Source organism: Thalassotalea ponticola, assembly GCF_041379045.1.
GTDB classification, from domain to species: domain Bacteria; phylum Pseudomonadota; class Gammaproteobacteria; order Enterobacterales; family Alteromonadaceae; genus Thalassotalea_A; species Thalassotalea_A ponticola.
Genome location: NZ_CP166871.1, coordinates 1,671,434 through 1,729,104 on the forward strand (window position 1 = coordinate 1,671,434; position 57,671 = coordinate 1,729,104).

47 protein-coding genes and 1 tRNA gene (2 of these 48 running past the window's edge) are annotated in these 57,671 nt (G+C 42.0%); 16 read left to right on the top strand and 32 right to left on the bottom strand.

Translation table 11 applies throughout. The annotated features are described in order from the left end of the window. Positions 1-1,029: the 3' portion of a site-specific integrase gene (locus ACAY30_RS07125; RefSeq protein ID WP_290250346.1), read on the top strand. 522 nt of this gene lie to the left of the window's left edge; only the last 1,029 of its 1,551 coding nucleotides appear in the window; its start codon lies beyond the left edge, outside the window; its stop codon occupies positions 1,027-1,029. A gap of 35 nt (positions 1,030-1,064) precedes the next feature. Here the strand turns inward: ACAY30_RS07125 and ACAY30_RS07130 are convergent, their stop codons facing one another. Further along, on the bottom strand, positions 1,065-1,892 hold the full coding sequence (locus ACAY30_RS07130) for an AAA family ATPase (RefSeq protein ID WP_290250347.1): 828 nt from the start codon (positions 1,890-1,892) through the stop codon (positions 1,065-1,067). A 587-nt stretch (positions 1,893-2,479) separates the two neighbouring features. Here ACAY30_RS07130 and ACAY30_RS07135 point away from each other — a divergent pair. Then, the gene (locus ACAY30_RS07135) at positions 2,480-3,262 is read left to right on the top strand and encodes a helix-turn-helix domain-containing protein (protein WP_290250348.1); all 783 of its coding nucleotides are present in this window, start codon (positions 2,480-2,482) and stop codon (positions 3,260-3,262) included. 287 nt (positions 3,263-3,549) lie between these two features. On the opposite strand, the gene ACAY30_RS07140 is transcribed toward ACAY30_RS07135, so the two are convergent. Together ACAY30_RS07140 and ACAY30_RS07145 are read right to left on the bottom strand one after the other, a co-directional pair. Next, positions 3,550-3,936 (bottom strand): hypothetical protein, encoded by a 387-nt coding sequence (locus ACAY30_RS07140; RefSeq protein WP_290250349.1) that lies wholly within the window; start codon positions 3,934-3,936, stop codon positions 3,550-3,552. Positions 3,937-4,242: 306 nt separating this feature from the next. After that, positions 4,243-4,521, bottom strand: coding sequence for a hypothetical protein (locus ACAY30_RS07145; protein ID WP_290250350.1), 279 nt, complete (start codon positions 4,519-4,521; stop codon positions 4,243-4,245). 195 nt (positions 4,522-4,716) lie between these two features. Here ACAY30_RS07145 and hsdR point away from each other — a divergent pair, with 195 nt between their 5' ends. Genes hsdR through ACAY30_RS07165 form a run of 4 tightly spaced genes read left to right on the top strand, consistent with a single transcriptional unit; the run spans position 4,717 to position 14,161 of the window. Further along, positions 4,717-7,149, top strand: coding sequence for an EcoAI/FtnUII family type I restriction enzme subunit R (gene hsdR, locus ACAY30_RS07150; protein ID WP_290250351.1), 2,433 nt, complete (start codon positions 4,717-4,719; stop codon positions 7,147-7,149). A gap of 51 nt (positions 7,150-7,200) precedes the next feature. After that, entirely contained in the window at positions 7,201-8,676 is a 1,476-nt protein-coding gene (locus ACAY30_RS07155; RefSeq protein ID WP_290250352.1) for an N-6 DNA methylase, read from the top strand. After that, positions 8,676-10,442 carry a restriction endonuclease subunit S gene (locus tag ACAY30_RS07160; protein ID WP_290250353.1) on the top strand — a complete coding sequence of 589 codons (1,767 nt, stop codon included), beginning with the start codon at positions 8,676-8,678 and terminating at the stop codon, positions 10,440-10,442. The genes ACAY30_RS07155 and ACAY30_RS07160 overlap by 1 nt, the downstream gene beginning before the upstream one ends. Positions 10,443-10,465: 23 nt before the next feature. Then, positions 10,466-14,161 carry a reverse transcriptase domain-containing protein gene (locus ACAY30_RS07165; RefSeq protein ID WP_290250354.1) on the top strand — a complete coding sequence of 1,232 codons (3,696 nt, stop codon included), beginning with the start codon at positions 10,466-10,468 and terminating at the stop codon, positions 14,159-14,161. Positions 14,162-14,400: 239 nt separating this feature from the next. Here the strand turns inward: ACAY30_RS07165 and ACAY30_RS07170 are convergent, their stop codons facing one another. Together ACAY30_RS07170 and ACAY30_RS07175 are read right to left on the bottom strand one after the other, a co-directional pair. Further along, entirely contained in the window at positions 14,401-15,387 is a 987-nt protein-coding gene (locus tag ACAY30_RS07170; RefSeq protein ID WP_290250355.1) for a potassium channel family protein, read from the bottom strand. Positions 15,388-15,714: 327 nt separating this feature from the next. Beyond that, positions 15,715-17,151, bottom strand: a complete 1,437-nt coding sequence (locus tag ACAY30_RS07175) for a site-specific integrase (RefSeq protein ID WP_290250356.1) — start codon at positions 17,149-17,151, stop codon at positions 15,715-15,717. 205 nt (positions 17,152-17,356) lie between these two features. On the opposite strand from ACAY30_RS07175, the gene ACAY30_RS07180 reads away from it, so the two are divergent. Next, the gene (locus ACAY30_RS07180) at positions 17,357-17,698 is read left to right on the top strand and encodes a hypothetical protein (protein ID WP_290250357.1); all 342 of its coding nucleotides are present in this window, start codon (positions 17,357-17,359) and stop codon (positions 17,696-17,698) included. 356 nt (positions 17,699-18,054) lie between these two features. Here ACAY30_RS07180 and ACAY30_RS07185 read toward each other — a convergent pair. From ACAY30_RS07185 to ACAY30_RS07195, 3 genes are all read right to left on the bottom strand, one after another. Further along, positions 18,055-18,131: transfer RNA gene (locus ACAY30_RS07185), tRNA-Pro, on the bottom strand. 111 nt (positions 18,132-18,242) lie between these two features. Continuing rightward, positions 18,243-19,940 carry a DUF3413 domain-containing protein gene (locus ACAY30_RS07190; RefSeq protein WP_290250358.1) on the bottom strand — a complete coding sequence of 566 codons (1,698 nt, stop codon included), beginning with the start codon at positions 19,938-19,940 and terminating at the stop codon, positions 18,243-18,245. Positions 19,941-19,966: 26 nt separating this feature from the next. Continuing rightward, positions 19,967-20,182 (bottom strand): DUF1414 domain-containing protein, encoded by a 216-nt coding sequence (locus ACAY30_RS07195; protein ID WP_290250359.1) that lies wholly within the window; start codon positions 20,180-20,182, stop codon positions 19,967-19,969. A gap of 146 nt (positions 20,183-20,328) precedes the next feature. On the opposite strand from ACAY30_RS07195, the gene yejK reads away from it, so the two are divergent. Genes yejK through ACAY30_RS07215 form a run of 4 tightly spaced genes read left to right on the top strand, consistent with a single transcriptional unit; the run spans position 20,329 to position 24,260 of the window. Continuing rightward, positions 20,329-21,420, top strand: coding sequence for a nucleoid-associated protein YejK (gene yejK, locus ACAY30_RS07200; RefSeq protein ID WP_290250360.1), 1,092 nt, complete (start codon positions 20,329-20,331; stop codon positions 21,418-21,420). Positions 21,421-21,463: 43 nt separating this feature from the next. Beyond that, positions 21,464-22,492, top strand: a complete 1,029-nt coding sequence (gene pyrC / locus ACAY30_RS07205) for a dihydroorotase (protein WP_290250361.1) — start codon at positions 21,464-21,466, stop codon at positions 22,490-22,492. 18 nt (positions 22,493-22,510) lie between these two features. Beyond that, positions 22,511-23,389 carry a 6-carboxytetrahydropterin synthase gene (locus tag ACAY30_RS07210; RefSeq protein WP_290250409.1) on the top strand — a complete coding sequence of 293 codons (879 nt, stop codon included), beginning with the start codon at positions 22,511-22,513 and terminating at the stop codon, positions 23,387-23,389. Next, positions 23,382-24,260 carry a M23 family metallopeptidase gene (locus ACAY30_RS07215; RefSeq protein ID WP_290250362.1) on the top strand — a complete coding sequence of 293 codons (879 nt, stop codon included), beginning with the start codon at positions 23,382-23,384 and terminating at the stop codon, positions 24,258-24,260. The genes ACAY30_RS07210 and ACAY30_RS07215 overlap by 8 nt, the downstream gene beginning before the upstream one ends. A gap of 152 nt (positions 24,261-24,412) precedes the next feature. On the opposite strand, the gene ACAY30_RS07220 is transcribed toward ACAY30_RS07215, so the two are convergent. The 6 genes from ACAY30_RS07220 to ACAY30_RS07245 form a co-directional block, all read right to left on the bottom strand. Next, complete coding sequence (locus ACAY30_RS07220) at positions 24,413-25,690, bottom strand: site-specific integrase (protein ID WP_290250363.1); 1,278 nt, start codon at positions 25,688-25,690, stop codon at positions 24,413-24,415. A 367-nt stretch (positions 25,691-26,057) separates the two neighbouring features. Then, positions 26,058-27,881 (bottom strand): putative 2OG-Fe(II) oxygenase, encoded by a 1,824-nt coding sequence (locus ACAY30_RS07225; RefSeq protein ID WP_290250364.1) that lies wholly within the window; start codon positions 27,879-27,881, stop codon positions 26,058-26,060. Positions 27,882-27,935: 54 nt separating this feature from the next. Beyond that, entirely contained in the window at positions 27,936-30,932 is a 2,997-nt protein-coding gene (locus tag ACAY30_RS07230; protein WP_290250365.1) for a PqiB family protein, read from the bottom strand. Positions 30,933-30,940: 8 nt separating this feature from the next. Further along, entirely contained in the window at positions 30,941-31,585 is a 645-nt protein-coding gene (locus ACAY30_RS07235) for a paraquat-inducible protein A (protein ID WP_290250366.1), read from the bottom strand. Then, positions 31,575-32,180 (bottom strand): paraquat-inducible protein A, encoded by a 606-nt coding sequence (locus tag ACAY30_RS07240; protein ID WP_290250367.1) that lies wholly within the window; start codon positions 32,178-32,180, stop codon positions 31,575-31,577. Before ACAY30_RS07240 ends, ACAY30_RS07235 begins: the two co-directional genes overlap by 11 nt. A gap of 146 nt (positions 32,181-32,326) precedes the next feature. Then, positions 32,327-33,013, bottom strand: a complete 687-nt coding sequence (locus tag ACAY30_RS07245) for a DoxX family protein (protein WP_290250368.1) — start codon at positions 33,011-33,013, stop codon at positions 32,327-32,329. A gap of 360 nt (positions 33,014-33,373) precedes the next feature. Between ACAY30_RS07245 and sppA the strand changes: the two genes are divergently transcribed. After that, on the top strand, positions 33,374-35,251 hold the full coding sequence (sppA, locus tag ACAY30_RS07250) for a signal peptide peptidase SppA (RefSeq protein ID WP_290250369.1): 1,878 nt from the start codon (positions 33,374-33,376) through the stop codon (positions 35,249-35,251). A gap of 597 nt (positions 35,252-35,848) precedes the next feature. Here sppA and ACAY30_RS07255 read toward each other — a convergent pair. The 12 genes from ACAY30_RS07255 to gndA form a co-directional block, all read right to left on the bottom strand. Beyond that, on the bottom strand, positions 35,849-36,301 hold the full coding sequence (locus tag ACAY30_RS07255; RefSeq protein WP_290250370.1) for a GNAT family N-acetyltransferase: 453 nt from the start codon (positions 36,299-36,301) through the stop codon (positions 35,849-35,851). Between the two features lie 115 nt (positions 36,302-36,416). Further along, positions 36,417-36,884, bottom strand: a complete 468-nt coding sequence (locus ACAY30_RS07260; RefSeq protein WP_290250371.1) for an N-acetyltransferase — start codon at positions 36,882-36,884, stop codon at positions 36,417-36,419. A gap of 80 nt (positions 36,885-36,964) precedes the next feature. Continuing rightward, positions 36,965-37,549: a class I SAM-dependent methyltransferase gene (locus ACAY30_RS07265; protein WP_290250372.1), complete on the bottom strand. Its 585-nt coding sequence runs from the start codon at positions 37,547-37,549 to the stop codon at positions 36,965-36,967. A gap of 70 nt (positions 37,550-37,619) precedes the next feature. Next, a complete protein-coding gene (locus ACAY30_RS07270) occupies positions 37,620-38,051 on the bottom strand; it encodes a hypothetical protein (RefSeq protein WP_290250373.1) in 432 nt (143 codons plus the stop codon). A gap of 394 nt (positions 38,052-38,445) precedes the next feature. Continuing rightward, complete coding sequence (locus ACAY30_RS07275; protein WP_290250374.1) at positions 38,446-38,751, bottom strand: YeaC family protein; 306 nt, start codon at positions 38,749-38,751, stop codon at positions 38,446-38,448. A 13-nt stretch (positions 38,752-38,764) separates the two neighbouring features. Then, a complete protein-coding gene (locus tag ACAY30_RS07280; protein ID WP_290250375.1) occupies positions 38,765-39,088 on the bottom strand; it encodes a hypothetical protein in 324 nt (107 codons plus the stop codon). A gap of 98 nt (positions 39,089-39,186) precedes the next feature. After that, a complete protein-coding gene (locus tag ACAY30_RS07285; RefSeq protein ID WP_290250376.1) occupies positions 39,187-40,674 on the bottom strand; it encodes a sodium:alanine symporter family protein in 1,488 nt (495 codons plus the stop codon). A gap of 86 nt (positions 40,675-40,760) precedes the next feature. After that, positions 40,761-41,888: a M14-type cytosolic carboxypeptidase gene (locus ACAY30_RS07290; protein ID WP_290250377.1), complete on the bottom strand. Its 1,128-nt coding sequence runs from the start codon at positions 41,886-41,888 to the stop codon at positions 40,761-40,763. 139 nt (positions 41,889-42,027) lie between these two features. Beyond that, positions 42,028-42,546 carry a TlpA disulfide reductase family protein gene (locus ACAY30_RS07295; RefSeq protein ID WP_290250378.1) on the bottom strand — a complete coding sequence of 173 codons (519 nt, stop codon included), beginning with the start codon at positions 42,544-42,546 and terminating at the stop codon, positions 42,028-42,030. A 164-nt stretch (positions 42,547-42,710) separates the two neighbouring features. After that, the gene (locus tag ACAY30_RS07300; protein WP_290250379.1) at positions 42,711-44,156 is read right to left on the bottom strand and encodes a glyceraldehyde-3-phosphate dehydrogenase; all 1,446 of its coding nucleotides are present in this window, start codon (positions 44,154-44,156) and stop codon (positions 42,711-42,713) included. A 307-nt stretch (positions 44,157-44,463) separates the two neighbouring features. After that, on the bottom strand, positions 44,464-44,859 hold the full coding sequence (gene msrB / locus ACAY30_RS07305) for a peptide-methionine (R)-S-oxide reductase MsrB (RefSeq protein ID WP_290250381.1): 396 nt from the start codon (positions 44,857-44,859) through the stop codon (positions 44,464-44,466). Positions 44,860-44,876: 17 nt separating this feature from the next. Then, a complete protein-coding gene (gene gndA / locus ACAY30_RS07310; RefSeq protein WP_290250382.1) occupies positions 44,877-46,403 on the bottom strand; it encodes an NADP-dependent phosphogluconate dehydrogenase in 1,527 nt (508 codons plus the stop codon). A 300-nt stretch (positions 46,404-46,703) separates the two neighbouring features. On the opposite strand from gndA, the gene gap reads away from it, so the two are divergent. Continuing rightward, complete coding sequence (gene gap, locus ACAY30_RS07315) at positions 46,704-47,714, top strand: type I glyceraldehyde-3-phosphate dehydrogenase (protein WP_290250383.1); 1,011 nt, start codon at positions 46,704-46,706, stop codon at positions 47,712-47,714. Between the two features lie 345 nt (positions 47,715-48,059). Here the strand turns inward: gap and ACAY30_RS07320 are convergent, their stop codons facing one another. The 6 genes from ACAY30_RS07320 to zwf all read right to left on the bottom strand — a co-directional run bounded on the left by ACAY30_RS07320 (position 48,060) and on the right by zwf (position 54,216). Then, a complete protein-coding gene (locus ACAY30_RS07320) occupies positions 48,060-48,395 on the bottom strand; it encodes a zinc ribbon domain-containing protein YjdM (RefSeq protein WP_290250384.1) in 336 nt (111 codons plus the stop codon). A gap of 210 nt (positions 48,396-48,605) precedes the next feature. After that, positions 48,606-49,250, bottom strand: coding sequence for a bifunctional 4-hydroxy-2-oxoglutarate aldolase/2-dehydro-3-deoxy-phosphogluconate aldolase (locus ACAY30_RS07325; RefSeq protein ID WP_371190257.1), 645 nt, complete (start codon positions 49,248-49,250; stop codon positions 48,606-48,608). A 2-nt stretch (positions 49,251-49,252) separates the two neighbouring features. Continuing rightward, complete coding sequence (locus tag ACAY30_RS07330; protein ID WP_371189817.1) at positions 49,253-50,224, bottom strand: glucokinase; 972 nt, start codon at positions 50,222-50,224, stop codon at positions 49,253-49,255. A gap of 7 nt (positions 50,225-50,231) precedes the next feature. Next, entirely contained in the window at positions 50,232-52,055 is a 1,824-nt protein-coding gene (edd, locus tag ACAY30_RS07335) for a phosphogluconate dehydratase (protein WP_290250387.1), read from the bottom strand. A gap of 2 nt (positions 52,056-52,057) precedes the next feature. After that, a complete protein-coding gene (gene pgl / locus ACAY30_RS07340; protein ID WP_290250388.1) occupies positions 52,058-52,750 on the bottom strand; it encodes a 6-phosphogluconolactonase in 693 nt (230 codons plus the stop codon). Beyond that, positions 52,750-54,216 carry a glucose-6-phosphate dehydrogenase gene (zwf, locus tag ACAY30_RS07345; protein WP_290250389.1) on the bottom strand — a complete coding sequence of 489 codons (1,467 nt, stop codon included), beginning with the start codon at positions 54,214-54,216 and terminating at the stop codon, positions 52,750-52,752. The genes pgl and zwf overlap by 1 nt, the downstream gene beginning before the upstream one ends. 387 nt (positions 54,217-54,603) lie before the next feature. Between zwf and ACAY30_RS07350 the strand changes: the two genes are divergently transcribed. The 3 genes from ACAY30_RS07350 to ACAY30_RS07360 form a co-directional block, all read left to right on the top strand. Then, on the top strand, positions 54,604-55,455 hold the full coding sequence (locus tag ACAY30_RS07350; RefSeq protein WP_290250390.1) for a MurR/RpiR family transcriptional regulator: 852 nt from the start codon (positions 54,604-54,606) through the stop codon (positions 55,453-55,455). A 17-nt stretch (positions 55,456-55,472) separates the two neighbouring features. After that, complete coding sequence (pyk, locus tag ACAY30_RS07355; protein ID WP_290250391.1) at positions 55,473-56,912, top strand: pyruvate kinase; 1,440 nt, start codon at positions 55,473-55,475, stop codon at positions 56,910-56,912. A 388-nt stretch (positions 56,913-57,300) separates the two neighbouring features. Further along, on the top strand, positions 57,301-57,671 hold the start of the coding sequence (locus tag ACAY30_RS07360; protein ID WP_290250392.1) for a 6-phosphofructokinase. Its footprint extends 658 nt past the window's final position; the window shows 371 of its 1,029 coding nt (coding positions 1-371); it begins with the start codon at positions 57,301-57,303; its stop codon lies beyond the right edge, outside the window.

Here is a 57,671-nt window from a genome sequence, read left to right on the forward strand (position 1 = left end):
CGTTTTCTTGAAAAGAAGGTAGAGGAAAACCCTAAAACGGCTGACAAAAAGGTCAAGGTAGTAACGCGTTACTTTTCTAACTTACTGAAACTTAATATTAAAGAGGTAAACGCTGAAAAAATTAGAGCTTGGCTAAAATCTAAAGAACGAAAACTAACACAAAAACAAATAAATGCCGGAGAAAGCCGTTGGGTGTTAAAACCGTCAACACTCAAAGAGGCTATATGCACCATCCGCTCATGCGTTCAGCTTGCCAAAGAAGATGGTCTTATCAGTGATCATGATTTATATACACTGCCTAAATTTAAAATGGATAACGACATAATCCGGTATCTGTCAAAAGATGAAGAGCTTAGGTTGTATAAAGTCTTGAACCAAAGAAATCAACAAAAGTTAGAGCAACGGATAAGCACAATAGAGCACAGAAAAATGCGAGGCTTACCGACACCGCCAAATCTTGACGTATGTGCATTTGCCGATCATGTCACCCCCTTTATTATTCTGTTCAAAGAAACTGGTATACGCCCAGGTACGATAATGAACTCTAAGTGGACGGATATAGATATGGAAGCAAGGTTTTTCAGGATTCGAAAGTCCATAGATAAAAGGGCACTCGCCAATTTTGTACCACTAAACGATTTAGCGTTTTCAGTGATAACAGAATGGCGAAAACACCATATACACAAAGAGTGCAGGTTAAAGGTTGAAAACAGGAAAGATGCTTGGTTATTCCCATCTCCGCAAGATCCCAAACACCAACTAACATCGGTTAAGACAGCTTGGACAACGTTGATCAAACAGGCCAAAATTGAAAATTTTAGGTTTTACGATCTACGCCATGACTTCGCGTCAAAAGTCATGATGCAAACGGGTAATATCTACTTGGTCAGCAACTTACTCAACCATCGCCAAGTTGAGACAACCAAACGCTACGCACACTTAATGGATGAATCCAAAATTAAAGCGGTTAAGTTACTCGATTTATATCGAGATAACTCAACGCTTCCGGATTTTCTGAAGAGCCGATAACGATAACGGCTCTTCAATACAAAGTTATTACCTATTTAGTAAACCGTAAATGGAATGCCGCGTTCATCCGGTTTAAAGCTGTAACTCTTAGGGGCTTTATCGTTTTCACTTAGCGAGCGCCCCTTAAGTACCGAAAACTTGCGAATGGCTTTATTTTTATCAAAAGATAGAGCAATGGTCACATCGTTAATGATATCGAAATCCACTGAACCTAATACTGTCTGGTTTTTGGTAAGGTGATTTACGTAAATCACAGTTGTGCCGAGCGCTTTCAATTTTAAAAACATGGTAATTAATCCAGCGACGTCGTCGGCGTTGGAGATGTTGCTGCCAAAGCTATTTGTTTTAAGGCTATCGATAACCACCACGTCATGCTTCGCCATCAACTGAAATAATTCATCGTCTTCATTGATGGTACAAATATTTGCCATCAGGCCGCCGCTAAATTCCCGATTTATGATACTGAAATTGTTATCCAATAATTGTTGTTGGGCGTTTGGTGCAAGTGACGTTATTTGTGAAAACCGTTGATTTATGTCATCTATTGGCAGTTCGCCGTCAAGTAGCAGTAACTTTTTAGGTGAGGGGACTGCTTCTTTAAAAAATTCCGTCCCTGTGGCTAGTGCAAAAATCAGCTTGTACAACCAATAGGTTTTACCTACTCCGTGTTGCCCAGCAATTTCAATTAAATCGCCAGTAGTGAAGTATTTACCCCAAAGCGGTTTTCTCGCAATCCCACGTATCGCTTTAAATTCACCAAAGGATTTAGCGACGAGTGAGCCATAGCCATCAATCTCATTGGCATTACGAGTCGCCTGAACAGTGGCTTGTATTTCATTTTCAAATAGATCGAGTTGCTTCATAACATTCCTTGTTTTTGTTAAGTGTAAAAACACATAGATGCAACCCACGCGAATTTTTTTAAAACACGCACGCTTTTCGACCGCACTGTCCTTTAACTGCCCCCCTAAAGGGGGAAGTTAAAGGCATACTGCAAGTAATAAAAACAAGCATTGCAACGCAATTGCGTAAAAAGCAATTTCGAAGAAATTAAACAAAAGCGGAAGCCTGAAAATATTGAAAATTATTTTAGGCGAGAGCATTTTGGCACAAAATATAAAAAAGCGCCCGAAGACACCCTGCAAGTGTGGCGGAGCAAATGGGTTTTCGTTTTCACTCGCCTCTTGGCGTTAGAAAACACATTTGCTCCGCAACCGTAGGGCAGACGGAGGGCGCTGAATAAGCCATGTTTTTGGTGAAGCCAAAAGCGCTGTGGAAAGCGACGAGTCGCTTGCAGCAAGCAATGGTTTATTCAATACCATGAAATGGTAAAGGCGATTTTAAAATCGCTTGTCTTTTGTTGATTGCCTGAAAGAAATCAATTGTTTGTCTTGTAATTCAAGACAATCCCCCTGTGACTCTCCTATGTATTATTAAAAGGAGCAAGTTTATGATTTATCATCAAGAGCGGGGGATACCGCAAAAATATCAAAAGTCGAATTCGACACAAGCACGCCACAATGCAAAGCAATATTCTTTATTGGATTGGATTTATCGTTTTGGTTTTACGTCGGTCTCAGTGATTGAGTTACTTTGGGACGTTGACCGTTCTGTTGTTAACCGAATGGTTAAACGACTAGTTAAAGATGATGTCATTAATGAAGTTGCCACCTATGCAACACGAGATAAACGTATATTTTTATTAAAGCCAAAAGCAGTACGAATGTTGGAAGAACTCCATAATGAACAGCTAAAATACAATATCAAGCCAAGTACCATCAATCCAAAATCAGTCACTCATGATCTTATAACTCAAGCTATCGTCGCTATAGGAATTCAGCAAGAGAAATACGCATTTTTCATTACTGAAAGAGAGCAAGAAAAAGATTCTAAAGGTAAAAAAAGAAGAGTGGATGCAATTTGTTATCAAGTGTCGGACGATGACAATAATTCTGGCGAGGTTATCGCCATTGAAGTCGAATGCTCAAGTAAGACGATAATCCATCGCCTAGATTTATTGAGACGCTATAAACGAGCCATTGAATCTGGCGAAAACTTCAACAAAGTGCTTGTATTTTCTCATAGAAGGAGATTTGTTAAAGATGCCGAGAGGGTAAACACTAAACTGATTGATAAGCCAGAGAATGAATTGGATCGTGAGTTTTTTTCACAGTCAATCAAATACATTTATAGCAAAGAACTCATTTCGATTCTCTATAATAAATTTTGGTAAAATTTTACCAACATGACTTAGTAAATGAAATAAGCCGCTAACAAGCGGCTTATTTCGATGTTCTCTAATTTTAATCTATGTCCAGCTTATAACTGGGGGAACGAATAACAGCGTACCGCCGAGACCGCTCTAGAGGCTAGGGTTCTGCGTACCTAGTTTTTAGTAGTGCCTAATTAAGGCCCCCGCTTGCAGCAGCGAGAAAGTAATATCCAGTTATTTATATATAGATGCCGGACTGGGAAATTAATGCAGTTTCATTAAAAAGGAGCCAATAACGGCTCCTGAGATTAGTTTGTTTTACAATAATTATCGTATGCTAATTGCCAATATGACTTGCTGATGTCGTTGAAAAACGCATCTTGGTTGAGTAAAAACACTTCTTTAAAGTCTTTAGTTGAAACATTATCGATGCAGTATTGCTGTATTTCTTCAGCAAACACGTGCATAACGATGTCTAAACGCTCGAACACTAGATATTGGCATTGTAAGCCATCCGGCATTTTCTCTTGAAATGCTTTACTTAGACCAATGCCATTTATACCGAACGCGCCAATATGCAAATAAATGCCTTGCTTCGTGTCCGGCTGCCACAGCATAGCCACTCGCGCGGCATCATCCCACGGGGATTTGCTTCTGCGAGAGTAATTTTTGTAAAATTCGATCGTGTCGCTCATATTAATTCCTTTAGTTATTGACCTTTCCAATAACTAGCCTCGTTATGAGCGAAATTTACTAAACCGCGTAAAAGAGCAAAAGGCGATTGACGTCAATCTAATTGATACCTCCCTTAATTGATTTTTATTCGTGGGAGGGCGCTTTGTATCTCAATTCTGTGTTAATGAAACTAAGGGTTAAATGATCATATTCTTAGCTAATACCGTGTCGCACCAACTTGAAATACTTTACGCACCATCAGAATACGCAATTTGGTAAAAATAAAAAAAATGAGATTATGCTAACTTTTTAAGTTTCTATTTGGTTTACCAATCGTCAAAGCCTGAGCAACTTGAGTCGAAAGAATCAAAACTGCTCGTGTTATCGAATGATGAATAGGAATTGTCGATTAAACAGGTTGAGTGCAGGCTATCATCCATTGAAGTAACACCATAAGGATTACCGTTGATATCAACAGAGCCAACCATTGGCGTGCCATCAATATTAACACTAGGATCTGATGAACTAGTGATATCAGCATGGGTAGTTGCACTAACATCAATAGAGCTAGATATACCACCAAATAAAAAATTGAACAATCCCAAAAATAACCTTCCTTCTTACAATAAGTTAACGTTTGCTTTCCTTTACTAAGTATAAGATTTCTGATACTTTCTGAAAGCATTTTCGTTTTGTACAAAACTATAAATGCTTAGCTCTAAACCTTTAGCTAGGGCATTAAAATCTCTTCGAATTTTTAGGTAATTAATTAGTTTGTTTGACAGGAAGTGGAGTAAGCTATGCCTTCTATAAACAAAAAAGACTTGAGTGAAACTGATATCATCACAAAGTTTATTTTGCCATCGGTAAAAAAATCTGGCTGGGATGATATGACACAAATCCGTCAGGAAGTTAAGCTTCGTGACGGTAAAGTCGTAGTTAGAGGCATGGTTGCCGCACGTAAAAAAGTTAAAAGTGCAGATATCGTTCTTTACCATAAACCTTCAATTCCTTTAGCTGTTATAGAGGCTAAAGCCAATAAGCATGAAATTGGTAAAGGAATGCAGCAAGGGTTAGATTACGCCAATTTACTCGACGTTCCTTTTGTGTTTGCAAGCAATGGCGACGGTTTTATCTTTCATGACAAAACCAACACCCTTCAATTAGAGACAGAACTAGCGTTAGAAGATTTCCCAACACCTGAACAGTTGTGGAATAAGCTCTGCTTATACAAAGGATACCAACCAGCTCAACTTCCAGTTATCACTCAAGATTATTATGATGATGGTTCAGGTAAGTCCCCACGCTATTATCAATTACAAGCCATTAATAAAACGGTAGAAGCCGTATCGTCAGGCAACGATCGCATACTACTGGTTATGGCAACAGGTACAGGAAAAACATATACAGCGTTTCAAATTATTTGGCGTTTATGGAAATCAAAAGCCAAAAAACGTATTTTGTTTTTAGCTGATAGAAACGTACTGGTTGATCAAACTCGCATAAATGACTTTCAGCCATTTGGTCAAGCCATGACTAAAATTACGGGGCGAAAAGTAGATCCTGCTTATGAGGTGCATCTTGCACTTTATCAAGCTTTAACAGGGCCTGAAGAACATCAAAAAGCATTCAAACAGGTAGATCCTGATTTCTTTGATTTAATTATCATTGATGAGTGTCATCGTGGCAGTGCTTCAGAAGATAGTGCCTGGCGTGAAATACTAGAATACTTCTCTTCTGCAACACAGATAGGTTTAACAGCAACCCCTAAAGAAACCAATGAAGTATCTAATATCGACTACTTTGGAGAGCCTGTTTATCAATACTCATTAAAAGAAGGTATTGAAGATGGTTTCCTAGCTCCTTATAAAGTTGTTCGTGTTGATATTGATGTTGATTTACAAGGATGGCGTCCAACCAAGGGCATGGTTGATAAACAAGGTCATGAAGTAGAAGATCGGATTTATAACCAAAAAGATTTCGATCGCACACTCGTTATTGACGAGCGTACCCAACTTGTCGCCGAAACAATCACCAACTATTTAAAACGCACAGATCCAATGGCTAAAACCATTGTGTTTTGCAACGACATTGATCACGCTGAACGTATGCGACGCGCGTTGGTAAATTGCAACCCTGAACAAGTTGCTAAGAACGACAAATACGTAATGAAAATAACAGGCGATGATGAGATTGGTAAAGCTCAATTAGACAACTTTATTAATCCTAAGAAAGCTTATCCAGTTATTGCCACAACCTCCGAACTCATGACAACAGGCGTTGATGCCAAAACCTGTAAATTGGTTGTACTTGATCAAAACATTCAATCCATGACCAAGTTTAAACAAATCATCGGTCGTGGAACTCGTATAGACGATAAGTTCGGCAAGTTATGGTTTACAATTTTAGATTTTAAAAAAGCCACAGAATTGTTCGCTGATGAACGCTTCGATGGTATACCAGAGAAAATCATCACAACTAAGCCTGTGGACATTAACAATCCAGACTCAGATTTTGATGATACGATGGAAGATCCCGCTAATAATAACGAAACCAATGAACCGGACTCAGGTTATAACACCGGAGGGGAGAAAGAGTCTAACCCACCAGGGCAAGGCGGAAATAATGATTGGGGTGAAGATGATGATAAGATCAACAAATATCATGTAAATGGTGTAAAGGTCAAAAAGCTCGGCGAGCGTGTTCAGTATTATGATGAAGACGGCAAACTCGTTACTGAGTCATTTAAAGACTATACCCGTAAAACGCTAACTAAATCATTTAGCTCCCTTGATGAGTTCGTTCGTCGTTGGGATGAAGCAGAACGCAAACAAGCAATTATCGACGAACTAGCCGATGAAGGCATTATCTGGGAAGTATTAGAACAAGAAGTGGGTAAAGACCTAGATCCATTTGATATGATCTGCCATGTGGTTTTTGATCAACCACCACTTACTCGTAAAGAACGCGCTAATAATGTCAAAAAGCGCAACTATTTCACTAAATATGGTGATATGGCGCAATCTGTATTAAACGAGTTACTCAATAAATACAGTGATGAAGGCGTTGCAGCCATTGAAAGCAAAGATGCCCTTAAAACAGGCAAAATTGTTGAACTTGGTCGTCCATTAGAAATCGCCAAAAAAGGATTCGGTGGTAAAAAGCAATATGAATCCGCAATTATCGAATTAGAAAAAGCTATTTATGAAATTCAGCCTAACAAGACAGCCTAGTTAAGGCTCAGTTAGGCTGCATTATCCAATTTATATAAAGAAGTATTTAACATGTCTATTAGTACAGTTATTAAGTCCATCCAAGATATCATGCGCAAAGATGCTGGTGTCGATGGCGATGCACAGCGTTTAGGTCAATTATCATGGTTACTTTTCCTAAAAATATTTGACGCTCAAGAAGAAGAGCTTGAATTCGAAATGGATGACTATCGTGCGCCAATTCCTGAGCAATACTTGTGGCGAGAATGGGCCGCAGATGCAGAAGGTATCACGGGGGATGAGCTTCTTAATTTTATTAATGACGACTTATTTCCAACACTGAAAAACTTTACCGCACCAATTGACAAGAATCCGCGTGGATTTGTTGTAAAAGAAGCCTTCTCTGATGCGTTTAACTACATGAAAAACGGTACGTTACTTCGCCAGGTGATCAATAAACTTAATGAAGTAGACTTTACCGACTCAAAAGAGCGTCATTTGTTTGGTGATATTTACGAGCAAATTCTACGAGACTTACAAAGTGCGGGTAATGCTGGCGAGTTCTATACTCCTCGCGCGGTAACACGCTTTATGGTAAACCGCATAGATCCAAAGTTAGGCGAGCAAGTTTTCGATCCGGCTTGTGGTACAGGTGGTTTTCTAGCTTGCTCTGTTGATCACGTAAAAAATAATTACGTGAAAACAGTAGCTGATCACAAAACACTGCAAAGCCAAATTCATGGTGTCGAAAAGAAACAGCTACCGCACTTATTAGCCACAACCAATATGATGCTGCATGGTATTGAAGTTCCAGTGCAAGTTAAGCATGGCAACACTTTAAACAAACCATTATCAAGCTGGGACAGCGATTTTGATGTTATCGTCACCAACCCACCGTTTGGTGGTACGGAAGAAGATGGCATCGAGCAAAACTTTCCATCAGAAATGCGTACGCGTGAAACGGCCGACTTATTCTTACAGCTTATTGTTGAAGTATTAAAAGATGGTGGCCGTGCAGCTGTAGTATTACCAGACGGCACCTTATTTGGCGAAGGTGTTAAAACCAAAATTAAAAAGCTGTTAACCGAAGAGTGTAACCTTCACACCATTTTAAGATTGCCTAACGGCGTATTTAACCCGTATACAGGTATTAAAACCAACATCCTATTTTTCACCAAAGGCCAGAAAACAAAAGATATCTGGTTTTATGAGCACCCATATCCTGCGGGCGTGAAAAACTACTCTAAAACCAAGCCAATGAAGTTCGAAGAGTTTAAAGCTGAAATTGAGTGGTGGGGCGATGAAGCAGATAATTTTGCTAGCCGTGTTGAAAATGAACACGCTTGGAAAGTATCGATAGATGAGGTTATTGAACGTAACTTCAACCTAGACATTAAAAATCCACACGTAGGAGAGCAAGTAAATCACGACCCAGATGAACTACTTGCACAATATCAATCTCAGCAAAAAGATATTCAGCAATTACGCAACCAATTAAAGGGCATTCTAGCAGATGCTCTTTCATCAAATGATGAGGGTAAAGCGTAATGTCTGTCGAAAATTTTATTACAGATAATTTGGATATTTGGACATCGGCAGTTAAGACCAAATCGGCATCAAGCAGAGGCAGCTCAAACAAACTTGAGCTTTATGGGATTAAAAAACTCAGAGAGTTGATTCTTGGGTTAGCTGTATCAGGAAAATTGGTAGACAGAGATTTTAGCCACGAACCAGTGGAACAACTGATTGAACAGATTTCTTCAGAAAAAGAGCTATTAGTAAAAAATAAAAAGATAAAAAAGCAAAAAGTATTTCCTGCTGTCGAAGAGAAAATAGTTCAAAGCTTTCCTGAGCATTGGAAGTGCACGGTTTTGGGAGATATTGGATATTGGGCTATTGGCTCAGGTATTCCGACAGCAATTCAGGGAGTGAAAGGAGAAGAAGTTCTTGTTTGTAAAGTTAGTGATATGAACTTGGATGGAAATGATAAATTTATTAAAAGTACGACTAACACCGTTTCGAAAAACACTGTCGAATCTAAAAAGTTAAAAGTGCACGGCAAATCTACAGTTATTTTTCCTAAGATTGGTGGTGCTATTGCTACCAATAAAAGGAGAATGCTAGTTCAAGCTACAGTTATCGATAACAATTGTTTGGGTATTACACCATATTCTTCTGTTTTTGATGAGTACCTTTACATATACCTATGTTCAATAGATATGGCACAATATCAAGCTGGAACCTCAGTTCCAGCACTGAGTCAAGCCACATTAGAGCTAATTCCTTTTGGACTGCCTCCAATTGAAGAACAGCGAGCAATAGTAAAAAAGGTCAATGAGTTACTGGCTCTTTGCGATCATCTTGAATCAAAAACTGAATCAAGTATTGAAGCGCATAAAACCCTCGTTGAAACGTTATTGGCGACGCTCACCAACGCCAAAGACGCTGATGAATTAAACGAAAGCTGGCAACGCATTAGCGAACACTTTGACACCTTATTCACCACCGAAGACAGCATCGAGCAGCTAAAACAAACCATCCTGCAACTTGCAGTAATGGGCAAACTGGTAAAACAAGATCCTAACGACGAACCAGCGTCGGCATTGTTAGAACGAATAGCTGAAGAAAAAGAACAGCTAATCAAAGATAAGAAAATCAAAAAGCAGAAAGAGTTAATGCCAATATCTCAGGAAGAGATGGGATTTGAATTACCCTCTGGTTGGGTGTGGTGCAAATTTGGAAGTTTAGCTGAATTTATCAATGGTGATAGAGGAAAGAATTATCCAAATAAGTCTGAATACGTCTCAGATGGAGTTCCTTGGATAAACACAGGTCATATTGAAAAAAATGGAACTCTTTCTAAACGAGATATGAATTTTATAACGCCAGAAAAATTCGATTCATTGAGAAGTGGCAAGGTTGAAAAAGGGGATCTTGTTTATTGTTTGAGAGGGGCAACATTCGGCAAAACTGCATTTGTAGAGCCTTTTAATTTCGGAGCGATTGCTTCATCATTGATGATTATACGACTACATAAACTTGAGCTTAATAAGTTTGTATATTGGTATCTTATTAGTCCATTTGGGAGAAGCCAAATTTTCAGGTTTGACAACGGCTCTGCCCAACCAAATCTATCAGCTAATAGCGTAAAGCTTTATGCATTTCCGTTACCGCCTATCGCAGAACAAATAAGAATTTCTGAGAAAATAAATCATTTATTCGAAATTTGTGACAGTCTGAAATCTAGAGTTCGCCGAGTAAGAGTTACACAAAAGAATTTATCTGATTCGATATCATCTTCACTCGTAAACTAGCCAATTAGTAACAAGGACGTTAAATGAAACTCATTAATGAAAAATATCGCGCATTAAAACCTTCTTTAGATTATTTAACTGATGAAGTTGTTATCGCCCAAGCATGGAAGAAAACACATGGCTATATACGCTCTTTTAACTGGTACGCAGATACCTTAGCACTTGATATTTCTGCTTTAACAATAGAGGAAAATGCCAAGATATGGGCTAAAGCCTTATTAGAAGGTAAACCATTAAATGACTTGGAGTTAGTGCCCGCCGCTAAGAGCGAAAACTGGGAAGTCTCTAAAAAAGGGTGGACTGTTAAAGATGGTGAGCGAAAAGCGAAAGATGGAAAAGATAAGTTACCTATTAGACCTTTAGCCCACTTAACTATACGAGACCAGACTTGGGCTACAGCTGCGATGATGTGTTTGGCGGATGCCGTTGAAACAGCTCAAGGTAAGTGTGAATATCTACCATTTGAAAAAGCCAGAAATAAGAAAGTTTATAGCTACGGAAATCGATTACTTTGTGACTGGAGCAAAGAGGATAAAGCTTGGTTTCGTTGGGGCAATAGCGAAACTTATCGCAAATTCTTTACCGACTATCAAAACTTTTTAAATCGCCCACTAGAAATAGGCCGAGAAGTTGCCAATGTTAGCTCAGGGAATGAAGATGTATATGTTGTGAATTTAGACTTGTCAAAGTTCTACAATACAATTGACATCGATATATTAATTGATCGTTTACAAGAGTTAGCTGTTGAATTTTGTCATGAATTACAAGATGATTTTTGGGACAGGCTAAGAGGACTATTTGCTTGGAAATGGCGTACTGAAGATTTAGCTGCAGCTAAAAAACTAAACTTAGATGATGAAGCTATCAAATTAGGTTTACCTCAAGGGCTAGTATCAGCTGGCTTTTTCGCCAATGCCTACCTGAATAACTTCGATAAAGAAGTTGGCTCATCTATTAGTAAGATAATCGATAAGACAACGGGCGTTACTTTACATGATTACTGTCGATATGTTGATGATCTTAGGCTTGTAGTGTCTGCTGACAATCAGTCAATTTCGGCTATTTCAGAAGCCGTGAATCAGTTCATTGAAAAAAAGCTGCACTCACATGGCGGTGAAAAGTTAAAAATAAATAACAAAAAGACCAAAGTAAACTTGTTATCTGATCTTGATAATAAAGGTAGCATGGCAAATAGAATTAAGCTTTTGCAGAGTGAGTTAAGTGGCCCTACTGATAGAGACTCTATTGATTCTATTACTGGCGTTTTAGAAAACTTATTAACTATTGAGAATGAATCTCTAAGCTTTTTAGATGACGGAACGCCTGATGCTAGCTTATTGTCGATAGCAAATTTCGATCATGATATTAGACCCGATACCTTAAAACGGTTTGCTGCGAATAGACTGGAGTCTATTGTTCGGAGCAAACGAAAAATGAGTTTTGACGGTGATGAGTCGAGGATTTCGCTGTCAGAATCTGAAAATGAATTACTAGCTAAAAAGCTGATTGTTGCTTGGATGAAAGATCCTTCTTTAGGCTTGGTTTTAAGAAAAGCAATTGAAGTTTACCCTGATGCTGATTTGTTTGAGCCTGTATTTGAATCAATTTATCAACGAAGCAGTTTCAGCGACGCTAAGAAAAGCAAAGACACTACAACAGCTGCGATAATGGATTATTTATTAGCGGACTTGTTCAGGTGTGCAAGTGACTTTAACGGCTATTTTCAAGTAATAAAATATCCAGCTAAATTAGAACCAAATTCTGTCATTGAACTACTAGTAAGATATGCTCAAAAAATAATTCCTAAAGCAACTAAGTTAACGTTTGTTCAGCGCCAAGCGTTAATGCTACTGGCTGTAGTTAATAAGCCTGTACTTATAGAACTTGGTTCTAATTCTATTCAGCAGTCTTTGCACAAGATCCTAGCGAATAACCCTGAAGAGTATCGTTCCCAGCGAGCCGCGTTATTTGAAGTCGCAGCCCAAATTACAGGTCACTTTGATACCTTTGCATCGTTATTTATTGAAAATATTTCGGCATTAAAGGATAAGAGAGTTGCTGCATTAGCTGTATTTGCAAAGCGGGGTGGCCCATTTTGGCTAGCGTTATGGAAACAACTAAAGAAACAAAAACTAACTACACTAATTAAACAGCTAAAGTGGGCAGAACCTGCTGCAAACTCACTACCGAAGCCAAGAAAGCAGTTACTTTCTAAAGTTATCACTTCTGAATTAAATGGATTTAGGTTTGAGCATGGCGCACTGAAATTGGCACTGGGTTTGTTAGATCTTGCCGCTGAAAAACCAAATATTATTGGAACTTCGCCAAACGCTATTAATGTTTCGTTCGAGGGCAACGATTCTTGGGATGAAATTTGGAAAAATAATATCAAGGCGATTAAGTGTTCTGCTACTGTTGGAGTGAAAGACCCTCGTTTTGTAGTACCAACTTGGGTAGATGCACTAAGTGACCCAGATAACGCAGTCCTGTACTGGATTGGTAGCATATTGCGAGCGGCGGTATTAGGTGGCGCAGATTATACAAGCACTCAATGGAAACCGAGCAAGACGGTAACTTACAAAGGGTTAAGAAGTAGTTGGTATAAGAGGCGTATGGGCATGATTCATGCGCCAGAAGCATTGATTGGTGAATATGCTACAGTCAGTGACTGGTTCTCAGATTTATTAATGCGTTGCCTCCAGTGGCCTGGTTTTGAATCTTCATATGTAAAAAGTTTAGATGTTCAGTTGATACAAGATTTAGAGTCTTTTAAGAATTGTGTTGAATCACGCTTAGATAAATTGAATGATTTAATGTGCAAGTCAAGCGAATTACCAGCGCTACCTACTGAAGTTCATCGTCCTAATAAATTCGACAAAGACTTTAGAATTGTTACAGTTCAACAAATTCTTCCTAAGACTACTGATTTTAATCCCTCAGATATTGAGTTAAACCAGCCCAAGATTCGTGCAAAACATAGAGAGCACTTAGCTTCGATATGTAGCCTAACGTTAAAAACGTTAGAGGCTAAACGAATTGCCGATGAGCAAGACAAAAAACCAACTGCTGATTTAATTGTTTTCCCAGAAGTCGCCGTTCATATAGATGATCAGGACTTAATTAAACGCTTAGCAGATAAAACCAATGCCATTATATTTGCTGGTTTGGTATTTACAGACCACAAAGGCAAGCTTGTAAATATTGCTAGGTGGTTTATTCCTGATTATCGAGAAAGCGGCCGCCAATGGGTGATTAGAGATCAGGGCAAACATCACATGAACCAAAATGAGGTTCTACTAGGTATAACAAGCTATCGACCTTGTCAGCATATTTTGGAAGTTCACGGCCATAGTGAAGGGCCATTTCGAATAACAGGTGCAATATGCTATGACGCTACAGATATTAAACTGGCAGCTGATTTACGAGATAAGACTGATTTATTTGTTGTAGCAGCGCATAATAAAGACGTTAATACATTTGATAATATGGCTTCTGCGCTTCAATGGCATATGTATCAGCATGTCGTAATCTGCAACATCGGTGAGTTTGGTGGTTCTACAATTCAAGCACCTTATAAGCAACCGTATGACAAGCTAATTTCTCATGTTCATGGCGTAGGGCAAATATCTATTAATACTGCTGATATTGATCTAGCAGCTTTTAGGCGACCTAAAAAAGCTTATAAAGAAGTGAAAGCCAAGCCAGCAGGTGTAAAATAACAAGTCATTATTTGGAGGACAAAGTTATTAACCATTTAGGTAGTGCTGTGCATAAGGAAAGCACTACCTAAAAGTAAAATGAATAAGTTTTAACTCGATCTGTCAGACTCGATTAACAGAACTCAATCAAATCTGACAGTCGTAAATGTGTCATTATCTACCCGTCATCCTTGCGAAGGCAAAGATCTTCTTAGTACCTGAAGCTGCCGCTCGGAGCAATGAGAGGGTTAGTTCGATGTCTATGTTAAATATTCTACTTGCCCATCTAAAATAGTGTATATATTCAAAGTAGGGTTTACTTTATTTATTTCTTTTACATCATTCAAAAAACTTTCGGGATTATCGAACCTATAATAAACGCCCGTCTGATCTAGGAACTCTGAAAATTTAATTATAGGGAAGGAATTAGTTACTTTCTCTATTAATGAAAACATTTCTTGAGCTTTCTCATGGTCAAATGTCACATCAAAATTTAGGCCTCCCGCCATAGAGTCTTTAGTGGCATTCTTATAAATCGCTCTGTAAGCCAAAAGGAGCGATTTCAACGTTTGTGTATGAAATGAATTTGCCAAATTAATGTAATTTATTGCTAGGGATTGCAATTCAACCGAAAGGCCGGAACCGTTTTCATTTAAAGACTTTTTAAGGGCTAAGTAGGCGTTATCACTAAGTTTAAATTCCTCTTCAACTCTTCCAAGGTTTGCAGCAGCATACAGCTTATACCCAGATAACTCGCATTTCTTTTCTTTACTGTAACGTATAGAGAAATTACGCAATCCAGATTTGAAGAAGTCATGATTTTCAGAGTCAATAAACTCTTCTAAATCTAGTATTTGAGAAAAAGAAAAGAAGAGTGTTTGATGATACTCATACAATCGCTTTGCAACTCTTAACTCTATCGGTTGCCGAAATTTCTTTTCTCGCTCTCTTGCTTGTTCGTTTATTATATCTGCTTCTTCAGAAGCGACCCTGTGTGCCAAGGAGTTTAGGTAAACACCGATAATAAATATTCCAAGTAAAGATTCCAATGAGACCAGTAACATTCCAACCCAATGGTTAGGTGATATATCTCCAAACCCTAATGTAGTTATTGTGACAACACTAAAATAAAGAGCTTCATACCAAGATAGTGGTACTTTAAAAATGAAATCTAATAGCGCGTAAAAAACTGCGAATAACAGAGTAATTGCGAAATATATATAAAGAAATACAAAAGGGTTTTTCATTAGGCGCTTCATGATTTTATAAACTCCTTATATACCCTCTGTGGTTTTGTAGCAGGTTGCGCTTAAATGTTCATGTGTCAATATATAAATAGACTATAGAAAATTGTCTTTCCGCCAGCAATTATATTCTTTTCTATTCTTCGACGACGGCTATTAGTAAACTCGCGCTGATCAAAATCCCAATATTAAATGTCCGCTCATTGTTTGAAAGAGTCACCGCCTTCACGGTGGTGACCGTCTGCATCTCGACATAGCTGTCTGTCAGATGAAGTCCAAACCTATTCATCGAAACTGTAAGATTAGATATGAGCTAGTACAAGTAAAATGTTAAATTGGTAACATTTTACTTTCACCAGTATACAGCGAAAACACAGGATACTGAGCCACGTAATCATTGGCAGCGCTTGCCTTTGATGTTTCTAATACTCGCGCATATCGTTTGGTTGACTTGGCGTCCTTTTGTAGCAGCAGGGCCTGCGTAGTCTGAATGTTTTTATAAATTTTAGTAACCAATGTCGCAAACGTGTGGCGTGTGTCGTATAAAACGAAATCTAGGTTGTATTGCTTTTTGAAGCTCGTTAACGCGTTTTTGTAGCTAACGATATGGCATCCGTTCTTTACCGGTGATGGAAATAACCAATTACCGGTGCTTTGTGTGTGTACAGAATGTTTTTTCCACTCGCTTAATAGCGCTAGAGCTTCATCGCTTAACGGAAGATATTGTGTCTCCTTTATTTTGCCTTTGGTAGCTCGGATCCTAATATTCATATTTTCCTTATCAATGTCTGACCATTTTAGGGCCAGAGCATAAACAGGGCGCAAACCTGTTGAAAGACATAGCAGAACGAGGGGGGCGAGATAGTCTGAGAACTGACAATTTTGTTGATTATCTTTTAATTTGCGTTCATCACGTTGTTTAAGGCTCTGTATTAGTATTTGGATTTCAGTATCGGTGAGATACTTGTCACTTTCGTTGTCTATTTTAAATTTCAGCGCTTTATCCCATAAAGAATCACAACACTTGAATAAGCCTGTATATGAGGCGGCGGCTTTTAGAGCGCCTCTCAAAGTACAAACCCAGTCTTTGATCGTTGACTCTTCTACCGTGTATGGGCTTTCGTTATTCTGAATTTGTGTAGCCGTTCTTTTACGTTTATAGGTATTAACAAAATCGATGAGCTGCTTCCCTTTAATTTCGTCCATTGGATAGCCCATTAAATGAGGGAATTTAGATTTTATTAAATCAATTTTCTTATTTACGGTTTGAGAGTTTCGCATGTAAAGGATGTTGGCATAAGTGGGTAAAAACTCTGCCAGTGTCGGTATTTTGTTAAAGGCGTCGATACCTTTGCACTTCAACGTCAATTGATTATAGGCATTAATATGCGTTATGAGTTTGTCTGCGAGAGATTTTGATAGATACCCGATTAATTCGTAGCGCGCATTCTTTTCGCCTGGGTAACGCCCTCGATGGTAAACAGCGACACCCTCTGGCGCTAATATATCAACCTGTCCATCCTTAAATTCGATGCTTTTTCGATATAGCCTAATATATACACCTTTTTCAGACATCACCTTAAATTCAAGCATTGGTGTGCGGCTGTTAATAAACGAATTCAATCGTTCATTGATGACTTTTGGGTTATTTTTCTCTGACTTTTGTAGCTGCAAGCTGTTCAATAACGATGCATCAAAAGACGCCGTTGGCAAAGATGCTTGCTTTAAAAGGTTAGTAATATTGGTGATCAATAAAAAAATGTTCATAAAAATCGTCCTCGGAAGTAATCGATATGAGAACGATACAAAAACTAAAAAAAATAAATAAATCGTGATTATGCTAACTTTATTTTTATTCCTTTAATAATCAACGTAGTAATTTTTTTTAATCAATTTTTTAGCATAATCTTTTTTTCTGGAATTTCGGCTTTCCTTTTTAAATATCTCTATTTGAGCAGTACAGAGATAAAACATGGAACCACTTTTACTTAATGAAAAACAAACCGCAGTGCTTTTAAACATATCAGTTAGCAAACTACAAAAAAGTCGGGCTAAGGGTTCACAGTTGATATCGCAAGGCCGAGTGCCTCCATTTGTTAAAGTTGATGGGAAAGTTCTTTATGTAAGAGAAGAAGTCGTTACGTTTGTAAATGGGCTTACTCGATTAGCTGAAGGCGGAAGGGCATTTAAATACACGGAAGTGACAATAAAAGAAGAGCCTGTTGTTGAAGAGCATTCATCTACTATTGAACTATCACCATCAGAATCTGTGATCCCAGATGATTTAATGGCAATGTGCGATTTTTTGAATTAACGACTATTTCCCGATTGCTACAATAGGGAATGGTGCTCATTATCATTCCTGTCATAAAAGGCAGATACTGGTGTGCTCCACCAGTATCTGCCTTTCCTATTTAAGAACCAAATCCTACCTTCGAAAATATCTAACCTTTGAATTTTGACAATGCAGCGCTGGTTCTCATAGCCAAAACTTAACACTTGCGAGTAACCTAATTGATTGACTAATATGGAAAAGAACTTGCTCATTTTTGCATATTTTTGCACGCAAAAACGATGCAAAGTGCGATATATGTGCGATGGAATGAATTTGGGTCGTAAATTCAGAAACGGCGGAAATAAAAAAAGCCTGTAAATACAGGCTCTTAAATATGGTCGGGATAGCAGGACTTGAACCTGCGACCTCACGTCCCCCAGACGCACGCGCTACCAGACTGCGCTATATCCCGATTGGGTTCATACCACTAGGATGAACGAGTTACATGTTAATCGTTCAAGCGTTTTTTGCAACAGGTTTTTATCAATACGGTGTCCGTTCGCACAATTATTAATCACAGCGTCTATTTTTTCGCTGGTTCTTCATTTAGCTGGACATTCAGTTGATTAAACAAGTTAATTTGGTTTACCCCTTCAATCAACATGGGCATATCACTATCTTCGCTGATCAAGGTGTCTAATTGGGTAGAATAGCTTTCAAAATTGCCTTGCTGGTCGACAATGATATTTTTGTCTTTCTTAACCACGAGCAAGCCATTTTCGACCGTATTGGCAAATATGCGATCATCGCGAATGCGGTATACATTGCGGCCGTTGCCATATTGCTCATACGGTGTGCGGCATTCATACCAATAACGCAATAGTGTCGTGGCAATGTCCATGTTAGCGGTCAGCTCGGTAATGGTTCGCGCTTGCTTATCAGGCCAAATCACTAGCGATGGCTTTGTCGACACCACGCCTGTTTCGCGTTTATTACCCAAGCTCGTGATCCAGATCACGTCTTGGGTCGTCTTTTGTTTTTGCGCCAGTAGCAACGCATTTACAAAAAGCTCGTATTGATAATCACTGGTTTCCTGAAAGTAGAAAATGTGCAGGCCAGTGGCAAGACTATTTAATCTGTCGGCAAAAACAAACGGCGAAATATCGCGATACTCATCGTGTTGAGCGAATTTATTTAATAGCCAATCAGGTATCGTAGAGGCTTGCTCTGAATCATTAATTAAAGTGAGCGACGCCGGCGTGTCACTGGCGGCTAATTGCTGCAGTAACATAGGCGTTGCATCTTGCTTTTGCATTTCACTGGCGTACAGCGAAGGCAAGCTAAAAAGCAGATTAAACCAAGCATCTTGTTGATTGGCGTTGTCGATATGATTAATCAGCTTACTGCCTTTAATAGCCGATTGCTTGTTGAACTGATCAATTTGATGCTTCGACAGGTTAGAGTCGTTTAAAACAATAAATACTGAGTACGGCTTGGGGTCAAGCAACGCACACTGTGGAGCTAAACTTGGGTAGGGTGATACCCCTTGTGTTAGCGTTATAGGGCTATTGCGACGGTCCCGATAGTCTTGTTGGTCAAATAAACCATATTTTGTTAACAGTGTTTTTGCTGTTGCAGGGTGTGAAAAAGGCAACATGTTATCTTGTTTCAACACCTGATAATCCACTTTCGCATCAGCGTAAATATGAATCACATGACTGGCAACAAAGCACAATAACAAGCCGCCCACAATGGCTTTTAAATAGCGTTTTTGCTGTAACTCTTTGAGGTGTTTCCAGGCGTAATTGCTGACCACCAATTCAAATATTAAAATCGCTATAAATGCGGCTAAGGCAATGCCGGTAAAGGACAGGGCCTTGTCACTGTACTGTTTCTCTACTAACGATATGATTTGTCCACTTGAAGCCCAATTTAAGTGATAACCTAATTGGTGGTAGGTAAAACCATCTAACAGCAATAGGGTTAGTAACACCGTAAAGATCACCGATGCGATACCTCGGATAAATCGGGTTTTGGGGTATATCAAGGTGATCGGGAAAACCGTTAAGACAAACGTTACAAACGTTAAGAACGCCATATGTCCCAACCAAGTGGTGGCCATATACACTTTACTCAACAGTGTTTCTGGCATGCCTTCGGCATCGAGAAAAACAACGGCAATCACTATGGCGGCAGCGATGTTGAAAAACGTAAACCAGTGTCCCCAGCTGATCAAATGTAATAATCGTTTACTGTAAGACGATTTTTGCTTGTTAACCATATTATTAATTGCCGTTTTTTGTTATTTTACTGTTGCGTTGATTGTTCAAGCGCTTTGCTAAAGTTTTTGATTATCGCTGCGCGGTCCTTTGCAGGAACTTGATTGGTGATAATCGTTGATAAGGTGTTTCCTAAGCACATCAGTGCTAAATCAGTTGATACATTGTCATCAACTAAGACATCTAAAAGATTTTGAACAATTTTTTCTACACGTTCGTTAGAATATTTCGATACAATAGGCATTATCTTAAACGGATCCTGTTATGTTGGTTTTTAAGGCAGGGAGAGCACCTCAGTGGCTCGCTCGTATCTTTTTAACCAAAGAGCTAAACATAAGTTAGATGATTAGTTTATCAAAAGCTTACGGAAGATAAAACAAACCAAATATTATGAGTTTAATTATAACCAATATTGATCTGCATTACTTAACGAAAGCAGAGAATGCAGCTCAGGTTGAGATCACCTCGAATAAAGGCATGATTGAAGTGACGGATAACATCACTGCTTTTATGCAAGCCTTGCACAACACCTACAATGGCAAAGGAAGTAAATCGTTTGGTGGTTTCCAGCAGGGACCTGAGATAGACAACGCACAATCGTTTATGCGTTTACTGCAAATTTACCTCGATGATCAAGACCAGTTCATTCCATTTTCCAATCAAGCGGTTATGCGCCTGAAAAACGAGTTGGAAAAATACGACCTCGCTGAAAGTGGCTATCTGGTCACTTGCCACTATGAACTGCTAGGCGGTCGTTACTTATTCGTTTGCTTGTTACCGGTTTCTGAACACTACTACGTCGACGGTGAACTGAACATCTCAGCAGATACCCACATTGATACGTTAAAAATGCAACTCGCAGCGCGTATTGATCTGTTTGAGTTTGAACAAAACCCGCATAGCAACCGCTATATTTCATTTATCAAGGGACGCGCTGGACGCAAAGTATCCGACTTTTTCCTCGACTTTTTAGGTTGCGAAGAAGGCATTGATGCCAAGCAACAGTCGCAAAACCTAGTCCAAGCGGTTGAAGACTTCGTCAATGTTAATCAACTCAATGCCGAAGAAAAGCAGGACAAGCGCAAAGAATTGCTTTCGTACTGTAAAGAGCAAAAGGCACAGGGTAAAGAAGTTAACCTCAAAGAAGTCTCTACGGCGATAGACAGCGACGATAATGGCGAAAGCTTTTATCAGTTTTGCCAACAGAACGACTATGCCTTGGAGGAGTCATTTCCACATGAGCAGTCGGTTATTAATAAGGTAACCAAATATTCAGGCTATGGTGCGGGTATTAGCGTCAGCTTTGAACGTTCACATTTTGGCAATGATGTTAGCTACGATCCTGACAGTGATACATTGACCATACATAAAGTGCCACCCAACCTTAAAGATCAACTGCTAAAATTAGTGGCAGATCAAGCTAGTAAGCCGGCAAATACGGTGGACCAAAGCGCAGATGACGACGATAGTGCGCCATTTTAACAACTTTTTATAGACAATTTTATTGTCAAACAACGAGATTTATATGACACAAAGTTTAACCATTACCCGCCCTGACGATTGGCATGTTCACCTGCGCGATGGTGACGTTTTAAAAGATACTGTACGCGATATTAGCCGCTATTTTGGCCGCGCCATTGTCATGCCTAACTTAGTTCCGCCGGTAATGAATGCCGAGCAAGCCAAAAGCTATTACGACCGTATTCAGGCACACAACGGCTCTCAGTTTGAACCCTTGATGGTTTTATATTTGACTGACAACACCACGGCTGAAGACATAAAGCAGGCCAAGGCTAGTGGTATTGTCCACGCGGCTAAATTATACCCAGCAGGTGCGACTACCAATTCATCGTCAGGTGTAACTGATGTCAAAAATATCTACAGCGTTATCGAAGCAATGCAAGAAGTGGATATGCCGTTGCTTATTCACGGTGAAGTGACGGACAATCACATTGATATTTTTGATCGAGAAAAAGCATACATCGAAACCATTTTGACCCCGTTGGTCAGTGATTTTCCAGATTTACGCGTTGTTCTTGAGCACATCACCACCAAAGATGCAGTAGAATTTGTTGAACATGCCGGTGATAATATTGCCGCGACGATCACCGCACACCACTTACTATACAATCGCAATCACATGTTAGCTGGCGGTATTCGTCCACACTTTTTCTGTCTACCTATTTTAAAGCGCGATATACATCAAAGTGCGTTGGTGAAAGCGGCCACAAGTGGTAGTAAAAAGTTCTTTTTAGGTACCGACTCGGCACCGCACACTAAAGATAAAAAAGAAGCAGCGTGTGGTTGTGCTGGTTCGTATACAGCGCATGCTGCTATTGAGTTGTATGCCGAAGTATTTGAAGCTGAGAATGCCCTTGATAAACTCGAAGCATTTGCTAGCTTTAATGGTCCTGATTTTTATAAGTTACCGCGCCACACTGATACCATTACTCTGGTTAAACAGGCATGGCAAGTGCCAAACACGATGCCATTTGGTGACGACGTCGTTGTTCCAATTCGCGCAGGTGAAAATATCCATTGGCAAATTAAATAGGGCAATGATATGAAAAATATGCAATTGTTCGTAAATGATTTAACGGTCATCGACTTCTCATACTTGTGTGAAGAGCGCGGCGTTGTCGGTGAAAGTTGGATTGTAGACGTACTGTTGTCGGGCGACTTGAACGCTGAAAGCATGGTTTTGGACTTTGGTATTGTGAAAAAGCAAATCAAAGCCATTATCGACGATAGTGTTGATCACAAACTGGTATTACCGGCAAACAGTAATGCCCTGGTTGTGACCGAGTCCAAGCGCAGCGAGCATTTGTATGTAGACTTCAACGGCCCGGATCACGCGTTGTTCTTACAATCGCCCAAACAGGCGTTTGTTAGTATAGATACCGATAAGATCACTGAAGAGTCCGTTACGCGTTACCTAGAAACCGTTATAAAACAACAGCTACCAGAAAACGTGCAAGGCATCAAATTAGGTCTTCGCGCAGAGGTTATTGATGGTGATTACTATCATTACACCCATGGTTTGAAGAAACACGACGGTAATTGTCAACGCATTGCGCACGGTCACCGCTCTAAAATCTCGATTTACCGCGACGGTGAAATCGCCCGTGATTTAGAGCGTGACTGGGCCAAACGATGGGCCGATATTTATCTCGCGACAGACAGCGATCAAGTGTCGTTTGATGAGGTGGAGTTAAGCGAAGTCGCCAAAGCAAATATCCGTCCAGATCATCTGTTTTTTAGCTACTACGCGCCTCAAGGGCGGTTTGACATAGCGGTGCAAAAGCATACACTAGAAATTGTCGACTGTGACTCAACGGTAGAGTTACTCGCCGACTACATTGCTAGACAATTAAAACAAAAGGCACCACAGCACACGTACCAAGTTGTTGCCTACGAAGGTGTCGGTAAAGGAGCTATTGCCAGTGCATAAAAGTGTTATAGCAAAACTTGTCGATAGCACAAAGATTATCGCTTTGTGCTCGCTCGCCATAAGCCAAAGTGTCAGCGCTGAAATTGACTTACGCCTTGAAGGCGATGTCACTCAAGGCGGTTTAATCGTCGGTCAAACCGATGTAGGTAATCAGGTGTCGCTTAATGGCAAGCCATTAAAAGTATCATCGCACGGTTTGTTTACGTTTGGTTTTTCACGCGATGACACAGCCACACATGAGTTGCTCATTGTCGGTGATAACGGTGAGCAATTGGTAAAATCGCTAAAACCAACCCCGCGTGAATATAACATTCAACGCATTGAAGGCATTAAAAAGTCGATAATGCAACCGAGCGAAGCGGCGTTAAAGCAAATTAAACAAGACGGTATTAATATTCGCAACGCACGTGGTCTAGTATCGGATAACATCGATTTTGCCCACGGTTTTATTGCCCCAGCATCAGGACCAATTACCGGTGTGTATGGTAGCCAGCGGATATATAATGGCGTACCGAAAAATCCCCATTTTGGCTTGGACTATGCGGGTGCCAAAGGTACCCCGGTAAAAGCGCCAGCGGCAGGCGTGATAACGTTATGGGAAGCCAATATGTTTTATTCCGGTGGTACCTTAGTGATTGACCACGGACATGGTATTACATCAACGTTTTTACACTTAAGTGCCTCGTATGTCGAAGTTGGCGAAAGTGTGCTGCAGGGACAAGAAATCGCGGAGATTGGTTCGACTGGACGTTCAACTGGACCGCATTTGGATTGGCGTGTTAATTGGCACAATGTCCGCTTAGACCCAGCATTGGCGCTAAAGCTGCCAAACTTTCACACATTTGGCAAAAAACAACAAGCGTCCAATTAATTCATGGTTCCACATAGCATGACGCGCTGTATGCCTAGTCGTTATAAGTTACAGAAAAAAGCCGGTTAATCCGGCTTTTTATTTGCTCATAATGGTTGCCAAGTGAGTTAAATACGCATAACAAGAGGGCGGTTAACTGAAAAATCAGTCTATTAATGACTCTCTATGGTACGTTTTTTACCTGATTTAGCACGTTCTAGGTGATCTGATTGTACATAAACTCGATCTGTCGTGCCCATGCTTGCGTGGCCAAGTTCATCGGCCATGTGTTTTAACGGCCGTGAATCAATGTCCATAGATGCTCCAGTATGTCGCAACCAATGGGTAGTAGCCTCTTTGAGCATCTGTGCTTCGTTACTAAAACCTTCCTCGATCATTTGTTGGTAAGCATGGTCAAAAGCTTGCTGCACGATTCGACGCAGTTGTCGTGATGTCATGCCGCCCGAGCCTTTTAATTTGTGTACCAACGGATCGGTTTCACTCGATAATGGGTAGCCTTGCAAACCGCGACTTTTGCGGTAGCGCGCCAAATAAGGCAAAAACGAATCGGGAACACTCACATCGCGTTGTTTAGCGCCTTTACCAAACACTTTAAACCAGTGATTTTTATCTTTATCTTGCCAAAAATGACCCATTACCGGTTGCCAATTAGCGCGTTCGGATAATTCTGAAATACGCAAATACAAGGTTTTCAAGCAGGCTATAATAAACAAAGTACGCTCGTGATCAGTATCTTGATCTGCAAGCTTGGTGGTACTTTCTAAAATAAAATCCCACTGTAACGCCGACAAACGCTTAACCTCGGTAAACGAGCTATTTTTAATTAAGTAAGGGCAATCCTTTTTCACCGACGCAATCGCATTGCCAAACGCATAATCTTCAGTAACTAAATAGTCGTAATACACATTCAGCGTGGAAAACGTTGCTTTTAACGCATCTTGTGACGTTTGGTAGTTTTGCTTTTTCTTTTTAAAATCAATGTCATTTGCACGCTGTGATTTCGGGATTTTAATGGTAAATGGTCGCCATAAAGGATTAATCGAACGCACACCATGGCGATCTTCAAAGCGTCGATAAACATTATCCGAAATCCAATCCACCGGAGGCTTATAAATAAAGTCGATGTACGACTCTAAGTCGCGACGCTTTAAATGCACCACGGATTTTTTTGCCACCAGCCAGGACCACAGTAAAAACTTTTCCGATTCACCGCGAAACAAGTTATATGTGGCTTCATTGCGGCGTCCTTTAGATTGGAGAAATTCTTTGGTGTATCGGTAATCGTCAAGTGCATCAGGTACGTCTTGCGATACGAACTCAACAAAGGCGCGAACACTAGGGGCATCATCGCTGAACAATTGATTCTTGTGCATTTGCAAAAAGTAACGGTGTGAATCAAACAGCGGTTGAGCATTAAATTTTTCAGACATGAGATGTATATGTTCCGTTATTATTATTGATATTGCGAGTTGAACTGTCGATTTTGTTTAACGGCAATAATGTAGCGAAGCGACAAAACGCTCGTGAACGTTAATTTATGTTAATGACAGTAAAACAATGCAATAACAGTATACTAAAAGCTCCAAACTCAAATGTCCACTAATTAACATTAACGGACATTTCAATAGGTAAACGTATGCCCTGTAACGGTATCAGTATTTATGAACTGTTCCTATGTTGGCCAAAAGCAAAATTACACTCATAGTTAACCCGGCTTTATCGCGCGTCTGTGTAAAATTTGCGTGTGATAATAGCCAAAACCGTTCTATTTTTTACGTACGCGCCAATAAATTGCGGTTATTTTAGGTCAAAAGCCACAGAAATCCTGGGCTGTGAGCCCGAAAATGGCAATGTTGAATGCCACACATAAGACGGAAACAAATTTAATACACCCGCTTGTGGTTTGACGTAACGCTCGGTGGTTAACGTATTGGCCATGTCGCCAGATAAATTTAAGCCCGGTTGACCAATCGCAAAATAGCCTTGTTTGTCAGTACTTTGTGTAACTGATGTTGGTACTGCTGCATAATACGCACTTGAATACCATCCTTTTGGATGTACATGACTGCGATGAAATCCGCCTTGTTTTATCCAAATCGACCACGCCGTGGCAAAATCAAAGTCGGCTCGATAAAACTGTCGAACCGGATGTGTTGGTGACAGCTTGTTAATCCAGTTTTCGGTTAACGTATTCTGTGCTGTAATCAACAAATAGCGCTTTAAATCTTGGACAACCTCAATATCCTGGTCAAATAAAAAACCCGGTGTCTGCGTTCCTTGATAAACCGATTGAGCCAAAGGCTGTTGATTCATGTTATGACATGCACTAAGTGCTTCTAGTAACGCGCTGTTAAAGACATCAATATTTGCGTATTTAGTCTGATCGATTTGCAACTCTCGTTGAAACACCACCTGGTCATAATCACACAGTTGTTGATACGCATCATCATCGATCAGTCGCAAGCAGCTCGATTTCAGTGCCCAGTAATACTGATTACTTGCTTGCCAACTTAGTAGCTGGTCAATGTGTTTATTGGCCGCAACGACGTCATTTGTTGCCAGTAACGATTCACTGACAAGTTCCTTAATGTGGCTATGGGCAACGTTACTCAGGTCTATTTGTTGGTTATCCACATGTTCAAGTAACTGCTCAAATTGGCCGTGTTTTTTATAGATCTGACATTGCCCGTAAATTAGCTCAAGCGATTCTCCGTATTCGCGTGTGTATTGTTCGAGCTGAATTTGTGCTTGCTCAGTCTGATCACTGTTGAGCAGTTTGTTAATATGTGCAGCCATGAGCTTTGGCGTTAATTTTGATGCGGGAATTTTTTGATACAGCGAAAATGATCGATCTTGCGCCATTTCGTACGCCAATGACGTGGCTAAATCGAGTAATTTACTATCATCCGCAATCATATCGAGCCCTGCATTAAACACCTGTAGTGCTCGATTTGAATAGCCTTGATGTAGCAAAGCAAGACCAAATGTCTGATAAATATGGGGATTAGTTTTGTGATTGTGTTTGGCTCGGTCAAACCAAATCTGTGCCGATGATGGGTCTTTTCGCTTGATCTCAAGCTCACACCATTGCAACAGATACGATAGCGCGCTCTTATCTGTTACCGTTGATAAATAATGCACAGCCTTATCCAACTGTCTCATCTGGCTAAAGCAATCAGCGAGCGCCAATGCCGATTTATCGTGCGAGTTTGTTAACTGTAATACTTTTTCAAATTGTTTTATCGCTTCCGTCCATTGCTTACTTTGTTTGTAACAGAGCCCTAAATTGAAATAATATTGATACACGGACATATTAAGCTTAATTGCCTGCTGTAAATGTTGCTTTGCTTGTTGTAACTGCCCTTCTTTGCGCAGTAAATCACCAACCACATTATGCAGTTCATCAGCGTTTGGATTGACATGCAAAGCATCTAATAAGCGCTGTTTAGCGCGCGCTAGTTGTCCGTGTTTTAACAGCGCTATGCCGTGAGCTTTGATCAGTTCAAAGTGTCCGATATTATGCTTTTGTAGTTGTTCGAAGTGGCCTAACGCATTGACAAGATCACCTTGTCGCAACGATAACATGGCATTATTTGCCAAGCTATTAAGAGTATTTTTCATAATTCATTAACGACTGTTACCAGTCGCTATACGACGTTATTGTTATTGGTATTGTTATTTGCTCAACTTTGCTCGCCAAGTTAACCATTCGGGGTCAACCTCAGCGTGAAGTTTAAAGCGCGCCCCCGAACTGACCCGAGAAAATGTTTCGTCGCGCTGCGGATTTGGCTCTGGCGTACTAAAACTTATACCACCAGAGAGTACTGCGTCAATGCTTTCAGTGTTTATTTGTACGCCCGAAATAAAACTGGCATTAATGGAGACGCCACTATTGTGATAAAATTTGGAACCTTGGCGCACTAAGTGAGCATAATCGTGGTAAATGTTGGCGTACACATCGACACCAGTTGCTACAGCGTTTAGCGCGACCCCCAATACTTCACCCACCTGAATCTGTTTGTAATAAATTGGATCGCCAATATCGAGCGAACCGCGTTTATCACTACGTAAGATCAAATTTAATCCCGAGCTAAGGCTCGTCACTGCGGGCTCGTAGGTTAATCCACTAAACACGGTAACGGGCTTGCCATTACCGGGTAACACCCGAAGAAAATTACCGGTGAGATACGCCACTGGGTCTTTTACGTTAGCAACGTTAATGCGTGGCTCGACATGCCAATATTTTGCCCCGTGTTGTTGGAGTCTTGGGTACTGGTTGGTGATTGTTGCGCGCAGTGTGGTTTGACTAAGTTGACTATCTAAAAGTACCTCGTTGACTCGCCCAACCACATGGCCATTAAAGCGTATTTGCGCGCCGTGTTGAATATCAATAACCTGATCAAAGGCAATGGTGATTTCTGTTCCCGATATTAGAGCCATGGTTTTCGATTCATATAACCGGAACTGATGTAATTCATTGGCCTTATCAGCGCCTAGCGCCCGATCGTTGTTCATTTCAATCGCACCTTGCAGTATTGATTGCAGGTTACCTGCATTCAATTCAATACCATTTAATCCAGCGGTTGCAGAAACCCCACCAGCGGTGTAAAACAAGCTTGATTGTTTGACTAAATGCGCGTGAGATTGATCAATGGTAAGCGCAATCAACACCGAATCTTTCAGTGAACTTACTTGTACTGTATCGACCTGTCCAATGGTCATCGATTTATACAGCACAGGGGTGCCTCGACTTAAGCCAAATGATTTATCGGCGTAGAGATGTATTTGTAAACCGGGCTCTGTCGGAGACTTTTGCGGCGCATTGGACAGTAGCACAAAGCGATCGCTAGCAGTGCCCTGTCCCGCTTGTATTTGCAAAAACATACCGTCAACGAATGCCGACAAAGCACTGGGATCTGATAATGACAAGCTCGGTTTAACAACCCAAATACGACTGTCCTCTCTAAACAGATGCTGGTATTTACTAGCGTATGCGATGGTGACGATATTTGAATAGTTATCATTGGCTGGCACGACACGTTTGACCATGCCGATGGTATCATCTTGGAATTTTAACGCTGTTGTGCCAGCCAACATGGGGTAAGTGTTAGGCGCAATCAAGGTGATTTCTTTGTCGTACGTTGCCTCGGCGAACGAGCGAGCTAATGAGAATCGCTCACCGTCGTTGACTGAATTAGCACCGTTAAAATCTAAAGTTTCAAACGCGATTCCGCCCGCCAATATTGTTTGCATCGGTCCAACATCAATATTTATTGCCCGTAATGAAGCGTTGATGTCGACTCCGCCAAGCTCGAAGAAAACCGAGCTGCTATTGACCAAATGTTCATATTCCGGCTTGATAAATACGTGCACGTTAAACTGACTGTTTGTCGAGTCAAGCTGATACCCTTGTACCGTACCAACCTGCATATAACGGTAAAACACCGGTGCGCCAAACGGCACGGATTCAACACTATCGGTTGTCACATACAGGTGCAAACCTTGCTCTGTTAACGGCAATGGCGGCTCACTTGCTAATACGTTAAACTCTCGCGCAGGTTGACCATCACCAAGGCGAAACGCGACATACGCGCCACTCAATAGACGCTCTATATTGTTGACACCTGTTAAGCTTATCCGTGGTTTAACCATCCAAAATTGCATATTTGACAGTAAATACGGTTCAAGCCGAGGGTCCATTAACACGCTGGCACTAACTCCGCCTTGTTCAGAGTTACGGATAAACTCTTTGACCAAGCCAACTTCAATACCTTCAAACATGACCTTGGTGATCCCCGCTTTAATTCCACTTTGCTTGGGAAAATGCATTGTCACTTTTATCCCTGAGCGAGCTTGATCAAAGTCTTGATACAACGCGTATTCTGTAAAGTCATTTACCACTGTACTGGTGGTATTGATATCAGGAGTGTAAAAGGCGATCCCCCCGTTGACAATGGCGCCTATTGATTGGGTGCGAATCTTAAACCCCGATAGGTCACCACTCATGTCAATGCCACTGGCATTCCAAAACCGGCTATTGAGTTTGACGAGATGCTCATATTCAGGCTCGATTAATACGTTAATCGCTAAGTATTCAGCACTCTCGAGCAATTGATAACCATACACTTCGCCAACCCGAATTTGCTTGTAAAACACACCACTGCCATGACGAATAGAGCCGAGCTCTTTTGCTCGTAAGACAATATGTAAACCGGGTTCATCGTCAGACTTAGGTGGCGGTTCACTTAAGGCCACGTATTGGCGTGTGCCGCGCTCGCCTTCCCCGGGTAAGAACTCAAAATAGTTACCAGTAAAAACCGTGTCTATGCCTGAAACACCAGACAAACTGATATCGGGTTTGACTAACCAAAAGCCACTTCCCTGGGTTAGGTACGAACGTATGCTTTTGTCCATGCGCACTGTGACCAGTACCGTGGTTAGATTTTGTAAATCAAGATCTGTCACCAAACCAACAACAAACCCTTTGTATCGAACTTCGGTTTTATTGACCACTATACCTTCAGCACTGTCAACTTTGATGGTGATGTCGATACCGGCTTCGACAACGGAACGATACAGCAACCAAAGACCAATTAAGGCGGCAAGCACTGGCAATGCCCATACCCAAGAAATGTGCCGTTTGTTCGAAATAATCGCGCTAGTTTCGGTCATCTTTCGCTTTACTTATCCTCACTCTGGTTTTCACCTTCATCCCATAACAACCGCGGGTCGAAGCTATTGGCGGCAACCATTGTCAGAATCACCATAATCGCAAATGCAGTGGCACCTGCGCCCGCTTCAATTTCAATCACACTGCCGATTTCTACCAGTGAAACCATCAGCGCAACAACGAACACATCAAGCATAGACCATTTGCCAAGTAGCTCAATATAGTGATATAAATCAGTACGTTGCTTTGTAGTTAGGTGTGATTTTCGCTGCAGAGAACGGAGTAAAAAAAACAGCCCGACTATTTTTGCTAACGGCACAATAAAACTGGCGATAAAGACAATCGCGGCAATGGGATACATTCCTAACTGAACCATCGTTACAATGCCAGATAATATCGTATCCGGTTGGCCTTTGTTGAAATACAACACCGTCATTATCGGCATGGTATTGGCCGGTATCGCGACTATTAATGAACAAATGGTTAAAGCCCAGCACTTTTGAATAGAGTCTGTGGTGCGCTGTTCAACAAGGCTCTGACAACGCGGGCAGACATTGTGGGTTAACGGATGATACGCAATCAGTAAGTGGCACGTTGAACACTGTGCCAAACCGCGCTGTTTGGCGGTGATGGTTGATGCGGAGTTAGCGAGCATCGACGTGATCCCAAATCAATTGCTTGTCCATGGTCACCTTTAACGAAACAACGCATAGCATCAATAAACAAAAGCACAGCAAGCCTAAATCGTAGTGCAAGGTAGCCATGTCCCTGAGTTTGAAAATAGACACCAAAATACCAATCAAGAACACTTCGAGCATTTCCCACGAGTCGGCACGAATATAATAAACCAACAAGCGTCGATACCAGTTGTGGTGAGTTTGTTGATATTTTACCCCCACACTTACCAGTAAAGCGGCGATTAATTTGACCAATGGAGTTAACGCACAAAAGATAAACACCAAGCATGCGACGATGTAAAGTTCACTTTGCCATAATGCGTGAATACCACTATACAGGCTCGCCGAACTTTCAACCGATAACACTTGTAACGACATCAATGGGTAAAACACAGCGGGGAGATACAGGATTAAACCCGATAGACACAGGGCAATGGTACTGTTAATCGGGTTGTATTTTCGTGTCAAAATCACGTGCTGGCAACGAGGACATTTAGCCACTTGACCTGGTTTGAGCGACTGAATGTCTACCAAGGCGTCACAGGCGATGCATGCGTATTGCCGTTGTAACATGATGATTATGAACCTAACTTTAGGGTATTTATACTTTATTGTTGGTATAAATGCGCTGTTTGGCAAGTTTGCTACCGACCAAACCCCGTATGTTGAGACGACCTTAACTGGTTAAAATCACGTTAGAGTATGTGTGAAACCAGCAATCATGTCTCGCCTGTCGTTTTAGAGGTACTCGAACAAAGGTAATAATCGACACTGACCCACCTACCGGGACCAATAAAAAACAACGCTAACAGTAAAATAAAATATGTGGCTGCAAATTCAATACCGTTGTTGAGTAGCACCACATTACCCGTTTCAAATAACCAATCAGGGTTGCCATGCTCGTTTAATATACTTTTGATCCGCTCAAGCCGAACCGCCGCCGCGTCGCTATTTGCCAACGAATCTTTAGCATGGTCACTGCCCAGCCAAGCCAAAACATTGGCCGAGCTTGTTTCCGAATTAGTTGGCGTAATCGCATACCATCCATTATGCCAGTGTACGGTTGTTGCTGCGACGATCATAGTAATCATCAAGCCGATACAGACAAACCGCGTAGCGAGTCCCGCCAACAACAACCAGCCACCAAAAAATTCAGTCCAGGCAGCTGCATTAGCCAATATTTCAGGATATGGCAGTCCCAGACCCCATTCGCTGTTGCCAAACCATTGAACAATATCCGGATCGGCTAGCAAACGCTCGGACCACGTGAGGTCACTATTGCTAATCTGTAATTTGTTGTAGCCCGCAATAATAAAAACCGGTGCTAAAAACAACCGAATGAGTAACGCAGGTATAGCGTCTAGAGATAGTAACCACGACACGCCCGCACGGTAGATTGATAACATATAAGCCTAGTTCCATGTAAAGATTTAATACCAAATAACATCAGTCTAGTAGAAGCTCTGGTTTGTTGAACGTTTTTGCTATAGATTTTGTTTGACTTAACAGGGATTTAATCAACTCGCAGTGATACTTCTATGGTTATTCCATACAAGCGAACCGCACCAAGTGTCGCCAAGTTTGTGCAAAATATACAGCCAACAACATCAGCCCTAACTACTTGAAAATACACAAGTCACAATATTTTGTAACTATTTTTTAATAAACGCGGTGAAAAAGAGATATTTAAACGACATACGTGTATATTAAGATAACAACCAATAATAACTATATCTCTATGATTTTTATGCTATATGAGAGGAAGTATGACTGAAAAGCCAAGTGTCATTAAACGGTTCTTTAAAGGTTTGTGGGCGATTTTAAATACCTCACGTAAAATCTTTTTGAACTTAATATTTCTTATATTTATCATTTTCTTGATCAATATATTTACCCGCGATGCTGAAACAATCGCCATTGACAGTTCAACTGCATTGGTACTCAACCCCAAAGGCGATATTGTTGAGCAAAAACAAGAAATTGATCCTGCCGATCAAATCATGCAAGAAGCACTTGGTCAACAAGAGCAAAACCCTGAAGTATTGCTAGCCGATCTCTTGTTAGTTATCGACGAAGCGAAACGTGACGAGCGTATAAAGGCACTCGTTATTTATCCTCAGAGCATACAACGAGCGGGATTACATCACTTACAGGTTATTGGCGACGCGATAAACGAGTTTAAACAGTCGGGTAAACCGGTGATAGCCTTTGGTGACTACTTTAATCAAAGCCAGTATTACCTTGCGTCATACGCCGATAAGGTTTGGATGAACCCTGAAGGTGGCGTGATGTTGGAAGGCTTTGGTCGTTATCGCACCTATTTTAAGGCGGCGTTAGACAAGTTAAATATTACCCAGCACGTATTCAAAGTCGGCACCTATAAATCAGCGGTCGAGCCGTATATCCGAGATAACATGTCGAATGCCGCTAAGGAAGCGAATCAGGCGTGGTTGGGGCAACTGTGGCAAAACTTCAAATTAGATATTGCTAAAAATCGACAAATTGATGTCGCCAGCTTTGATGAAACGGCACGTCAATTGTATAGCAAATTGCAAAAAGCAGACGGCAGTTTTGCCAAATACGCGTTACAAAGCCAGTTAGTTGATGATCTTAAAACGCGTGAACAGATACGGTTAGAGATGATTGATCAAGTTGGCAAAAGCTCACACCACGATAGCTTTAGTCAAGTCGCCTTTAAAGATTACTTAAAAACGGTTAAACCCAGCGTTCCATTGGTTAATCCATTAACCGACAAAGTGGCGGTCATTGTCGCTAAAGGTACTATCTTAAACGGCAATCAAAAAGCAGGTTCTATTGGCGGTGACTCAACCGCTAAGCTACTGCGCAAAGCTCGCTTAGACGATAAAGTAAAAGCTGTTGTTCTTCGCGTAGACAGTCCTGGCGGCAGCGCTTATGCATCTGAAATAATTCGACAAGAAGTTGAATTAATAAAAGCTGCTGGCAAGCCGGTTATTGCGTCAATGGCTAATTACGCCGCATCAGGAGGCTATTGGATTTCAGCCTCGGCTAACGAAATTTGGGCATCGCCAAATACCATTACTGGCTCTATTGGTATATTTGGTATGTTTATGACCTTTGAAAAAGCACTTGATAAAATAGGTGTTCATACCGATGGTATAGGCACCACTGACTTTGCGGGTATCGGTGTAACGCGCCCTCTTCCCGAAGATATTGGCGCGATTTTGCAACTTGGTATCGAACACGGTTACCGAGAGTTCTTGAACTTGGTCGCAACAAACCGCAATATGAGTATTGAAGACGTTGACCAAATAGCTCAAGGGCGCGTATGGACAGGTGCTAAGGCACAAGAGCTAGGTTTAGTCGATAAACTCGGCGACTTAGATGATGCGATTGACGCGGCAGCCAACAAGGCGGGTTTAGATAAGTTCGACGTATTGCTGATTGAAAAAGAGTTAAGTCCGCGTCAGCAATTCTTACGCAATTTATTTGAAAATGCACAAGCTTTGTTACCTACTGAGCACACTCTGTTCGAACAGGCGACCTCAAACCCGACATTGCAACAGCGTATTATGCAACTGGTTAATGAATATGAGCAGGTTAACCAACTTAACGATCCAAAAGGTATCTACTCATTCTGCTTAACATGTGAAGCGCAATATTAGTTTGTGTGTGAATAAACCAACAACAAAACGGGATGTTTGACATCCCGTTTTTTATTTCAATAGACAGTGATAACACCCCTATTGCTCTGCGCTGTTGCGTGATCTTATATAACTACGCTCGCTTGAATCGTTACTTTATGGCAAGGCTACGGTGATTGTTGGTGTATATACGTTGAAGTGTATGTTCGATATTTAGCGTGACTGAATAAAGAGATGTTATTAGCGAACTTACCAGCTCTGATAGAGCCAATACAGACTACCCACATCATCATACTTGATGGCTTAAGCGCTACACAAAATCGCGTTTAATTTGAACACCGATCCGAAGTGAAAACAATACCAAATTAATGTTGTGACTTAGACAGATTGGCGGTTAGCTACGGCTAATACCACCGAGTATGAGCAATTGGCGATAACACGGACAGACGAGAGCATAAAAACCTAGTAAGAAGAGTCGAGATAAAACGCGGTTTAACGAATGAGACCGTGCTCAAGCGCAAATCATCACGCCGATAGCACAAGTGTTGCGGCTCAAGGCTCGTCAACGCCGGCTCTAGAACTGTTGTTAGAGCTTGTTGTTACCCGAGGGAGTTATGGTCAAACAGGACGGTTCATTTCTATATTTGCTCTTGAATACTCAGAATGCTGTCCTAAGGAAACAACATTGAAACCAAACTTCTTGTATAGGTTAATTGCCGATTTTAGCCGTGTGTTTGACACTAACCTGACAGACGTTGCATTGATATCTTTGAGCAGTTCAAGCGCGGCCTTCATCAGCGCCTCACCGATACCTTGACCTTGGTATTTTGGGCAAACGGCCATCCTCGCTAGTTGATATACGCCTTCATTCTCTTTAAATAAGGCGCAAACGCCAACAACCTTTTCATTATCAAACGCGTATAAAATATAACCACCGGAGCGAATTATGCGTTCAGGATCTTTAGCGAGTACATAGTCAGATTTTTCAAGCTCGAAGTACTTAGTAATCCACTGTTCATTGAGTTCAATGAATCGATCTAAATATTTGTTTTCATTAATTACAACTTTCATTCGAGAGTATTTCACAACGCCTAGTCAACGGTAAAAAAGGTGACTAAAATTGACAACGAAAGATAACAAGCCCCTTGCTGCGCCCTGTTTAATCACTTGTTAAGTGCAAACAACATCACAAAGTCTTAATCATATGAACCATTTCAGGCTTAAAACCGAGGCTATGATAAAAGTTACTTGCCCTTGAATTGTTTGCAAATACTTCAAGATGTATCAAGCGACAGCCCAATTCCTTAGCCCATTTTTCAGCGGATGCCATTAACAGCTTGCCGATACCTAACCCTTGCGATTTAGGCGATACCGCCAGAAGTGGAATGGTTCCACAAACTTCCCCTGTAATGTCATCACAGCGAGTACGAACATGAATAAAGCCAAGAGCAATGTTATTAGACTCTGCAATTAACGTTGTATGTGGGGTCGACGTCTCACCAAGCATCTGTGAAATATAATTCTCCTGCATTTTTTGAATATCATTATCTGTATGCCAGTCTAGTTTCGCGACCTCTGCTAGGTTCGGTGAAAGCGAAAATATGAAAGCGCGATCAGTTTCATCTGCTTTTCTTATTATTACATTATTCGTCATATAAAATTTTGAAACCCTTACCTCGAGGCTTAATTGCATATAAGGTCTTGCTCAGCGGAAAATTAGGCGTTCGCACGTAATTAGCTATGCTCAGCTATACCCATGATAACAGGCATTGAGCCACCAGGACTTTCCATTGAAAATGGTACCGATGTACTATATTTTGAAAATCCGGCTTGCTTTAGAGCTAGCTCAATCCGTTCTTTTGAGAAGCCAATACCAGGTTCATCATTATCCTTCAACCAGTCCCACTGAACTAATAAACCGCCCTTTTTTAGCAACTGTTTTAACAGATTGAGCGTGGCTTGATAATCTGAAACAAAAGCCAATGCAGATGAAGCGACGATGACATCGAAACTACCACAGAGACCTTCAGTACAAGTTAGCAAATATTGAGTGAGCTCGCTGTTTATTACTTTGACGTTGGGAAGGTGTTTATCTGTAAGAACTGAAATCATTTTCTCACTAGGATCAAGTGCGACGACTGAGTTCGCATGTTCGGATATTCTTTGAGTAAGCAGACCTGTCCCACAGCCGAAGTCCAATACGTTGCTTCCATCTAAATCAACAATATTGACCAAAGATTCATAAGCCTTGTGGCTATATAAGATTACTGTCTCATTGCTGTCCCAGCACTGAGCGTAATCGTCCCAGCTTTCGCTCATTATTTCTATTTCCGCTGATTATTTTGTTCAAATTAACGACCCGCAGTTAATTGGCTGGACCTGTGTTTATTTAAAATGAGTAGCCTAAACTTACTGCTGCAAATCCAGAGTATTCTGTGTCCTCTGTGTAATCTGTGTCATCCAGACAATCCTTAGAGCACCTCGACATACCCGCATCGAGACTGATATTCCACCCTTGTGTGTATTCGCCTGAGAAGTGATATGTCATATTAACACTGTGATATTTAGCTAAACTAAATAGATTTGATAGTACGCCCGTTGTCGCGCCAAGAGAAACATTCTCTATCAATTTATAATCATAGCCACAGTTGTAGCCAAAAAAGCCCATAGCACACCGGAAATTGTGTTTTTGCTCAGAAATGTTAGCTTGATAACCAAATATTCCACCGTATTTAATCCCAACTCCGAGAGAATTTTCAAACTCTAACGACGAGCTTACCGGTGAATAAATCAAAAAAACTAAAAAATACAACTTTTTCACGTCAACTCCTTGACTCATAAACGAAATGACAGCCCACGAGCGACTAGACTCCAATCGTGAGCGAGCTTAAAGCACAAGTCATAATTGGTTTGTTAGATAGCTAATCTAGATAATCAATAGTGGAGGCTAGCATGAGCAAACATAACATACTTTTCATAGGGTTAGATACCCAAAAAGAATTATTATCCGGTAATATTTGTTGCTGCTAGGTGTGGCGTGAGTGCGCTTTTATTGCCGGCAATAGATTGCGCAAAACGAGAGAGCGAATGTGCTTCGTGCCAGTCTGATAGACAATCGCAAAGGTATTGGCATTAGCCTTCGCAACGACGGCTAGTCTGTTGAGAAGGCCCAAGTTGATGTCGAATGTTAGCCAACCTTGTTTTTAATGCACCGTTTACAAATCGGTAAAGCGAGCAATGTCATCAGCGTTGATGTTGTTATCTGATGCGTTACTCGGCTTTTTAAATTGGGCTCTTAACTCGGCTTTTGACTTGTGAACAATTTCACCGTTTTGTCCCACGGTAAGCATTTCATCGCTGTTGAGATGCTTTGCTTGATAGGCCATTGATAGTTGCAGCGCTGATTCGCGTTGACTTTGTTCAACAACAGTACCATTTGGCCAGCGACCAGTTTCGGCTGCGTGCTTTAATCGCTCGTACATGTCACTGGTCATGTTTTCTACTACATTACTTAGATCCACTGTTTACCTCTTTTTACTTGCGCTTAGCCCACAAAATTCTCACACGGGTGACTACATACCAAACAAAACCGACAACGGTCGTCCCAGCAGATAAGGTATATTGCCAAGAGTGTGGTTGGTGATCGCCCCAAAACATAAAACCAAAGCCACCGCAAAACAGTAACATTGCCAACATAGAATGGGTCATCAGTTGCTGATGTTTTTGTATACGTGCCATTTGTTGCATTGATTTGCGTTGCTCGTCAGAGGTACCATCAAGTACGGTATGACAATGTTGGCAGACAGGAGCCTTCGACGAAATGCGCTTGTTACAACTTGGACAATCAATTAATGCCATGGCGTATCCTTATTCAAACGGCTCATAGCCAAACGGGCTATGAATGAAAAACAGGTGCTAATTTTACAAAAAAAAACGCCCCTTGGGGCGTTTTTCTATTATTTATTTTGCGAAAGTTTCTTTTCCCATAATTCGGCATGTTCAATGCCGAGACTCTTAGGATCGAAGGTGACGTCTTTAATTCCTTGTTTGCGTTGGCGATCGTAATCTTTTAGTGCCTTGATTGCCGGTTTGGCAACAAAGAAAATAATCAGTAAGCCAACAATGTTTAACCAAGCCATTAAACCAACACCAACATCGCCTAACCCCCAAGCAATGTCTGCAGCTTTCACCGTACCGTAGAACGTTGCGGTCATAATAACCACTTTAAGTAGCGTCATTAAACCAGGTGCATCAAACGTACGCTTGATGTAGGCAACGTTATTTTCAGCGATAAAGTAGTACGCTAAGATAGTCGTAAAGGCGAAGAAGAACAACGCCAATGCGATAAACGGTTTACCGACACCCGCAAACACACTGTTTACCGCCATTTGGGTAAATGCAGGGCTGTTCGCAGCCACGTCTGCGGCGAGATTTTGCACCACAAATGTATCGCCAACGCCGTGCACGTTATACATACCGGTGATTAAGATAACAAATGCGGTTGCTGAACACACAAATAAGGTATCAACATACACCGAAAATGCTTGAACTAAGCCCTGTTGTGCAGGGTGATCTACTTCAGCGGCTGCGGCAGCGTGAGGACCAGTGCCCTGACCTGCTTCATTTGAGTAAACACCGCGTTTCACCCCCCAACCAATGGCGGCGCCAAAACCGGCCATAGGTGAGAATGCATCGCCAATAATTAGCGCTACAATCGCTGGAATTTCACTGATGTTTAAGGCAATGATCACCATCGCAATAATAATGTAGGCTAGTGCCATAAACGGCACAATAATTTGCGTAAACGCGGCAATGCGCTTTACCCCACCAAAGATAATAAAGCCAAGCAGTAAAACAATCGCAGCACCCGATAATATTTTGGCAGAGCTCAATGTACCTATGGCGGTATCGATCATAGGACCGGTACCAAAGGCCATTTCCACGGCATTACCAATACTATTTGATTGAACAGTTGGTAGCAGGATACCTGTTGCAATGATGGTTGCAATCGCAAATAACCACGCGTACCACTTTTGTCCTAGTACCTTTTCAATGTAATACGCTGGACCACCGCGGTATTGGCCGTCGTGCTCTTCTTTGTATATCTGCGCAAGCGTCGATTCAATATAAGCGGTGGCTGCACCGAAGAACGCTACCACCCACATCCAAAACACGGCGCCAGGTCCACCAAAGCCAATCGCGGCACCAACACCGGCAATATTACCAGTACCAACGCGTCCCGACAGTGACACGGCTAGCGCTTGGAATGATGAAATACCTTTGTTAGAGCTTTCACCTGAAAGTAATAAGCGCCACATTTCGCGAAAATAGCGGATCTGCACAAAGCGCGTGAGAAACGTGTAAAACAATCCAGCACTGAGACATAGATAGATCAGCGCAGGACTCCAAATAATGCTATTTAGCATATTGACTAAATCAAGCAAAACGATACCCCTAAAATGTTATTAAATTAAATTGCATTTTTTATTATTTTTACGCGCATTAGCCGTTTACTAATGCGCTTTAATCGCTATCGCAAATCGTCAATGACGTGATAAATAGCGGTTAAGAAATCGCGCCCCAATAGTGCGGAACGATTATCATTCCAACCGACCACAGGGTCAGGAAGTAAGTCATTGTCTTTAAATGGCATTTCCACGGTATACGCTAAACATTTAAAGGTTTCACCAACCCAGTTAGAGCCAACCGTTAAGTTAGCTTGGCCCGGCTCGTCTTTGTCGTAGCCACGGGTATCCTGAAACTCCGGAGTAATGGCGAGTAAAATTTGCTTAAATTTATCTTCTAACGCTTTGTGGCGTGCATCGTAAGATGGAATACCTTCACAACCGGCGACAAAGTTTACTGGCAATGCCTCATCACCGTGAATATCGAGATGCATGTCAACACCCACTTGATGCATTTTTTCAGTAACTAAATACACCTCAGGGCTTGATTCCATTGACGGTTCAAGCCACTCGCGATTCAGGTTAACTCCTGCCGCATTGGTTCTTAGATGTCCACGTACACTGCCATCAGGGTTCATATTGGGCACGAGATAAAAAACCGCTTTGTTTAACAACGAACGCGCAACACCGTCGTCTTCATCGAGTAAACGATCGATAAAGCCTTCCATAAACCACTCTGCCATCGTCTCACCAGGGTGTTGACGAGCAGTCACCCAAACGTGCATTTTGCCTTCGGCGGGCTCTCCGACTCTTAGCAGGCTCATATCACGGCCATCTAGAGTCTGACCTAAAACGTCTAATTGACACTCTGGGTGCATTTGCGCTTGGTGGATAAGGTCTTGATGACGCTCATAGCTGTAGGGAACAAAATAGGCAAAATACATGGCATCGCATTCAGGCGTCACCGTTATCGTCAGGTTTTGGCCATCAAATTCAGTTGGCACTCGAAACCACGTATGGCGGTCGTATGAAGCCATTGCTTGATAATCATCCCACCCTTGCACATATGCTGACTGACCCGCATTGGTGATCTTTAAGGTGTGCTGACAACGATCATTATTATGTAATTTAAAGTGGAACCATTGATAAAATTCTGATTGATTATCGTGCTTTATTTCTAATTGAATATCATCGGCTGATTCGGCTTTGATAACGCGTATATTACCGCTATCAAAATTTGCTGTAATTTGCATAGTTATAGTCTTTTCATCAATTGAAAGTGGCATCAGTTTACACAACAAACGGCCTAGAAAGAAGACTGGTCATTAAAAAGATCAGTTTAAATAGCCTATCTATTGTTGCTACAAGCGACTGAACATCCAACGTATGTCGCTACAAGCTGCGCAAATACAAACCGAGCTCGGTTGAATAACCCATCGAGCGATGTAAAACCACGCCATTTGGATCGAGTACGTAATAACTTGGGTATGCTGAGATCTGATAAGCCTGCTTCACCTGTTCATTGCCGAGCAATATTGGAAAGCTCAACGCGTGTTTTTCGACAAACTGATCTACGTCGTTTTTACTCTGGTAATCAAGCGCTATGGCAACGATGTTAAGCGCATCATTGCGTTGATGAACGCGTTCTAAATTACCAATACTTAGGTGGCAAATAGTACACCACGGAGCGAAGAAATAAACGAGGGTGGTTTTGTTGGCATCAGGGCTAATGATATCACGAGGCTGATAGTGAATATCGAGTAAGCGAAATTGACGGGCCTGTGTGTCATCGGTTGATAGCATATGACGCTGCTTGAAGGCCGATACACCATTAAAAATGGCGATAATTATTGCCAACTGCAACACTATGTATGCCAGTTTTTTAAAGTGATTCGAATTGTATTTGAACATCGACGGTTGCCCGTAACAGCGCCGCTACGCACAGACATTTTGTCTGCGCAAGCCTTGGCCGCTAAAAATAGAGATGCCGTTTACTTTACGCAAACGGCATCACATTACAATCGTTTTTTTTCAATAGTGTTTTAGTAGATTACGTACTAAAACATCAACCGATGTTATTTTATTGGTAGGTTTAACACGTTCAAGCCGGCCAATTTGTGCATTAACTTGACCACTTGACAGCTATAGCCAAACTCGTTGTCATACCACACATAAAGTACCGCTCGGTCGCCGTCAACGATGGTTGCTTGTGAATCAATAACACCAGCAAAACGCGATCCCACTAAGTCAGACGAGACGATTTCTGTTGAGGCGGTAAAATCAACCTGCTCACGTAATGGCGAATTTAATGATACACCGCGTAAATAGTCGTTTAACTGGTCACGAGTCGTCGCTTTTTCCAAGTTTAGGTTCATGATAGCCATCGACACATTAGGCGTTGGTACGCGAATGGCATTACCAGTTAACTTACCGTGTAATTCCGGTAGTGCTTTTGAAACTGCCTTAGCCGCACCGGTCGATGTAATAACCATATTGAGCGGTGCACTGCGCCCGCGACGCTCTTTTTTGTGGTAATTATCAATAAGGTTTTGATCATTTGTATACGAATGAACGGTCTCGACGTGGCCACTTTTAATACCGTATTCATCGTTCAACGCTTTCAGCGTCGGGGTGATGGCATTTGTGGTACACGATGCGGCCGACACAATGTGATCATTTTCCTCAATACTCTCGTGGTTTACACCGTAGACAACATTTTTAATATCGCCTTTGGCTGGCGCAGTTAATAAAACTTTGCTTACGCCCTTCGCTTCAAGGTGCTGACCTAGGCCAGCTTCGTCAGACCAAATACCTGTGTTATCAACAACTAATGCGTTATCGATACCATATTCAGTGTAGTCTATCTCGCTTGGTGAATTTGCGTAAATGACTTTAATGTACGCACCGTTAGCACGAATAACACCTTGCTCTTGGTCTACCGAGATACTGCCGTTAAAAGCACCGTGAATTGAGTCGCGACGCAGTAATGACGCGCGTTTTTCTAAGTCGCCTTCCCCACCTGGACGAACAACAATCGCACGTAAGCGCAGATGTGCCATTGGACCGGTACGATCAATAAGCAAGCGCGCTAAGATTCGACCAATACGGCCAAAGCCGTATAACACCACATCGCGAGGCTCAGATAAAGCTTGTTCTTTGATCGGTGCCAATTCTTTTTCTAAATATTGGTCAACCGTCAATGCATTGGCTGCGCCGAGAAATAAGTAACGATACGCCAGTTTACCAATGTCGATACTCGCTGGATGCAATTCCATCTTACTAAGCGCTTCTAAAAATGGAAAACTCTCACGTAAACGCAATTTGCTTTTCTCATGAATACCTACAGACTTGTGTGCTTTGATAATATCAATCGCTGACGCGTTCACCAGTGGGCGCCCATACACCGACACTTCGACACCGTAATTTCGGTATAACTGACCAATGATTGGTTGCATTTTTTCAGCGTAGTCCTGGCGTTCTTGCCAGCTCTTTTGGTAGATTTCCTCGTGTTGAGAAGTCATTAGCGTACCTTTAATGTTGTTGTAATAAGTTTTACTGGGTACCACGGCTTATTATTGTTATTACCGAGTACTGAAATTTCGCCGCCATTGTAATGGATACTGAAAGCTTTCGCTACTACCAACATAACTATTTCGAAAAAATAATTAGCGCACTCCATAATGTGGTCAATAACTGAGCAAGACATCCTGTTTTATCCTGTATAACAGGTAACAAAGACTAAAAGCTTACACAGTAAGATGACTATGATTGCTGCTTATCTGCCATAAGCTATTGAATTAGAGTAAATTTGAATGAATACAGAATTTATCAATCGGGATCGCCATCGGGTGCGGCGATAAACTGTAAGCTCAATGAATTTACGCAATAGCGCTTAAACGTTGGCTCTGGCCCATCGTCAAATACGTGGCCCAAGTGAGCGTCACAACACTGACATTTGATCTCAACACGAATCATATGATGCGAATAATCATCCACATACTTGATGCAGTTAGGCAACGCTTGAAAAAAGCTAGGCCAGCCACAATGTGACTGAAATTTAGCAGAGGAAGAGAAAAGCGGCGTGTTACAACAGGCACAATGATAGGTGCCTGTTAGCCAATGATCGTAATATTTACCAGAATAAGGTGCTTCCGTTGCACCTAATCGACATACCTCATAAGCTTGCTCGGATAAAATTGACTTGTATTTATCTTCCGCTGCCATGAGATATGCCTTATTGGTTAAATTTTGCGAATGGGACGACCCGGCAGTGTCCACTCAACGTGGAACTTGTGATTTTCAGGTTTATCAACACGAGCAAATGTATGTGCGCCAAAGAAGTCACGTTGCCCTTGTAATAGATTAGCAGGTAAAACCGCACAACGCATCGAATCGTAATAACTCAACGACGCTGAGATCGCACCAACAGGGATACCCATCATCGTTGCACGCGCAACAGCTAAACGCCAGTTTTGCTGACAATCACTTAATTGACCAGCGAAGAAATCATCAAGCAATAAATTTTCAAGCTTGTGATTACGCTCAAAGGCATCTGTAATCGACTGTAAGAACGCGGCGCGAATGATACAGCCTGAACGCCAAATTTTTGCAATCGACGCAAAATTCAGATCCCAGTTGTGTTCTAAGCTGGCTAATTTCATCAGTTGGAAGCCTTGCGCATACGCACAAATTTTAGCGCAGTATAAGGCATCGTGAAGCTGTTCAATAACTTGCTTTTTCTCGTCTTCTGTCAGAGAAACCTCTTCAGGAGGTAACAGTTTACGCGAAGTATCGCCACGTAATTCTTTAAACGATGAGATGGAACGCGCGTATACAGCTTGCGAAATCGTCGGTGCCGGGCAACCCACTTCGAGCGAGCTAACCGCAGTCCACAAACCGGTGCCCTTTTGCCCAGCTTTATCGAGAATTAAATCAACAAGTGCCGTGCCGGTTTCGCTATCTTTATGGCGCAATACTTCAACCGATATTTCCATTAAGTAGCTATCGAGAACCCCTTGATTCCACGTAGCAAAGATATCTGCGATTTCGTCTGTGCTTAGATTTAAGCCATCTCGCAATACGTGATATGCCTCACAAATAATTTGCATGTCGGCGTATTCGATACCATTGTGCACCATTTTAACATAGTGGCCAGCACCCGCAGGACCGATGTAATCAGCACAAGGCTCTCCCTGAGTTACAATTTCACCCGGTTTAGTACGCTCTATCGGCTTGCCTGTTTGCGCATCGACTTTAGCGGCAATCGCACTCCAAATAGGCTTCACTCGAGTCCACGCATATGGTGAGCCACTTGGCATTAACGCCGGACCAAAGCGCGCTCCTACTTCGCCACCCGAAACCGCAGATGAAAAGAAAATAAAGTTGTCTTTGTACTTATTTTCGCGCTCTACAGTATCTGTCCACAAACTATTTCCCGTATCGATAACAATATCATCAGGGTGAATACCCGCTCCAATAAGGTTTTGGCACACTTGATCCACTACGGCGCCAGCCGGTACAGATAAAACAATCAAGTGCGGAGATTTAAGTTGTGATAATAACTCGGTGTATGACGAACAACCGATGACGCGCGCATCGCCTGTAGCATTTTCTGCAACGTCTTGCGCCATCGCAGCGGTTACTTTCTCAGAGTCTAGATCAAATGCTGCAATTTTATAGCCATTATCGGCTAGATTTAGGACTAGGTTTTTACCCATAACACCTAAACCAACAAAACCGATATCACACTTAGACGTGTTCTCAGACATATATATAGTTTCCATAGATGATGCGAAGTAAAGCAGATATTTGTACAGCGAGGTTACAAATCTTCTGTGCTATCGCTCGATTATCAATCAGTCCGATATGGACTATACTGTTAGCTTAGCAAATCTTCGCAAGTTGACGTGTTATTTTGCGCGTATTGTGCCACAAACAAAGGCACTTTGTAATAATGGCAAATAATTTTTTATAAATCTAATAAAATTACAGTTATTTGCGATTAATGGTTGAAAAAATTCTTATATGTTGTAATTTTACTACATTGTTCATTTCAAAGGATTTTCCAAATGAAAAAAATCGCAATTAATGGTTTTGGTCGCATCGGCCGTCTAGTGTTTCGTGCAGCGTTTGAACGCGACGACGTTGAGGTTGTCGCGATAAACGACTTGATTGACATCGAGTATATGGCCTACATGTTGAAATATGATTCAACCCACGGTCGATTTTCCGGCACAGTAGAAGTTGACGGTAATAATTTAATTGTCAACGGAGCCAAAGTGCGTATCACAGCTGAACGCGATCCGGCAAACCTTAAGTGGGATCAGGTTGGTGCTGAGATTGTTGTTGAATCGACAGGCTTATTTCTAACTGACGAAACGGCTCGTAAGCACATTGAAGCAGGCGCCAAAAAAGTTATCATGTCGGCTCCGTCTAAAGACGACACACCAATGTTTGTCGCTGGCGTAAACTTTGACGATTACAAAGGGCAAGACATTGTATCAAATGCCTCGTGTACAACGAACTGTCTTGCACCACTTGCAAAAGTATTAAATGATAAGTTCGGTATTGAAAACGGCTTAATGACTACCGTCCACGCGACAACCGCTACGCAAAAAACGGTTGATAGCCCAAGCTCAAAGGACTGGCGTGGTGGTCGCGGAGCGGGACAAAATATCATCCCAAGCTCTACTGGTGCGGCAAAAGCGGTTGGTAAAGTTATCCCATCGTTAAACGGCAAACTCACCGGTATGGCATTTCGCGTACCAACCCCAAATGTGTCAGTAGTCGATTTAACCGTAAACCTAAAAACCCCTGCGACGTATGAGCAAATTTGCCAAGCGATGAAAGAAGCATCACAAGGCGATTACCAAGGCATTATTGGTTATACAGAAGATGCGGTAGTCTCAAACGACTTTGTTGGCGAAGTTTGCACCAGCGTATTTGATGCTACAGCCGGTATTGCCATGACCGACACCTTTGTCAAACTGGTTTCTTGGTATGACAACGAAATGGGTTATTCGCACAAGGTATTAGATTTAGCAGAGCACATCGCTAATTACGATGAAGCGGTAAGCTAAAACACTTAGGCTAACCTCGAAAACAGCGTGCTGGCCATCAATTATTGAGCTTGGTTATTGCAGTGAGCTTTGCTTGCTAAAAGCACGTGTTAGCGGTAAAAAAACCTTTGCCAGATAGTTTGGCAAAGGTTTTTTTATTTCACACATTAGAACAGTGCTGATTGTGTGTAAGGTCTGATGACCTTTTTGGTATAAACAACGCTGGAATAAAACGGAATTGAATCAAGGCGCAACGATAGATGTATGGTTATGCCATACGAACCTAATAAGCAAACGTCGCTTATTCTTGTTTCCTATTGCAAAAAATAGCTCAATGAAGAAAATACCAACAAAGGGCAACACGCCCTAGGCCTTTTTAACAAATTTCGCTGTTACCATCATTTCGCCAATGCCATCGACTTTGCAATCTAGCTCGTGATCTTTTTTATCTAACACCCTTCTGACCACCGCTTTGGTGCCAATTTTAATCACTTTGGAACTGCCTTTTATTTTTAGATCTTTAATAACCGTTACTTTATCACCATCAACAAGTTGCGCTCCGTTGGCATCTTTCACATCAAGGATATCGTCATCGGCAACATCCTTAGGATTCCATTCGTGACCACACTCTGGGCACACAAGGTTTTGTTGGTCTTGATAAACGTAAGCTGAATCACACTTAGGACATGGAGGGATAGACATAATTAATATTTCCTAATAAACACAATGTGCTAATTTTACTATGCTCGGCCGAGCTTAGCGAGTACTCAAATAATATTATCGACCATTTACCGCTCTCATCAGTTTAGCGCTCAACAATGGTCATCTCCTGCCTTGATAAAAAACAAAACGCCGACAAAAATTGTCGGCGTTGCGATTACTCGTTCAGTGCTACTTAACCTGCAATAGCTATTAGCTGTTCGCAGCAGCCACCGCCGCTTTGGTTATATCCGTAATGCGCTGCCAGTCTTTGTTTGCAACCGCGTCACTTGGCACCAACCACGATCCACCAATACAAGCAACATTATTTAAACTTAAATAGTTGCCCATGTTGTCGACATTAATGCCCCCTGTTGGACAAAATGTGATATCTGGAAATGGGCCTGCAATCGACTTAATCGCTTTCGTACCACCGATAGCTTCGGCGGGAAAAAACTTAAAGTGATCGTAGCCTGCATCAATACCGGTCATCAATTCAGAAATAGTCGCAATGCCAGGTATTAATGGAACCGTTGACTCTTTGGCCGCCACAAGTAAGTCTTTCGTTAAGCCAGGGCTGATAACAAACTTAGCTCCTGCATCTACCGCTTGATGATACAATGAAATGTTGGTTACTGTGCCTGCCCCCACCATCGCTGAAGGGATATGCGTTGCTATTTCACGGATCACATCAAGTGCATTTTCGGTGCGCAACGTCACTTCGAGTACGTTAATCCCACCGGCAATGAGTGCTTTAGCAATAGGCACCGCATCTTCAATATGTTCAATCACCAACACTGGGACGATCGGTCCCAATGCAAAAACCTCTTGTGGCTGAGTTTGCCAAGTATTCGTCACGCTCATAAGGCCTCATTTTGATTCTGTTGGATAAGGTAGGCACTGGCTCCTAAAACACCTGGTTGTGCTTCAGTGATCACGTACGTTGCAATACCTTTGTTAAACTCAGTAAAGCGATTTTTGGCTTCAAAGCGCTCTCTAAATTCACTGTTTTGGATAAACTCGATAAAGCGCGGCGCAATACCACCGGCTATATACACACCACCAAACGCTGCGGTAGTAAGCGCCATATTACCGGCGAAGCTACCCAGGGTTTTACAAAATTGATTTAGCGCTTGTAAACAGATGTCACAACGATTTTCAAGTGCTCTTGCTGAGATATCTGCCGCTTTAAACGCTTCGGCGTCAACGCCTTTCATATGACATAGCGCCTGATAAATTTGCTCGATACCTAAACCACTCAGAACTTGCTCGTATGACACACGCGGGTACTTGTTTTGCAAGAAGCGCAAAATTTCAATTTCGGTTTCGTCAACTGCGGCAAAGTCAGCATGACCGCCTTCACCACCAACACTGATCCATTGGTCGTTGCCCCAAATAACGTTGGCTACACCTAGACCGGTACCTGGCCCACAAATGGCAATGGGGTGTTTATCAAGTGATTGCCCGCCGCCAATTTTTACTTTTTGTTGATCCGATAAAAATGGTACCGCCCAAGCGATGGCCGTGTAGTCATTAATCACGTATAAGCGATTTAACTTAAGGTCTGCCTTTAGCTCAGATTTTGAAAACTGCCACGGTAAGTTGGTCATTTTGATCAGATCTTGATCAACCGGACAGGCAATAGCTAAACACGCGTTTACTTTTGAGCTATCGATATCATGGCTAGAAAAATACGCTTCCAGCACCGCTTGTAAACTCGGGTGCTGTTCACACTGATACAGCGTTAAGTCGGTTATATCGCCGTTTTCAAGTACGGTTCCGACGCGTAAATTGGTACCGCCTATATCAGCTACAACATTAATTACGTCCATGGTCATCTTACAACTCCTCTGAAAATAAAGAACAAGCTCCAGTTTCTGCGCCGCTTAAATTGTTGCGCATAAAGCCAAACAATTCTCGACCCATACCTGAGTGCTCGCTGTACGCTTGAAAATGCGCTTGCTCTCGATTCGCTAGTTCTTGTTCATCAACTAATAAGGTTAACTCACCCGTTTCACCGTTAAGTAGGATCATATCGCCCGTTTTAACTTTGCCAATCAGTCCGCCATCTAAGGCCTCTGGTACCAAATGAATCGCCGCCGGTACCTTACCCGATGCGCCCGACATGCGACCGTCAGTTAACAGTGCGACATGAAAACCCTTGTCCTGTAACACACCCAGTGGCGGGGTTAGTTTATGTAACTCTGGCATACCGCGACTTTTCGGGCCTTGGAAACGAACGACAGCGACAAAATCTTTTTCAAGTTCACCCGCTTTAAACGCCTTTTCCAAATCGTGCTGGTCTTCAAACACAATCGCCGGTGCTTTTACTACTTCGGTACCCGGACGTAACGCTGAGGTTTTTAATACGGCTCGACCGAGGTTACCTGCCAATAAACGCAAACCGCCATCGGGTTTGAACGGTTGTTCAACGGTTGCAATAATTTCGTCATCACCAGATACACTTGGTCCATCAACCCACACCAACTTGCCATCTTTTAGTGTCGGTACTTGCGTGTACTTGTCCAGTCCAGGACCACAAATGGTTTGAACGTCTTGATGCAGAAGATTTGCTCCGATTAACTCTTTAAATAGAAGAGCCATACCACCGGCTTCTTGAAATTGGTTAATATCGGCAAAGCCATTGGGGTAAATACGAGTGATTAACGGTACCGCATCAGACAGATCGGCAAAATCATCCCAGTTAATAATGATCCCAGCCGCTTTTGCAAAGGCGATGATATGCATGGTCAAATTAGTCGAACCGCCTGTGGCTAGTAGTGCCACTATCGCATTAACAATTGACTTTTCATTGATCATTTCGCCAACCGGTTGGTAGTTACCCGACTGCTGAGTTAGTCGCGTTACCTGACGCGCTGCCGCTTTGGTAAGTTCTTCGCGCAGTTGTGTATTTGGCGCAACAAATGACGCACCAGGTAAGTGTAAGCCCATCACCTCGACTACCAACTGGTTTGAGTTTGCGGTACCAAAGAAAGTACACGTACCAGGGCTGTGATATGATGCAGACTCAGCTTCGAGTAACGCATCTTTACCAACTTCGCCTTTAGCAAACTGCTGGCGCACGCGCGCCTTTTCTTTATTTGGTAAACCTGAAGGCATCGGTCCGGCTGGGACAAATACCGTAGGCAGATGACCAAAGGTCATCGCCGCAATCAATAAACCGGGTACGATCTTGTCACAAATACCTAGCATTAAGGTACCGTCAAACATGTTATGAGATAACGCTACCGCACTAGACATTGCAATAACATCGCGACTCATCAAGCTCAAGTCCATACCGGGTTGACCTTGAGTCACCCCATCACACATCGCCGGAACACCACCAGCAAATTGCGCGACACCACCGGTATCGCTGACAGCCTGTTTAATAATAGCAGGGTACGTTTCGTAAGGCTGATGCGCTGACAACATGTCGTTATAAGCCGATACGATGGCAATATCACTGTGATTTAAGCCGGTTAAAATACCTTTTTCCTGCTTCGAACAGGCGGCAAAACCGTGCGCCAAATTACCACATGAAAGTGCTGAACGATGAACTTTTTCAGATTTTGCTTTGTTGAGCTTGGCTAGATAATTAGCTCGGGTCTGTTTACTTCGCTTAATAATGCGTTCAGTAACTGCGTGTATTTTTGGATTAACCATAATTATTCCGCCCAAATAACGTCGATTGTTTTGTCAGGATGATGAAGAAAGGCGCGAATAGGCATGGTCATCGCATCCTCGTTGTCCAGCGCTTTATCGAGCACCGTCAACTTATTCTCACCGACTATGTGTAAGTACAAATGTTGTGCAGCAATCAATGCTGGGAAGTTAAAGGTGATGCGTTGATAAGGCGCCGTAGTCGGCTCTACCAACATCAATGCCGGCGCATTGCTATTGTCTAACCCCTGCTCTACTTGCTCAGAACACGGGAAAATTGAAGCGGTATGGCCATCTTCACCCATACCTAAAATAACGATATCAAGTGGCAAAACTGAGTTTAATTCGGTATTTTTTTGTTCGAGAACCGCCGGTGTAAACGGACCGTTTTCAACCAGCGAAAATAACGTCGCTTGTGCAGCGTTGTTGGTTAATAAATTTTCTCGCAGCAGGCGATCATTTGAATCACTGTGCTCGGTATCAACCCAACGGTCATCGGCAAGGGTCACTGTAACTTTTTGCCACTCTATTGGCTGCAGTGACAATTGTTCAAAAAAGCCTTTTGGCGTACTGCCGCCAGAAAAAGCAATCGTTGCTTTACCGCGTTTTTCAATCGCACTGGTCAGTTGTGACGCGACCTGTTTAGCGAAAGCAGCATCGAGCGCTTGTCGCGATGGAAAAGTTTGTTTGTTAATCATTATTCGTCCCAATTTCTGTCATCGCGGGCAATCAGCGAAATAGAGGCTACTGGTCCCCATGAGCCCGAAGCATAGCCCTTAGGCGCTTCGTTAGACGATGCCCACGCATCCATTATACTGTCTACCCACTCCCATGATGCTTCGACCTCATCACGGCGGATGAACAAGCCTGAATTACCATTGATGGCACTGAGCATTAAACGTTCGTAGGCATCGACCACACGTGAGTCATTGTTAAAATCAGAGAAGCTCAAGTCGAGTTTTGCCTCTCTAATTTCCATTTCCTTGGTGATGCCTGGTACTTTGTTCATTACCGTTAATTCAACACCTTCATCCGGTTGCAAACGTATGGTGAGTTTGTTCGGTGGCAGTTGTGAAAAGCTGTTATCAAAGATGTTGTGTGGTTGATGTTTGAAATAAATAACCACTTCGGAGTGTTTACATGGCATGCGTTTACCAGTGCGCAAATAAAATGGCACTCCCGCCCAGCGCCAGTTATCAATCTCGGCTTTAATGGCAACAAATGTCTCGGTTTGACTGTTGACGTTAGCACCTTCCTCTTCTAAGTAACCCGGAACTGGTGCACCTTTTAAATAGCCACTGGTATATTGGCCACGGACTGTCTTCTCATGGGCATTGCTGCGATCAATTTTACGCAACGCTTTAATAACCTTGAGCTTCTCATCGCGGATGTTTTCTGACGATAAATCAGTAGGCGGTTCCATAGCCAGTAAGCTGAGTATTTGAAGCAGGTGATTTTGCACCATGTCCCGCATTTGGCCGGTATCATCGTAGAACCCCCAGCGCCCTTCTATGCCGACGCTTTCGGCGACGCTGATTTGCACGTGGTCAATACAGGTGTGATCCCAATTGGTACTAAACAGTGAATTGGCAAACCGCAATGAAATGAGATTTAATACGGTTTCTTTACCAAGGTAGTGGTCAATGCGATATATTTGCGACTCTTCAAAATGACGACTGACTAAGTCATTGATGACTTTAGACGACGCCAAATCATGACCGATAGGCTTTTCCATAACGACGCGCGCATAGTCGTTGTTTAACCCTTGTGCTTCTAAGCCATCGGCAATCATGCCATAAATGCTCGGTGGCGTTGCCAAGTAATACAACACATACTTGTCTTTGCGGATCATCTTCGCCAAGCGCTTGTAGCCTTTGACATCGGAGAAATCGAGCTTGGCGTAACTGAAATGCGTGATAAATTGATTTACCACCTCATCGTCGAGTTGGTCACCAATAAAGGTGGTTAGATTGTCTTTAACGAATTGTTGAAAACCGGCATCATCCATATCGAGACGAGCCACGCCAATGATATTGACGTTGTCAACCAACAGGCCTTCGTTGAACAAGTGGTACAAAGCTGCAAACAGTTTGCGTTTTGACAAATCCCCAGCAGCACCAAATAAAACGATTTGTTCTGCCGACATCACATTTGACTGTGTCATAGAAAAGATTCTCTGATTTCAGTGAAATTAAATTACATCTCGTATTAATTTAAACATTTTAACGGGCTAGGTAAAGCTCTAATTGTAATTATATTACAGCACCTAACCCCCTATTAAACATGATGTAATTGACTATTATGTAATCAAAATTACGCATTTTGACTATTCTTTGAACAAAAACCTTTTGTTTTTTGTTATATGGTGAAATTTTATTACAAAAAGCTATGTATCTATGTAAAAATAATTTAGGTTACATTAAAAATAATTAATCGAAATATGACCTATAATTAAGCTGTTTATTTCAAAAGTGTTAACAGTGTAGGGTCATAATCGATTTGCTACGAGTTTACGATACTCAATACAAGATACCCGTGAGGTCTAACTAAAATGAATATTTTAGAAAAAATAACCAACGAGTTTGACTCTTTTAGTAAATCTGAACGCAAAGTCGCTGAAGTTATTTTAGCAAATCCTGCTCAGGTTATACATGCAAGTATTGCTTCTTTAGCAAAACAAGCAAATATTAGTGAGCCAACCGTTAACCGTTTTTGCCGTCGCCTAGATACTAAGGGCTATCCCGATTTTAAACTGCATCTAGCGCAGTCATTAGCGAACGGGACCCCTTATGTGAATCGGCACGTCGACGAGAGCGATACGGCGGAAGAGTACACCAATAAAATATTCGAATCCACATTAGCGAATTTAGAAATGGCGCGTAAAAGCCTCGACCCACGGTTAATTAATCGCGCGGTCGACGTACTTACTCAAGCCAACAAAATATCGTTCTTTGGCTTGGGAGCTTCGGCAATTGTTGCTCATGATGCGCAAAATAAGTTTTTCCGATTTAATGTGCCCGTCGTCTATTTTGACGATATTTTAATGCAGCGCATGAGTTCGATTAATTCTCGTCAAGGTGATGTTGTGGTCGTCATATCACATACTGGACGAACCAAGCCTTTGGTAGAAATAGCCGGATTAGCCCGCGAAAATGATGCTATTGTTATTGGTATTACTGATGAGCACAGCCCGCTAGCAAAAGAATGTAATATTGTCTTATCACCTGAAGTTGCAGAAGATACCGACTTATATATGCCGATGGCATCGCGTATTGCGCAACTGACATTAATCGACATTTTAGCCACTGGCTTTACGCTTCGACGTGGCTCTAAGTTTCGAGATAATTTAAAGAAAGTTAAAGACAGTCTTCGCAGCTCGCGTTACGAGCGTAATGACAAATAATTTAAATAGGTTTAATCATGCCCAGAAGAACCAAAATTGTTGCCACCTTAGGTCCCGCAACAGATGACATAAATGTACTTAGAGACGTTATTAAGGCAGGTGTTAATGTTGTTCGTCTTAATTTCTCTCACGGTGCGCCCGAAGATCACATCCAACGTGCAGCCAATGTCCGTCAAGTTGCCAAAGAGCTTGGCGTGTATGTTGCCATTCTCGGTGATCTGCAAGGTCCAAAAATTCGCGTATCAACATTTAAAGACGGCCCTGTAACCCTAGCAATTGGTGATACGTTCACCTTAGATGCCGATATGGGCAAAGGCGAAGGCGATCAACACGCGGTGGGCATTGATTACAAAGAACTACCCAATGATGTTGGCCCAGGCGATATCTTATTATTAGATGATGGACGGGTTCAGTTACAAGTGACGTCTATCGACGGCAACAAGGTCCATACGAGTGTGACCGTTGGTGGTCCTCTGTCAAACAATAAAGGCATCAACCGCCAAGGCGGTGGTTTATCGGCGGCCGCATTAACCGATAAAGACAAAGAAGATATCAAGTTGGCTGCTAAACTCGACGCTGACTTTTTAGCGGTCTCTTTTCCGCGCGACGCTGCCGACATGCGAGAAGCACGCTTATTAGCCAACGAAGCCAACTGTAATGCGCGCTTGGTATCAAAGATTGAGCGCGCAGAAGCGGTCAACGATCACGAAGTCCTCGATGAAATCATCAAAGCATCTGATGTGGTTATGGTTGCCCGTGGCGACCTTGGCGTTGAAATTGGCGACCCCGAGCTGATTGGCAAACAAAAACACATTATCGCGCGCAGTCGACAACTCAATCGCGTGGTGATCACCGCAACCCAAATGATGGAAACCATGATCACTCAACCGATGCCAACGCGTGCTGAGGTAATGGATGTTGCGAACGCTGTTCTAGACGGAACCGATGCCGTTATGCTTAGCGCCGAAACCGCAGCAGGTAAATACCCAGTTGAAACGGTCAAGGCTATGGGTCAAGTGTGTATCGGTGCAGAAAAGCATCGTTCAGTTAATATTTCTAAACATCGCTTAGATGAAATGTTTGACAGTGCTGCTGAAACCGTTCCTATGGCTGCTATGTACGCTGCCAACCACCTAACCGGTGTTAAAGCATTAATCGCGTTAACCGAGTCAGGTATGACGTCAAAATTAATGTCGCGCATTACCTCAGGCCTGCCGATTTTCTCTCTATCAAGACACCCTAAAACATTGGCAAAATCAGCGATTTATCGTGGTGTTTACCCTGTCGCGTTTGATTCTACTGAGTCAACCGAGAAAACCCTGAGCAAAGATATTATTAGTGCTGTTCAGGCCAGTGGCATTGTCGAGTTGCAAGCAGGTGACCAGGTAATTGTTACCCATGGCGACTTGATGGAAACAGTTGGTGCGACTAATACCATTAAAATACTTACGGTTTAGGTGTAAACGAGGCTAATTCGATTGGTTCATTGCCTGCTAGAGCAATTGGGTAACGCAACGATACAAAGTCTACACCAAGCCGAACAAAAGGATCTACATAGCTAGATCCTTTTTTGTATCACCCCTATTACCGCGTGTTAACTCTTTGTTTGTAGTTTCGACTATGAGCTATTTGTTGTAGTAGCAAAGTGGAATAACCGGCATCTGGTCACTCCAAATGAGACCGCTATATGAGGAACGCGTACATAGCCAGTCCCCCCTCTAGTTGAGACTAAAAGTGTTTGACTCTGCGTTAAGGTCAACTACCCCTAGTGTTACTCATGGCTTTTTTATTTGTCGATTCACATGCTACTATTAGCCTAAAGTAAGTTAAGGTGGCGGATCGTAAATGTCTGAAAACACTCCATTTGTATTAGGTATTCTAACCAGTGGTGGCGACGCGCCTGGGATGAATGCCGCTATTCGCAGCTGTACATTAAGCGCATTGCAATCTGGCTTTCGGGTGATCGGTTTTACCCATGGTTTTTATGGTTTACTCGACAAAACGTATATTGATCTCGACGAAAGTACGGTACGAGATATTATTCATTGTGGGGGAACAATATTGAAAAGCGCCCGCTGCCCTGAATTCAAAACCGCTGAAAACCAACAGCGAGCGGCCAACAACCTACACGACCTTAATGTCAACGCACTGATCGTTATAGGTGGTGACGGTTCGTTTAACGGTATGCTTAAACTGAGTCACTACTACACAGGGCA

Excerpts from the sequence above, each read along its gene's own strand:
- ACAY30_RS07130 (WP_290250347.1), bottom strand. The coding sequence starts at position 1,892 with ATGAAGCAACTCGATCTATTTGAAAATGAAATACAAGCCACTGTTCAG.
- ACAY30_RS07135 (WP_290250348.1), top strand. The coding sequence starts at position 2,480 with ATGATTTATCATCAAGAGCGGGGGATACCGCAAAAATATCAAAAGTCG.
- ACAY30_RS07140 (WP_290250349.1), bottom strand. The coding sequence starts at position 3,936 with ATGAGCGACACGATCGAATTTTACAAAAATTACTCTCGCAGAAGCAAA.
- hsdR (WP_290250351.1), top strand. The coding sequence starts at position 4,717 with ATGCCTTCTATAAACAAAAAAGACTTGAGTGAAACTGATATCATCACA.
- ACAY30_RS07155 (WP_290250352.1), top strand. The coding sequence starts at position 7,201 with ATGTCTATTAGTACAGTTATTAAGTCCATCCAAGATATCATGCGCAAA.
- ACAY30_RS07160 (WP_290250353.1), top strand. The coding sequence starts at position 8,676 with ATGTCTGTCGAAAATTTTATTACAGATAATTTGGATATTTGGACATCG.
- ACAY30_RS07165 (WP_290250354.1), top strand. The coding sequence starts at position 10,466 with ATGAAACTCATTAATGAAAAATATCGCGCATTAAAACCTTCTTTAGAT.
- ACAY30_RS07170 (WP_290250355.1), bottom strand. The coding sequence starts at position 15,387 with ATGAAAAACCCTTTTGTATTTCTTTATATATATTTCGCAATTACTCTG.
- ACAY30_RS07175 (WP_290250356.1), bottom strand. The coding sequence starts at position 17,151 with ATGAACATTTTTTTATTGATCACCAATATTACTAACCTTTTAAAGCAA.
- ACAY30_RS07180 (WP_290250357.1), top strand. The coding sequence starts at position 17,357 with ATGGAACCACTTTTACTTAATGAAAAACAAACCGCAGTGCTTTTAAAC.
- ACAY30_RS07190 (WP_290250358.1), bottom strand. The coding sequence starts at position 19,940 with ATGGTTAACAAGCAAAAATCGTCTTACAGTAAACGATTATTACATTTG.
- ACAY30_RS07195 (WP_290250359.1), bottom strand. The coding sequence starts at position 20,182 with ATGCCTATTGTATCGAAATATTCTAACGAACGTGTAGAAAAAATTGTT.
- yejK (WP_290250360.1), top strand. The coding sequence starts at position 20,329 with ATGAGTTTAATTATAACCAATATTGATCTGCATTACTTAACGAAAGCA.
- pyrC (WP_290250361.1), top strand. The coding sequence starts at position 21,464 with ATGACACAAAGTTTAACCATTACCCGCCCTGACGATTGGCATGTTCAC.
- ACAY30_RS07210 (WP_290250409.1), top strand. The coding sequence starts at position 22,511 with ATGCAATTGTTCGTAAATGATTTAACGGTCATCGACTTCTCATACTTG.
- ACAY30_RS07220 (WP_290250363.1), bottom strand. The coding sequence starts at position 25,690 with ATGTCTGAAAAATTTAATGCTCAACCGCTGTTTGATTCACACCGTTAC.
- ACAY30_RS07225 (WP_290250364.1), bottom strand. The coding sequence starts at position 27,881 with ATGAAAAATACTCTTAATAGCTTGGCAAATAATGCCATGTTATCGTTG.
- ACAY30_RS07230 (WP_290250365.1), bottom strand. The coding sequence starts at position 30,932 with ATGACCGAAACTAGCGCGATTATTTCGAACAAACGGCACATTTCTTGG.
- ACAY30_RS07235 (WP_290250366.1), bottom strand. The coding sequence starts at position 31,585 with ATGCTCGCTAACTCCGCATCAACCATCACCGCCAAACAGCGCGGTTTG.
- ACAY30_RS07240 (WP_290250367.1), bottom strand. The coding sequence starts at position 32,180 with ATGTTACAACGGCAATACGCATGCATCGCCTGTGACGCCTTGGTAGAC.
- ACAY30_RS07245 (WP_290250368.1), bottom strand. The coding sequence starts at position 33,013 with ATGTTATCAATCTACCGTGCGGGCGTGTCGTGGTTACTATCTCTAGAC.
- sppA (WP_290250369.1), top strand. The coding sequence starts at position 33,374 with ATGACTGAAAAGCCAAGTGTCATTAAACGGTTCTTTAAAGGTTTGTGG.
- ACAY30_RS07255 (WP_290250370.1), bottom strand. The coding sequence starts at position 36,301 with ATGAAAGTTGTAATTAATGAAAACAAATATTTAGATCGATTCATTGAA.
- ACAY30_RS07260 (WP_290250371.1), bottom strand. The coding sequence starts at position 36,884 with ATGACGAATAATGTAATAATAAGAAAAGCAGATGAAACTGATCGCGCT.
- ACAY30_RS07265 (WP_290250372.1), bottom strand. The coding sequence starts at position 37,549 with ATGAGCGAAAGCTGGGACGATTACGCTCAGTGCTGGGACAGCAATGAG.
- ACAY30_RS07280 (WP_290250375.1), bottom strand. The coding sequence starts at position 39,088 with ATGGCATTAATTGATTGTCCAAGTTGTAACAAGCGCATTTCGTCGAAG.
- ACAY30_RS07290 (WP_290250377.1), bottom strand. The coding sequence starts at position 41,888 with ATGCAAATTACAGCAAATTTTGATAGCGGTAATATACGCGTTATCAAA.
- ACAY30_RS07295 (WP_290250378.1), bottom strand. The coding sequence starts at position 42,546 with ATGTTCAAATACAATTCGAATCACTTTAAAAAACTGGCATACATAGTG.
- ACAY30_RS07300 (WP_290250379.1), bottom strand. The coding sequence starts at position 44,156 with ATGACTTCTCAACACGAGGAAATCTACCAAAAGAGCTGGCAAGAACGC.
- msrB (WP_290250381.1), bottom strand. The coding sequence starts at position 44,859 with ATGGCAGCGGAAGATAAATACAAGTCAATTTTATCCGAGCAAGCTTAT.
- gndA (WP_290250382.1), bottom strand. The coding sequence starts at position 46,403 with ATGTCTGAGAACACGTCTAAGTGTGATATCGGTTTTGTTGGTTTAGGT.
- gap (WP_290250383.1), top strand. The coding sequence starts at position 46,704 with ATGAAAAAAATCGCAATTAATGGTTTTGGTCGCATCGGCCGTCTAGTG.
- ACAY30_RS07320 (WP_290250384.1), bottom strand. The coding sequence starts at position 48,395 with ATGTCTATCCCTCCATGTCCTAAGTGTGATTCAGCTTACGTTTATCAA.
- ACAY30_RS07330 (WP_371189817.1), bottom strand. The coding sequence starts at position 50,224 with ATGGACGTAATTAATGTTGTAGCTGATATAGGCGGTACCAATTTACGC.
- edd (WP_290250387.1), bottom strand. The coding sequence starts at position 52,055 with ATGGTTAATCCAAAAATACACGCAGTTACTGAACGCATTATTAAGCGA.
- pgl (WP_290250388.1), bottom strand. The coding sequence starts at position 52,750 with ATGATTAACAAACAAACTTTTCCATCGCGACAAGCGCTCGATGCTGCT.
- zwf (WP_290250389.1), bottom strand. The coding sequence starts at position 54,216 with ATGACACAGTCAAATGTGATGTCGGCAGAACAAATCGTTTTATTTGGT.
- ACAY30_RS07350 (WP_290250390.1), top strand. The coding sequence starts at position 54,604 with ATGAATATTTTAGAAAAAATAACCAACGAGTTTGACTCTTTTAGTAAA.
- pyk (WP_290250391.1), top strand. The coding sequence starts at position 55,473 with ATGCCCAGAAGAACCAAAATTGTTGCCACCTTAGGTCCCGCAACAGAT.